Genomic DNA, 56,262 nt, shown 5'->3' with positions numbered 1-56,262 from the left:
GCGCTGGCCTGGTTCACGCTCTCCCACTCGCCCGTGGCCTTGTGGGCGCTGGCCTCGGCATCCCATTCTTCCTTGGGCATGCGGATCGGCAGCGAGATATGGTCCGAATACTTCTGGATGATGTGGCGCAGGCGGTATGACGACAGGAAGTCGTCCTCGCCCTCGCGCAGGTGCAGCGTGATGGTGGTGCCGCGCTCGGCGCGCGAGATGGCGTCCACCGTGAACTCGCCGTCGCCGGTGCTTTCCCAGCGCACGGCTTCCTCGGCGGCCACGCCGGCGCGGCGCGTCTCCACGGTGACCTTGTCTGCGACGATGAAGGCCGAGTAGAAGCCCACGCCGAACTGGCCGATCAGCGCGGCGTCCTTCTGCTGGTCGCCGGACAGCTGCTGGAAGAATTCCTTGGTGCCGGAACGCGCGATCGTACCGAGGTTGCGGATCGCCTCGTCGCGGCTCATGCCGATGCCGTTGTCGGTGATCTTCAGCGTGCGGCTGGCGGCGTCGGCTTCGATCCGGATGGCCAGGTCGGCATCGTTCTCGAGCAGCGACGGGTTGGCAATCGCCTCGAAGCGCAGCTTGTCAGTGGCGTCCGAAGCATTCGACACCAGCTCGCGCAGGAAGATTTCCTTGTTGCTGTACAGCGAGTGGATCATCAGGTGCAGCAGCTGCTTCACTTCCGCCTGGAAGCTCATCGTTTCGTGCGGTGCGGTCATGGTTCTCCTCTTGAAAGCTTGAAAACAAAGCGGGCACATCCGGGGTTGCCCCGGCGCGCGGTGCGCGGACGGGGTCGATGGGCCTTCAAATCGGGATGGACGGACAGTTTTTCAAGCCCCCGGGGCGGCGGGGGCGGGGGCGTGGGCGGTAGGGGCGGTAGGGGCGGCGGAGGCCGGCTGGCCGGACAAGCGCTCCATCTGCGCGGCCAGGAAGCGCAGCATGCCGGGGTCGGCGCTGCTGGCCACGTTGAAGCGCGTCCACGTGGATGGCATCTGGCTGGGCGAGAACAGGCTGCCCGGGGCGAACAGGTAGCCCTCCTCGTGCCCGGCCGTAGCAATGACATTGGTGTCCACGCCCGTATCTGCCCACAGGTACATGCCGGCGTGCTGGCCCGGGAACATCCGCAAACCCAGCCGCTCAAGCTGGTGGCGGGTCTCGTCGCGCGCCCGGTCCAGCCGGCCGCGCACGCGCTCCACGTGCTTGCGGTAGTGGCCCTCGGTCAGCACCTTGTAGACCACGCGCTCGTTGATCTCCGGCGTGGCCATGCCGGTCAGCAGCTTGTTATCGGTCAGCGTCACGGCCAGCTCCGGGCTGGCGGCGATGAACCCCACGCGCAGGTTGGCGGCCAGCGTCTTGGAGAAGCTGCCGAGATAGATCACCCGCCGCAGCTGGTCAAGGCTGGCCAGCCGGGTGGCGGCGTGGCCGGGCGGGCAGAGATCGCAATAGATATCGTCCTCCACCACCAGGAAGTCGTACTGCTCGGCCAGTTGCAGCAGCCGGAAGGCCCGCGCGGCGGAGAGCGAGGTGCCCGTGGGGTTGTGGAGCACGGAATTGACCACGAACAGCTTGGGCCGATGGGCCTGGACCACGCGCTCGAGCGCCTCCAGGTCCGGGCCATCGGCGGTGTAAGGCACGCCGATCACGTGGGCGCCCTGCGCGGCAAAGCGCGCGAACATCACGAACCAGGCCGGATCGCCCACCAGCACGGTATCGCCGGGGTGCAGGTACTGCCGCGCGATCAGGTCGAACGCCTGCGTGATGCCGGACGTCATGACGATCTGGTCCGGCGTGACGCCGATCTCCAGCTCCTCCAGCCGCGTGCGCAGTTGCTGGCGCAGCGGCAGGAAGCCCTGCGGCGTGCCGCTCGACAAAAAATGGTTGCCCGGCTGCCGCCCCAGGCTGCGCAGCGCGCCGGACATCAGCTCGCCGTCCAGCCACTCGTTCGGCAGGAAGCCCCAGCCCGGCGCCTTGTGGCTCTCCGCCGAGTGGAACATGCTGCGCAGCAGCCAGGTCACGTCGATATTGCGGATGGCGTTGGAAGGCGGCGTGGCGGCCGTGGACGGATGCGCCACGCGCTCGCGCACATAGAAGCCGGAGCCGCGCCGCGACTCCAGGTAGCCCAGCGCCACCAGCCGCTCGTAGGCTTCCACCACCGTGAAGCGCGAAATCCCCTTCTCGGTGGCCAGTTGCCGGATCGACGGCATGCGCATGCCGGCCCGGAACACCCGTTCGTCGATGCGCAGCCGCGCCCATTCGGTCAGTTGCTCGACCAGCGTCATCTGGGCCGAGGGAATCGGGTCCGGCAACTGCTCGTGGCCAGCCGTCGGCATCACCAGCCGCAAGGGCCGTGTGCCGCCTGACGCACCCGAGCGCCCTCCGCTATCCTTGCGGTCTGGCCCGGTGTGTCGTCCTTGGTCCGCTTCGCTGCCTTCCATGTGGTGCTCCCGCAACTGTACTGAATACGATCTGCTGAACTGTATCGGTACTGTACCGATAACCTTGTCTACCATCAACCGACAATGAAGCTCGCCATAGACCACCTCGTGATTGCGGCCCCGGATCTGGAATCCGGCGCGAACCATGTTGCCGACCTACTCGGCGTTGCCCCGCAGGGCGGCGGCGCGCACCCGCGCATGGGCACGCACAACCGCGTGATGGGCATGTTCGGCGGGATGTACCTCGAAGTGATCGCGATCGACCCCGCTGCCCCGGCGCCGGAACGGCCGCGCTGGTTCGGGCTGGACAGCGACGCCATGCGCCAGCGGCTGGCCGACGGCCCGTTCCTGGCCCACTGGGCGGCCCGGGTGGAACGTCCGGTCGATCTGTCGCGCTGGCAGGCGCAGTACCCGGACCGCATCGCCCCGGCCATTCCGATGACGCGCGGCGCCCTGCACTGGCGCCTGACCGTGCCCGACGACGGCAGCCTGCCCGCCTGGCCGGGCGAGGCCACGCACGCCGGTGACGGCCTGTTCCCCACGCTGATCCAGTGGGACGTGCCCAACCACCCCGCCATCAGCCTGCCGCGCCAGGACCTGGCGCTGCGCCGGCTGCGCGGCAGCCATCCGCAGGCGGAACTGCTGCGGCAGGGGCTGGCGTGGATCGGCGCGGCAGACCTGATCGAGATCGAACAGACCGATGGGCCGCCACAGCTGGTGGCCGAGATCGACACCCCAGCAGGCACCAAGACCCTGCGCTGACTATATAGATACCCCCAGAAGGAGCCCCCGACGATGTCCGCCACCACCACCAAGCGTTTCGACGACGACGCCTACCTCGACCACTGCACCGCCACGGTCGTGGCCGTGAGCGAGGCCGGCATCGAGCTGGACCAGACCGTCTGCTACGCGCGCAGCGGCGGGCAGGCCGGGGACACCGGCACGCTGGTGCTGGCCGATGGCCGCGTGGTGACGCTGATCGACACCCTCTACGCCGAGGACCGCACCCGCATCCTCCACGTGCCGGCGCCGGACGCCCCGGCGGTGCAGCCCGGCGACCAGGGCGAAGTGCGCATCGACTGGGCGCGCCGCCACAAGCTCATGCGGCTGCACACCTGCCTGCACCTGCTGGGGTCGCTGATCCCGGTGCCGGTGACGGGGTGCAGCATCTCGCCCGATTCCGCGCGCATCGACTTCGACCTCCCCGAGTCCACGCTGGACAAGGCCGAGCTGACCGATCAGCTCAACGCGCTGATCGGCGCGAAGACCGATGTGCGGATCGACCGCATCACGCCCGAGCAACTGGCTGCGCAGCCCGACCTGGTGCGCACTGTGGGCGCCGCGCCGCCGGCCGGCACGTCCACCATCCGCATCATCGAGATCCCCGGCGTGGACCGCCAGCCCTGCGGCGGCACCCACGTGGCCAATACGGGCGAGATCGGCGCGGTCACCGTGACCAAGATCGAGAAGAAGAGCCGCACCAACCGCCGCGTGGTGGTCAACTTCACCGCACTGGCCTGAGGGTAGCCGTCATGGATGCCAACTGGCTGACGGGCCTGTCGATGGCCCAGTTCCTCGCTTTGATCACGCTGCTGGCCGTGGGCGCGTTCACGCCCGGCCCCAATACCACCATCGCCGCCGTGACCGGCGCCAACTTCGGGCTGCGCGCCACGCTGCCGCACTGCGTCGGGGTGGCGTTCGGCTTCGCGAGCATCGTCGCCCTGTGCGCCACCGGCGTGGGCGCGCTGATCCTGGCCAGCCCGATGCTGGCGCGCGCCATCCATATCATCGGCGTGGCGTACCTGCTCTGGCTGGCATGGAAGATTGCCCGCAGCGCCTCGCTGGCCGAGAAGACCGTGCTCAAGCCGATGAACGTCTGGCAATCGGCCGCGTTCCAGTACGCCAATATCAAGGCGTGGATGCTGGCGCTGGCCGTGGCGGCATCCTACATGGCCGGCGCGCCCTCGCCCGCCCAGCGCGTGGCGCTGGTCAGCACGGTGTTCGCGGTGTTCGGCTTCTTCAGCAATGGCGCCTATGGGCTGCTGGGCGCCTCGCTGCGGCACTGGCTGGCGCAGGGCAACCGCGTACGCTGGTTCAATGGAACGATGGGGCTGGCGCTCGGTGTGACGGCGATCTGGATCGCCCTCGCCGCGCAGCCGCACTGACCTTTCCAGGCATCCCCATCATGGCAAATCCATCTTCCTCCTCCCCCACCCATCCGCCCGCCCATCCGCCCGCCCATCCGCCCGCCTCCGGCGGCATGTGGCTCGGCTTCCTCGGCGTGGCGATCTTCAGCCAGACGCTGCCGTTCACGCGCATGGCCGTGGCCGAACTGGACCCCATCTTCGTGGCGCTGGCCCGCGCGGTGCTGGCGGCTGCGCTGGCGCTGGGGCTGCTCGCCCTGCGCGGCGCGCTGGCTCCGGCACGGCGGCCGCGCGGGCGCCAGTGGGCGCGGCTGGCCGTGACGGCGCTGGGCGTGGTGGTCGGTTTTCCGCTGTTCTCGTCACTCGCCATGCGCGAAGTGCCGGCCGGCCATGGCGCCATCGTGATCGGCCTGCTGCCGCTGGCCACCGCCGTGTTCGCGGCGTGGTTCGGCAGCGAGCGCCCTTCGCCGGCGTTCTGGCTCTCGGCCATGGCCGGCAGCGCGCTGGTGATCGCCTTCGCCCTGTGGCAGGGGGCCGGCGGCCTGCAACATGCCGACTGGTACCTGTTCGCCGCCGTGCTGCTTGGTGCACTGGGCTATGCCGAGGGCGGCAAGCTGTCGCGCGAGTTGGGCGGGCTGGAAACCATCAGCTGGGCGCTGGTGGTTTCCCTGCCGGTGCTGGTGCCCGTGGTGGCGTGGCTGGCCGTGGCGCAGGCGCCTGCGATTGGCGCGGCGTCGTCCCGGGCGTGGCTCGGCATGGCCTATGTATCGGTCTTCTCGATGTTCATCGGCTTCCTGTTCTGGTACGCCGGACTCGCAAAAGGCGGCGTGGCCCGCGTAGGCCAGATACAATTGCTCCAGCCGTTCCTCACGCTGGCGGGCGGCGCCGTGATTCTGGCCGAGCCCCTGGACGCCCCCACCCTCGCCTTTGCCGTGGCGGTGATTGCCGTAGTGGCCCTTGGCCGCCGCGCCGCCGTGCGCAACACCGCACCCGCCACGCCACCGGCCGCCACCGCGGCCGAAGGGGCGCCCCCCATATTTCCAGAGCGACTTCACTAACAGGAGCCATGCATGTCCGTCTATGACACCCTCGCCCGCCTCGGCGTGGAACTGCCCCCCGTCAGCGCCCCCGCCGCCGCCTATGTAATGGCCGCCACCACCGGCAACACCGTCTTCCTCTCGGGCCACATCGCCCGCAAGGACGGCAAGGTCTGGGCCGGCAAGCTCGGCAAGGACATCGACACCGAGACCGGCAAGGCCGCCGCGCGCGCCATCGCCATCGACCTGCTGGCCACGCTGCACGCCCATATCGGCGACCTGAACCGGGTCCAGCGCATCGTCAAGGTGATGAGCCTGGTCAACTCCACGCTGGAATTCACCGAGCAGCACCTGGTGACCAACGGCGCGTCCGAGTTCCTGGCCGAGGTCTTCGGCGACAAGGGCCGCCATGCGCGCAGCGCGTTCGGCGTGGCCCAGGTGCCGATGGGCGCCTGCGTCGAGATCGAAATGATCGTCGAAATCGCATAATTCGTATTTTTTCCACCACGCAGTGCAAGATTCACCCCACCAGAGACAGATCATGAAATGGGCCATCTCCCGCCGGGCGCAGCAACTGACCAGCTCGGCCATCCGCGAAATCCTGAAGGTCACCGAGCGTCCGGAAGTCATTTCCTTCGCCGGCGGCCTGCCGTCCCCGGCGTCGTTCCCGGTAGCGGCCATGGAAGCGGCGGTGGCCCGCGTATTCGCCGATAACCCGCAGGGCGCGCTGCAATATGCCGCCACCGAGGGGTATCTGCCGCTGCGCGAATTCGTGGCCAAGCGCTACAACGTGGAGGTGGAGCGCGTGCTGATCACCACCGGCAGCCAACAGGCGCTGGACCTGATCGCCAAGGTGATGATCGACCCGGGCAGCCCGGTGCTGGTGGAGACGCCGAGCTACCTCGGCGCCCTGCAGGCGTTCTCGCTGTTCGAGCCCGAGTTCGTCTCGGTGCCGACCGACGAGCGCGGGCTGGTGCCCGAGGCGCTGACGCCGGAGCTGACCGCCGGCGCCCGCTTCCTCTACGCCCTGCCGAACTTCCAGAACCCCACCGGCCGCCGCCTGCCGCTGGAGCGCCGCCAGGCGCTGGTGAAGCGCGCGCAGGAACTGAACCTGCTGCTGGTGGAAGACGACCCCTACGGCGAACTGAGCTACACCGGCGACATCCTGCCGACGCTGCTCTCGATGAACCCGGACGGCGTGATCTACATGGGCTCGTTCTCGAAGGTGCTGGCCCCGGGCCTGCGCCTGGGCTTCGTGATCGCCCCGCCCGAGCTGCACTTCAAGCTATGCCAGGCCAAGCAGGCGTCTGACCTGCACACGCCCAGCTTCACACAGCGCATGGCCTACGAGTCCGTGCGCGACGGCCTGCTCGAACGCCATATCCCGACCATCCGCGCGCTGTACGGCAAGCAATGTGAAGTGATGCTTGATGCACTCAAGCGCCACATGCCTGCGGGCGTGACGTGGAATCAGCCTGAAGGCGGCATGTTCATCTGGGTGGAACTGCCGGAAGGGCTGGACAGCATGAAGATCCTTGAGGAAGCCGTGCGCCGCAACGTGGCCTACGTGCCGGGCGCGCCGTTCTACGCGGGCAATCCGCGCATGAACACGCTGCGCCTGGCCTTCGTGACGGTGCCGCCGGAGCGGATCGAGCAAGGCGTGACGATCCTCGGCGAACTGTTCCGCGAAGCCATCGCCAAGGCCGCGCCGCAGCCGCGCGCCGCCTGAGCCCACCCCGGGAACCCTGAAGGAGAGCCGATCGCCATGGACGTGGAGGAGCCGCAAGGCCTGTTGCGCATCTGGGGCCGCCTGTCATCGATCAATGTGCAGAAAGTGGTCTGGTGCGCGCGCGAGCTGCACCTGGACCACGAGCGCATCGACATCGGCAACCACCAGGGCGAGCTGGACACAGAGGCCTACATTCGCCTGAATCCGAATCGTCTGATTCCGGTGATCGAGGATTTCCGCGATACGGACGTGGCCGGCGAGCCCTTCGTGCTGTGGGAGTCCAACGCCATCGTGCGCTACCTGTGCGCACGCTATGGCGAGGGCACGCTGTGGCCGTCCGACGTCAAGGAGCGCGCCTCCGCCGACCGCTGGATGGACTGGCAGACCACGGCGTTCAGCCCGGCCATGGTCGCGGCCTTCCTGCAGATGGTGCGCGTGCCGGCCGAGAAGCGCGACGAGGCGGTCATCGCCAAGTCGTGCGAACGGACCGAGCCGCTCGCCGCGATGCTGGACAAGGCGCTCGCCAGCCGGGAGTTCATCGGCGGCAACCGTTTCACCATGGCCGACATCGCGCTGGCATGCGCGGCGCACCGCTGGATGGGCACGCCCGTGCCCCACACGGCACGGCCCAATCTTCAACGCTGGCTGGACGACATGCGCGCCCGGCCGGCGGCCACCGGCATCCTCGTCCTGCCGCTGCGCTAATCGCCCCCCAGTGCTTCCCTCTCCTTGAGGGGAGCCCACCCGCCCCCAATTCGAACGTCCGTTTTAGGAGTACCCTCGCGCGAGAGTTGTGAGGTGCACTCTTCCCCCCGAACAAACCCTGATCCCTGAATCCGATTCATCAACCCGATGACCGGATTTAAGCGATTACGGGGAACTTGCGTCCTTACAATCGCCTTTCTGTGCGTAGTGGTGCCGCTTGCCGCCGCGCGCCCAGAGATATGCAGTACGGCAGTCCAGGCCCGACAGAGGCACGGCTGCCTTCCAAACCCAGAGGAGGATTCAATCGTGTGGAGTCAAATCTACGACCCGCTCGGCAATATGGCGCTGTCGACCATTGCCGCGGGGGTCCCTGTGGCCGTGCTGCTCGCAGCGCTGGCGTTCTTTCACATGCAGGCGCACCTGGCGGCCGGACTGGCGCTGGCGGTTGGCATCGCGGTGGCGTCGTTCGTGTTCGGCATGCCCGCGGCCATGGCCGGCAAGGCGGCCGGACTGGGCATCGTCTCCGGGTTGTTTCCGATCGGGTGGATCGTCCTCAACATCATCTTCCTGCACCGGCTGACCACGCTTAACGGGTCATTCAGGGTGTTGCAGAACTCGATCTCGGGCGTGACCGAAGATCGCCGCCTGCAACTGCTGCTGGTGGCCTTCAGCTTCGGCGCGTTCTTCGAGGGCGCCGCCGGCTTCGGCACGCCGGTGGCCGTGACTGGCGCCATCCTGATCGGGCTGGGCTTCTCGCCGCTGGCCGCCTCGGGCCTGGCACTGATCGCCAATACCGCTCCGGTGGCGTTTGGCGCACTCGGCGCGCCGATCATCGGCCTCTCGTCGGTGACGGGTATCGAGCAGACCGTGCTCTCCGCGATGATCGGCCGCCAGTTGCCGTTCTTCTCGGTGCTGGTGCCGTTCTGGCTGATCTGGGCGTTCGCAGGCTTCCGCGGCATGCTCGCGATCTGGCCGGCCATCCTGGTGGCGGGCGTCAGCTTCGCCGTGCCGCAGTTCCTGGTCTCGAACTACCACGGCCCGTGGCTGGTCGACGTGATCTCGGCGCTGATCTCGATGGGCTGCCTGACCGCCTTCCTGAAGATCTGGCAACCGAAGGAGATCTGGACCTCCACGCGCATCCTGGGCCGCCACGACGACTCGAAGGTCGATCACCCCGAAGCGCTGGAAGCCGAAGCCCGTGCCAACGCGGCGTCCGTCGGCATTTCGGTGGTCAAGGCGTGGATGCCGTGGGTCATCCTGACGGTGTTCGTGTTCGTCTGGGGCATCCCCGAGTTCAAGAAGCTCGTGGACGGCATCTGGCAGTACAAATTCCCGGTCCCGGGCCTGGACAAGGCGATCATCAAGGGCCCGCCGGTGGTGCCGAAGGAAATCGTCGAAGGCGCGGTGTTCAACTTCAACGTGCTGTCGATGGCTGGCACCGGCATCCTGGTGTCGGCGCTGGTCGGCGGCCTGCTGATGGGCTACTCGGTGCCGCGCCTGCTCAAGGAGTACTGGGAAACGATCAAGCTGGTGCGCTACTCGCTGCTGACCATCTGCGCGATGTTCGGCATCGGCTACCTGACCCGCTACTCGGGCCTGGACGCCACGCTGGGTCTGGCCTTCGCGCAGACGGGCGTGTTCTACCCGCTGTTCGGCACGATGCTGGGCTGGCTGGGCGTGGCGCTGACCGGCTCCGACACGGCCTCCAACGTGCTGTTCGGCGGCCTGCAGAAGACCACGGCGGAGCAACTGGGCCTGTCGCCGGTGCTGATGGCGGCCGCCAACAGCTCGGGCGGCGTGATGGGCAAGATGATCGACGCCCAGTCGATCGTGGTGGCCTCCACCGCCACCAAGTGGTACGGCCACGAGGGCGAGATCCTGCGCTACGTGTTCTTCCACTCGATCGTGCTGGCCTTCCTCGTCGGCCTGTTCGTGACCTTGCAGGCGTACGTGCCGCCGTTCACGCATATGGTGATTCACTTACCGTGACGGTTTGACGCTGGTTAGCCAGACAAGCCCCGCCTCATGGCGGGGCTTTTTGTTGGGCGTATCATCACCGGTTCACTCCAACAGACGAGAAGAGGGACCGCCGTATGCCGATTCGCCGCCTGGAAAGATTGATCGATCCGTTCCGCGACATGCCGGATACGCAGCCGCCGGCCAGCATCTGGCGGTTCTACGCGCACTTCCTGCGCGAGGTGCGCGGGGTGTTGTTCGCGCTGCTGGTGGTGGGCCTGATCGCCGCGCTGATCGAAGTGTCGCTGTTCAGCTTCCTCGGCCGCATCGTGGATCTCGCCAAGGGCGCGCCGGACGGGCAGTTCTTCGCGCGCCATCAGAACGAGCTGCTGTGGATGGCCGCCGTGGCGCTGCTTCTGCGGCCGCTGTTCTTCGGCCTGCACGATGTGCTGCTGCATCAGGTCATCAACCCCAACCTGGCCAACCTGATCCGCTGGCAGAACCACCGCTACCTGCTCCAGCAGAGCCTGTCGTTCTTCCAGAACGACTTCGCGGGGCGCATTGCCCAACGCATCATGCAGACCGGCTTCTCGCTGCGCGACTCGGCCGTGCATGCGCTGGATGCGCTCTGGCACGTAATCATCTACGCCATCAGCGCGCTGATCCTGTTCGCCGAGGCGGACTGGCGGCTGATGATCCCGCTGATCCTGTGGATTGCCGGCTACATCGCCGCGCTGGCGTACTTCACGCCACGCGTGAAGGAGCGCTCCGTGGTGGCCACCGAGGCACGCTCGCGGCTGATGGGCCGCATCGTGGACGGCTACACCAACATCACCACGCTGAAGCTGTTCGCCCACACGCGCCACGAGGAGCACTACGCGCGCGACGCCATGGCCAGCCACACCGACAAGATGCGCATGGCCGGGCGGATGGTCAGCGCCATGGACGTGACCATCACGGCGATGAACGGCGCGCTGATCGCCGGCACGACCGGCCTGGCGCTGTGGCTGTGGAACCAGGGGCTGGTCTCCACGGGCGCCATCGCGCTGACGACCGGGCTGGTCATCCGCATCAACAATATGTCCGGCTGGATCATGTGGGTGGTCAATGGCATCTTCGAGAACGTGGGGCAGGTGCAGGACGGCATGAAGACGATTGCCGTGCCGCGCAATGTGGTGGATCGGCCAGACGCCCAGCCGCTGCGCATCGCCCGGGGCGAGGTGCAGTTCGAGGACGTGGGTTTCCACTACGGCAAGGGCGCCGGGGTGATCGAACATGTGAACCTGACCGTGCAGCCGGGCGAGAAGATCGGGCTCGTGGGGCCGTCCGGGGCCGGCAAGTCCACACTGGTCAACCTGCTGCTGCGGCTCTACGACGTGGAGACCGGCCGCATCCTGATCGACGGCCACGACGTGGCCGGGGTGACGCAGGAGAGCCCGCGCGCGCAGATCGGCATGGTCACGCAGGATACGTCGCTGCTGCATCGCTCGATCCGCGAGAACCTGCTCTATGGCAGGCCGGACAGCACCGACGCGGACCTGCGCGAGGCGCTACGCCGGGCCCGGGCGGACGACTTCATCGACGAACTGGTCGATGGGAACGGCCACCGGGGGCTCGACGCACTGGTGGGCGAGCGTGGCGTGAAGCTGTCCGGCGGGCAGCGCCAGCGCATCGCCATCGCCCGGGTGCTGTTGAAGGATGCGCCGATCCTGATCCTCGACGAGGCGACCTCGGCACTCGACTCCGAAGTGGAGGCGGCGATCCAGGAGAGCCTGGAGGCGCTGATGGCGGGCAAGACGGTGATCGCCATCGCCCACCGGCTTTCGACCATCGCGCGGATGGACCGGCTGGTAGTGCTCGACGGCGGCCATATCGTCGAGACCGGCACTCATGCCGAGCTGCTCGCGCGCGGCGGGCTCTATGCCCGGCTGTGGGCGCACCAGACCGGCGGCTTCGTCGGCGTGGACTGATCAGACCGGGGTCAGCGCGGCGGTCAGACCAGCCCGAGCAGCCCCGCGCCGGCGCCCAGCGCCACCAGCATCAGCGGGTGGACCCGCGTCTTCAGCATCAGGCCGATGGTCAGCAGCGTCACCGCCACGGCAGTCCAGCTGTGGTCCACGCTGCTGGCGAGCACCCAGCCCGTGGACATCAGCAGGCCGATGGTCAGCGCGGACAGGCCGCGCTTGATCAGCCCCGGCCAGCGCGCGTGCGGCGAGCGGCCGGCGAAGTACTCGAAGCCGAGCGCGATCAGGCTCGACGGCCCGCACATGCCGACCATCGCCGCAAACGTGCCGCCCGCCCCTGCCACCTGCCAGCCGAACAGCGCCACGAACAGGATGTTCGGTCCCGGCGACGCCTGCGAGATGGCGTAGAGCGCCGCGAACTGGGCATCGGTCATCCAGCCATTGGCTTCCACGAGGTAGCGGTGCATGTCCGGGATGACGGTGCCGCCACCGCCCACGGCCAGCAGCGACAGCATGCCGAAATGCCCCAACAGGCTGCGCAGGATCTCCGGGGAACTCATGCCCGCTCCCGGCGCTTGTCAGCGCGATGCTCGAGCACCAGCGCCACCGGCACCAGCACCGCCATCACCGGCAGCAGCGGCCAGCGCAGCAGGCCGATGGCGACGAACCCCGCCACGCCCACCACCACCGCGCGCACCGTGCGCGGCTGGCTCTCCGCCAGCTTGACCCCGGTGGACAGCACCAGCCCGGCCGAGACCGCCGTCATGCCGGCCAGCATCTGGCGCACGGCGGAGACGTCCTCGTAGCGCAGGTACAGGGCCATGGCGCACAGCACCACCACCATCGGCACCAGCACCAGCCCGCAGAAGGCCGCCACGGCGCCGCGCAGGCCGGCGAAGCGCAGGCCCAGCATCAGGGCCAGGTTGATGACGTTGGGGCCGGGCAACACCTGCCCGAGGCTGAGGATCTCGACGAAATCCCGGTCGTTGAGCCAGCGATTGCGCTCCACCACGGCACGCCGCACGAACGGCAGCACCCCGCCGAAGCCGGAAAGCCCCATGCGGGCGAATTCGAAGAACAGGGTACGGGCGTTGGGGGGCGGAGCCAGGGCGGGCTCGGCGACGTCGGGCAGCGGGGCGGCGGACATGATAGGCGGCGATAAATGCCCGCGCGGAGGGGGGCGCGGGCTGCAGACATACTACGGCAATCGTGACGGCCCGCGTGGCACGCGGTCATCACGAATACGCAAGAGGGGGTCAGGGATGATGATGTGGGGATGCTCCGCTTCCCATGGGAAAGCGGAGCATCCTGGCGGCTGCCTTAGCTGCCGCCGTCCACCTTCACTGGCTCGATCTTCACTTCCTTGAGGCGCGGCTCGACCGCCTTGCCCTTGCGGGCGCGCTTGCCGACGTACGGCAGCAGCGTCTTGCCGGCCAGCTTCTGCGGCGGCACCTTGCCGCCCCGGACGCCGGTGCCCGAGATCAGCAGCCCCGGCGCGCCCACCGTCACGGCGTGCGTCAGCGGCTCCTTGGGCTCCAGCTCCATCAGGATCACGCCGCGGCCGCCGGCCGACAGCACCTTCACCTCGTCCAGGCCCACCAGCAGCAGCCGGCCATTGCCCGAGAAGCAGGCCACATGCGTGGCTTCGTCGGCAATCGGCGCCGGCGGCAGCAGCGTGTCGCCCTCGTCCAGCGTGATAAAGGACTTGCCGCCCTTCTGCCGGCTGATCATGTCGCCAACCTTGGTCACGAAGCCATTACCGCCAGCCGTGGCCACCAGCACGCGCTGCTCGGCGCCGCCCGCGAAGGTGTGGGCGATCTGCGAGCCCGGTGCGAGGTCGATCAGCGTGGTCACCGGCACGCCATCACCGCGGCCGCCGGGCAGCCCGGCCACCGCCACCGAATAGACCCGGCCGTTGCTGCCGAAGGCCAGCAGCGTGTCCACGGTGCGGCACTCGAAGGTGTCGTACAGGCTGTCGCCGGCCTTGAAGGTGAACTGCTGCGTCTCGTGGCCATGGCCCTGGCGCGTGCGCACCCAGCCCTTGCCCGAGACGATCACCGTCACCGGCTCGTCCACCACGCGCACCTCGGCGGCGGCGCGGCGCTCTTCCTGGATCAGCGTGCGGCGCGGGTCCTTGTCCTCGGGGCTGTACTGCTTGGCGTCCTGCTCGATTTCCTTGATGATGCGCCGGCGCATCATCGTCTCGGACTTCAGCAGCACGTCCAGCTCGGCCTGCTCGTCGCGCAGCTTGGCCAGCTCCTGCTCGATGCGGATAGCCTCCAGCCGCGCCAGCTGGCGCAGCCGGATTTCGAGGATGTCCTCGGCCTGCCGGTCCGACAGCTGGAACGCCTCGATCAGCGCCGGCTTGGGCTCGTCGCTCTCGCGGATGATGCGGATCACCTCGTCGATCTTCAGCAGCACCAGCATCCGGCCTTCCAGGATGTGGATGCGGTCCTCGACCTTGTTCAGCTGGAAGCGCGTACGGCGCGTCACGGTCTCGAAGCGGAATCCGATCCACTCGCGCAGGATCTCCTGCAGCCCCTTCTGGCGCGGCCGGCCATCGGTGCCGATCATCACCAGGTTGATCGGCGCGCCGGACTCCAGGCTGGTATGCGCCAGCAGGGTCTGGATGAACTCCTGCTGGTCCACGTTCTTGCTCTTGGGCTCGAACACCAGCCGCACCGGCGCATCCTTGCCGGATTCGTCGCGCACCGCGTCCAGCACGGCCAGCAGCGAGGTCTTCAGCTGCACCTGCTCCGGCGTCAGCGCCTTCTTGCCGGTGCGGATCTTCGGATTGGTGATCTCCTCGATTTCCTCGAGCACCTTCTGCGCCGACGTCGCCGGCGGCAGCTCGTGCACCACCATCTGCCACTGGCCGCGCGCCATTTCCTCGATCTTCCAGCGCGCGCGCACCTTCAGGCTGCCCCGGCCGCCCTCGTAAATCTGGGCGATATCGGCCGCCGGCGAGATGATCTGCCCCCCGCCCGGGTAGTCCGGGCCGGGCATCAGCGCCAGCAGCTCGGCCAGCGAGATGGCCGGATTGCGGATCATCGCCACCGTGGCCCCGGCCACTTCGCGCAGGTTGTGCGGCGGGATTTCCGTCGCCATGCCCACCGCGATGCCGGAGGCGCCGTTCAGCAGCACGAACGGCAGCCGCGCCGGCAGCAGCCTCGGCTCTTCCTCCGAGCCGTCGTAGTTGGGCAGGAAGTCCACCGTGCCGAGGTCGATCTCGTCCAGCAGCAGCCGCGAGATCGGCGTCAGGCGCGCTTCGGTGTAGCGCATGGCCGCCGCGCCGTCGCCGTCGCGGGAGCCGAAGTTGCCCTGCCCGTCGATCAGCGGGTAGCGCAGCGAGAAATCCTGCGCCAGGCGCACGAGTGCGTCGTAGGCCGACTGGTCGCCGTGGGGGTGGAATTTACCGAGCACCTCGCCCACCACGCGCGCGGACTTGACCGGCTTGGCGTCGGCGCGCAGCCCCATGGCCGCCATCGCATACAGGATGCGGCGCTGCACGGGCTTCTGGCCATCGGCCACCTCGGGCAGCGCGCGGCCCTTGACCACGCTCACCGCGTAGTCGAGGTAGGCCCGCTCCGCGTAGCGCGCCAGGGTCAGCGAATCGGCTGGCTCTTCGGATTGAAACGAAATGTCTGGTTGATCCATGGTTGGCAAGAATGCGGCACGCGGGCGCCGGACGGCGCCTCGCAAACCCTGTGGGTCGGCTTGTCAGCGTGGGATTCTAACGAAACTCGGGCGCCCCGCAGGAAAGTGAGGCCCGATCGATGTGACAGCGGGTGTCACAAGACTGTCATTCCGGCATGTTGCGCCGGCCGCCGATCACCATTTTCACGCGGCTGGCGTGGCTGCCGGTGCGTACCACGGCCACCCCGGACGGCTGGTAGATCCGGTAGAACTCCATGACCGTGCTCACGTACTGGCGGGTTTCGGGGAAAGGCGGGATCTGGTTGTTGTAGCGCGCCACGGCGCCCTCGCCGGCGTTGTAGGCGGCGAGTACCAGTTCGAGATTGTTGGGAAATTGCCCCTGCAGCCAGCTCAGGTAGCGCACGCCGGCCGAGATGTTCAGGCGCGGGTCGGTGAGCTTCTGCTCCACCGAGCGGCGCTTGTCGGCGGCGATGCCGAAGCGCACGCCGGTATCCGGAATCACCTGCATCAGCCCGATAGCGCCCTTGGGCGACACCGCGCTCGGGTTGAAGCCGCTCTCCACCGCCATCACCGCCTTGACCAGCGCCGGGTCCACGTTCTGGGCGGCGGCAATCTGGCGGATGATCGGATCGACCAGGGCGATGTTGGGGTGGTTCAGCACATAGCGGAACAGCTTGCCGGCGTCGGCATCGCCCTTGCCGGGCCGCCCCACCATGCGCACCCCGGCCACGCGCGGCATGGCCAGCGTGTCCAGCTTGCCGCCGTCCTTGAGGAACAGCTTGTAGCGGTCGTCGACCTTCTCGTCGGCGAAGTGGGCCACGCCGTCTTCGTCGATATAGCCATACAGTTCGGCGTGGGCCGCACCGGTCGCGCACAGGCCCGCCAGCGCCAGCCCGAGCGCCGTGGCCTGCCTTGCCAGCCGCGCCAGGGCGCGGCGATTGCCGATGGTCCGCATGGTGCTTCTCCGTTGCCGACCGCTGCGCCCGTTGCCGGAGCGGTCAGATATCCGCCTCCACCTCGTTGCCCTTTTCCTCGAGCCACGTGCGCCGCTGCGACGCCTCGCCCTTGCCCATCAGCATGTTCATCATGCTCACGGTCTGGGGCAGGTCGAATTCGCCCAGCGCCACCGGCAGCAGCCGGCGCGTGTCCGGGTTCATCGTGGTTTCCCACAGCTGCTCGGCGCTCATCTCGCCCAAACCCTTGAAGCGCGAGATCTGCCAGGCGCCTTCCTTGACGCCATCCTTCATCAGCTTGTCCTGGATGGCTTCCAGCTCGCCTTCGTCCAGCGCGTAGAGCTTCTGGGCCGGCTTCTTGCCACGCGCCGGCGCGTCCACACGGAACAGCGGCGGGCGCGCCACACAGACGTTGCCGTTGTCGATCAGCTTCGGAAAGTGACGGAAGAACAGCGTGAGCAGCAGCACCTGGATGTGCGCACCGTCCACGTCGGCATCGGACAAGATGCAGATCTTGCCATAGCGCAGGTTGGACAGGTCAGGCTCGTCGTCCGGGCCGTGCGGGTCCACGCCGATCGCCACGGCAATGTCGTGCACTTCATTATTGGCGAACAGGCGGTCGCGCTCGGTCTCCCAGGTGTTCAGCACCTTGCCGCGCAGCGGCAGGATGGCCTGGAACTCCTTGTCGCGGCCCATCTTGGCCGAGCCGCCGGCCGAGTCGCCCTCGACCAGGAAGATCTCGTTGCGCGACACATCGGTCGATTCGCAATCGGTCAGCTTGCCGGGCAGCACGGCCACGCCGGAGCCCTTCTTCTTTTCCACCTTCTGCGCGGCGCGCGTGCGCGCCTGGGCCTGGCGGATCACCAGTTCGGCCAGCTTCTTGCCGTAGTCCACGTGGTGGTTCAGCCACAGCTCCAGCGCGGGACGGCTGAAGGTGGAGACCAGGCGCACGGCGTCGCGGCTGTTCAGGCGCTCCTTGATCTGGCCCTGGAACTGCGGGTCCAGCACCTTGGCCGAGAGCACGAACGAGGCGCGCGCGAACACGTCCTCGCTCATCAGCTTCACGCCCTTGGGCTGGAGCGAGTGCATCTCGATAAAGCTCTTGACCGCCAGGAACAGGCCCTCGCGCAGGCCGGACTCATGGGTGCCGCCCGCCGGGGTGGGGATCAGGTTGACGTAGGACTCGCGCACCGGCGCGCCATCCTCGGTCCAGGCCACCACCCAGGAGGCGCCTTCGCCCTCCGCAAAGCCTTCCTCGCCCGGATTGCCGTCCGGGTCGGCAAAGTGCTCGCCCTCGAACATCGGGATCACGAGTTCGGCGCCGCTGCCCTGGGCCAGCGCTTCGACGAGGTAGCCCTTCAGGCCCTGGTCGTACTGCCAGACCTGCTTTTCACCGGTCTTCTCGATCTCCAGCGTGACCTTCACGCCCGGCAGCAGCACAGCCTTGCTGCGCAGCAGCCGCTGGAGTTCAGCCTGCGGAATGGTGGCCGAGTCGAAATAGCTGGCGTCCGGCCAGACCTGCACGCGCGTGCCGTTCTTCTTTTCGCCGCGCTCGAGCTTGCGACTGGTGAGCGGCGTGGTGACGTCGCCGCCCGAGAAGGTCAGCGTGGAGAGCGTGCCGTCACGCCAGACCGTCACGTCCAGTCGGGTGGACAGCGCATTGGTCACGGACACGCCCACGCCGTGCAGGCCGCCCGAGAAGGCATAGGCGCCGCCGCGTCCCTTGTCGAACTTGCCGCCCGCGTGCAGGCGGGTGAACACGATCTCCACCACCGGCACCTGCTCTTCCGGGTGGATACCCACCGGAATGCCGCGGCCGTCGTCTTCCACGCTGACGCTGCCGTCACGGTGCAGCGTGACCAGAATCTCGGAGCCGTGGCCGCCCAGCGCCTCGTCCGACGCGTTGTCGATCACCTCCTGCACGATATGCAGGGGGTTGTCGGTACGGGTGTACATGCCGGGCCGTTGCTTGACCGGCTCCAGGCCCTTCAGGACCCGGATGGAAGATTCGCTGTACTGACTGGTTTTGCTCGCCATGGAGTCGCTACGGAGAAGTGGATCTCCCGGCCGTCGCGGCCGGATTGCGCAGCATTGTAATGGATGACCGGGGCCGGCTCGGTTCGCTGGCGCGCGCAACCGGCGGCTTCGGCATAAATACGCCACCCGGGGTAAACTCCCCCGGCTGCCGACGGAATCCCTCCGACGCCCCCAAATAACAATAGAGACAAGGACTGCCAAAGTCCCGCGCCCGACATGACCGACCGCAAACTCTCCCTGACCACCGTGCTCGTGTGCGGTGGCCTGCTCGTCACGCTATCGATGGGTATCCGGCACGGCTTCGGCCTGTTCAACCTGCCGATTACCCAGGCCCACGGCTGGAACCGAGAGACCTTCGCCTTCGCCCTGGCCCTGCAGAACCTGATGTGGGGCGCCAGCCAGCCGATTGCCGGCGCGCTGGCCGACAAGTTCGGCCCCATCCGCATCATGCTGGTGGGCGTGGCGCTCTACGTGGCCGGGCTGGTCGTGATGGCGATGGCTACCAGCGGCACGGCCTTCGCCTCCGGGGCGGGGCTGATGATCGGCATTGCCCAGTCGGGCACCACCTACAGCGTGGTCTACGGCGTGATCGGCCGGGTGGCCAGCGCAGAGAAGCGCATCTGGGCGATGGGCATCGCGGCGGCGGCCGGCTCGTTCGGCCAGTTCCTGATGATTCCGGTCGAACAGTCGCTGATTTCCTTCGTCGGCTGGCAAAACGCGCTGTTCACCATGGCCGTGATGGCCTGCTTCATGCTCCCGCTGGTGTTCGCGCTGCGCGAGCCGAAGGTGGCGGCGGCCACGGGCGGGCATCACCAGACCATCGGCGAGGCCACGCGCGAGGCCTTCGGCAATCGCAACTTTCAGTTGCTGACGCTCGGCTATTTCGTGTGCGGCTTCCAGGTGGTGTTCATCGGCGTGCATCTGACGCCGTACCTGAAGGATCGTGGCTTCAGCGATCCCAAGATCGCCACGGTGGCGCTGGCGCTGATCGGCCTGTTCAACGTGTTCGGCACCTACACCGCCGGGGCCATGGGCCAGCGCATGCCCAAGCGCTACCTGCTCTCGTTCATCTACCTGGCGCGCTCGTTCGTGATTGCCGGCTACCTGCTACTGCCGCTGACGGCGGCCAGCACGTGGGTCTTCGCGGCGCTGATGGGGCTGCTGTGGCTGTCCACCGTGCCGCTGACCAACGGCATCATCGCCCAGGTGTTCGGGGTGAAGTACCTGTCGATGCTGAGCGGGGTGGTGTTCTTCTCGCACCAGATCGGCAGCTTCCTGGGCGCGTGGCTGGGCGGGTTCCTGTTCGACCGGACCGGCAGCTACGACCTCGTGTGGTTCATCGCCATCGGGCTGGGGGTGATGGCGGCGCTGGTCAACCTGCCGATCCGGGAACAGGCGCTGGTGCGCCCGCAGCCGGTGGCGGTCTGAGCCATGGTCGCCGCACGCCACCCGCTCGGGCTGAAGGCCAGGCTGCTAAAGGCGGTGGGCCTGCTGGCGCTGGCCGGGGTGCTGACGGCGGGCTTCCTGGCCTACCTGCGGCCGGCGTTCATGGTCGACCTCACCAATATGGTGCTGGCGTGGTGCGGGTGAGCCGCTAGCCTACTGCGCCTCACCCTTGGTCTTTGCCTCGAGCACTTCCCAGCGCTCGAGCGCCTCCAGCAGTTCCATCTCGATTTCGTCGTGCCGGGTGGCCAACTGGGCCGCGCGGGCGGGGTCGCTCGCGTAGAGCGCGCCGTCCGCCAGTTGGCCGGCCAGCGTCTTCTGCTCCGCTTCCAGCCCGTTGATGCGCTCGGGCAGGCCATCCAGCTCGCGCTGCTCCTTATAGGAGAGCTTGACCGTGCGATTGGCGCCGCGCGCCTCGCGCGTGTTCTGCGTCTTCAGCGCCTCGGCCGGCTTTGCCTCGGCCCGGGCCGACTGCGCCTCCCAGTCCGAATACCCGCCCACCGACTCGCGCCACTGCCCCTCGCCCTCGGCAGCAATGGTCGAGGTCACCACGTTGTCCAGGAAGGCCCGGTCGTGGGAAACCAGGAACACCGTGCCGCTGTAGTCCTGGAGCAGTTCTTCCAGCAGTTCGAGCGTGTCGATGTCGAGGTCGTTGGTCGGTTCGTCCAGCACCAGCACATTGGCCGGCCGGGCGAACAGGCGCGCCAGCAGCAGCCGGTTGCGCTCGCCGCCCGAGAGCGACTTGACCGGCGACCGCGCGCGCTCCGGCGCGAACAGGAAGTCGCCCAGGTAGCTCATCACGTGCTTGCGCTGGCCGTTGACCTCCACCCAGTCGCTGCCCGGGCTGATGGTGTCCGCCAGCGACTTCTCCAGGTCCAGCGCCGTGCGCATCTGGTCGAAATACGCCACCTGGAGGTTGCTGCCGTTGCGCACCGTGCCGCTGTCCGGCGCCAGTTCGCCCAGGATCAGGCGCAGCAGCGTGGTCTTGCCCACGCCGTTGGGGCCGATCACGCCGACCTTGTCGCCACGCATGATGGTGCCGGTGAAGTCACGGACCACCGGCTTGTCGCCATAGGACTTCGACACGTTGACCAGTTCGGCCACGATCTTGCCGGAGCGGTCCGCCTGCGACACCTCCAGCTTCACATTGCCCTGCACCTCGCGCCGCGCCGCGCGCTCGGTGCGCATGGTCACCAGCCGCTGGATACGCGCCACGCTGCGCGTGCGGCGCGCTTCCACGCCCTTGCGGATCCACACTTCCTCCTGCGCCAGCAGCTTGTCGAACTTGGCCTGCTCCACCGCCTCGGCGACCAGCAGTTCGGCCTTGCGGGCCTGATAGGCCGCGAAATTGCCCGGGAAGGACACCAGCCGGCCCCGGTCCAGTTCGACGATGCGGGTGGCCACGCGGTCCAGGAAGGCGCGATCGTGGGTAATCAGCAGCACGCTGCCCCGGAAACCGATCAACAGGTCTTCGAGCCAGCGGATGGCGGTGACGTCGAGGTGGTTGGTCGGTTCGTCGAGCAGCAGGATGTCCGGCTCGGCCACCAGCCCCTGCGCCAGCGCCACGCGCTTCTGCAGGCCGCCGGACAGCGAATCCACGCGCACGTGCGGGTCCAGGCCGAGGCGGGCCAGCGTGGTTTCCACGCGGGTGCGCAGCGTCCAGGCGTCGGCGGCGTCCAGTTCGGCCTGCACGCGGTGCAACTCGGCCAGCGTGGCCTCGTCGTGATGGGTGTCGAGCTTGGCCAGCGCCGCCTCGTAGCGGGCCAGCAGGTCGTGCGCGGCGCCCATGCCCAGGCTCACCGCGTCGAACACGGTCAGGCCGGGCGCGAATTGTGGCTCTTGCACCACATATGCAGTGGTCACGCCGCTCTGGCGGGCGATCAGGCCATCGTCCGGGGCGGACATGCCGGCCACGATCCGCAACAGCGACGACTTGCCCGTGCCATTGCGGCCGATCAGGCCAACGCGTTCGCCGGCTTCCAGCGAAAAATCGGTGTGGTCGAGCAGTGCCACGTGCCCGAAGGCGAGTTGGGCATCGGAAATGGAGAACAGGGCCATGGTGCGGAGACTGGAAACAGGCCCGAATTGTAGTCGACCCCGGTGGCCGGGGCCGCGCGGCCCAAAAAGAAGGGCCCCAAAAAGAAGGGCCCGTTAGCAAACGGGCCCAAGAGTCTCTCCTCGGTGCCCTGCTCGCAAGGCACGCTTGAAGAATATCGATTCGGGCGCGGAGCAATAAGTCGGACAACTCCTTAAGGGAAAGCCCCCGTCAACCGCGCGACAAGCCAGGCGTTGCAGCCCGAGCACGACTACTAGCGCGGCGGTTGTGCCCCGGGCGCCTGCCGTGGAACAATCCGACACACTCAGCGCAATCGGATTTATCCGAAAAGAAGCACAACAAGGCAGTACCAACAAGGCAGTAGAGAGCCGGACCCATCCGGCCAACGGTTTTCCGGGTTTTCTTTCCAGACAATTTTCGGACGGGTGTCATTCATGACCAATACGGGCCTGCCGCGCCGTGCCTCGCTCAGAGGCACGGCGCTTGTTGTATGTTTCCTCGCCACGCTGCTTGCCTTGCCGGTCCTGCCGGCGCGGGCCGCGTCCCCCAACTCGGTGGTGCTGCGCATCCAGCAGACCGGGACCATCCGCATCGCCCACCGCGAAAGCTCGGTGCCGTTCTCGTTCGTGGCCGACGGCAAACCCATGGGCTACGCCGTGGACCTGTGCCTGAAGGTGGCGGAGGCGTTGCGCACCCAGCTCAAGCTGCCGCAGCTGCGCGTGGAGTGGGTGCCGGTGACGCCGGCCTCGCGCATCCCGGCCATCGTGGATGGCAAAGCAGACCTCGAATGCGGATCGACCACCAACAACCGCGAGCGCCGCGACCTCGTGGCATTCACCATCCCGCACTACATTGCCGGCAGCCGCATGCTGGTGAAGGCCGACTCGGGCATCCGCAAGTGGGCGGACCTGCGCGGCAAGACCGTGGTGTCCACCACCGGCACCACGCCGCTGGCCATGCTCCGCAAGATGGATGAGGCGGGCGCCATGGGCTGGAAGGTGGTGGAGGCCAAGGACCACGCCGAAGCCTTCGGCATGGTCGAGTCAGGCCGCGCCGACGCCTTCGTGATGGACGACGTGCTGCTGTTCGGCCTGCGCGCCAACGCCAGGAACCCGGCCGCGCTGGCGGTAACGGGCGACCTGCTGACCATCGAGCCGTACGCGATCATGCTGTCCAAGCACGACGCCGAGTTCAAGAGGCTGGTGGACAAGGCCATGGTGACGTCGATCTACGACCAGGACACCCAGAAGCTGTACCGGAAGTGGTTCCTCAGCCCGATCCCGCCCAACGGCATCACATTGGACATTCCGATGAGCTACCTGCTGCGCGATTCGTTCAAGTTCCCGAGCGACAAGGTGGCCGACTAGGGGTTTCGGTCGACCGGAGACTCGCTATCCGTTCCGCGGAGCATCGTTGTCCTGTATCAAACCTCTTCATATGAGGGGCACTACTCTTCCCGAGGACAAGGCATACCCACCGCGTCTTCGCCCGGGCGTTCCGGGGCGAACCGGCCGTCACTTGCCCACGGGAGGCGTCATATGGAAAAGCAACTCATGGCGGCGGTGCTCTGCGCTGCCGTACTCGCTATAGCACCTGTAGCACCTGCCCTGGCTCAGCAGGACCCGCCGGCCGCCAAGAGCGCTCCCGCAAAACCGGAGCAGCCCAATGTCGCCGAGTTCGACAAGCAGGCGGCGCAGATTCAGGAAAACATGCGGAAGATGCAGGACCAGATGGACAAGATCCGCAAGACACAGGACCCGCAGGAGCGTCAGAAACTACTTCAGGAGCACGCCACGACCATGCAGTCCACGATGGCGCTGATGCATGGCATGAGGGGCCCGGGAATGATGGGATGCTGCGGGGGCTCGCCCATGGGCGGCGGACACATGATGGGCGGCGGTCCCATGATGGGATGGGGGCAAATGAGGGGCTACTACTCGAAGCTCACCCCGGAACAAATGAAGCAGCGGCAATACATGATGGACCAGTACATGGGCATGCAGCAAATGATGATGAATCAAATGATGCAACACCAGAACATGTCGGCTCAACCGCCCCGCTAGCAACGAGGGATTGCCGCAATTTCTCGGGGTGTCGGTGGTCAAGCTTGTCGGCAGGCGCGACCGGCACCGCCAGGGGTGCGCTGTTCCGGCGCGCCCCCGCCGCCCCCATCCGTGCGAAGATGTCGGTCATCCGCCCCTTCGCATCGACCATGACTGCCGCCGCCCCCCTCAAGCTGTCCGACCTTTCCCTTTCCACGACGGTGGCCGGGCTGATCGCCCTGCTCACCGGCTACACCAGCTCGCTGGTGCTGATGATCCAGGCCGGGCAGGCGGCGCATCTGAGCGAGGCCCAGATCGCCTCATGGATCTGGGCGCTGTCCATCGGCATGGGGGTGACCACGCTGGGGCTGTCGCTGATGACCCGGGTGCCGATCGTGGTGGCCTGGTCCACGCCCGGCGCGGCGCTGCTGATTGCCAGCCTGCCCGGCGTGCCCTACCCCGAGGCCATCGGCGCCTTCCTGCTCGCCGCGCTGCTGATGACGGCCGCCGGGCTGACCGGCTGGTTCGACAAGCTGATGCGCGCGCTGCCAGCGAGCATCGCCTCCGCCCTGCTGGCGGGCATCCTGTTCCGGATCAGCGTGGACGTTTTCGTGCAGGCGGCGCACCAGACGGTGCTGCTGCTGACCATGTTCGGCACCTACCTGGTGGGACGGCGCCTGTGGCCGCGCTACGCGGTGCCGGGTGTGCTGCTGGTGGGCGTGGCGCTGGCGGGCGTGCTGGGGCAGCTCCATTTCGAACAAATCCGATTCGCGGTGACGCTGCCGGTATGGACCACGCCGGCGTTCTCGCTGTCGGCGTTTATCAGCATCGGCGTGCCGCTGTTCATCGTGGCGCTGGCGTCGCAGAACATTCCGGGGCTGGCCGTGCTGCGCGCGGACGGCTACCACGTGGCGGCCAGCCCGCTGATCTCGGTGACCGGGGTGGCATCGGCCATCCTGGCGCCGTTCGGCTCGCATGGCATCAACCTCGCGGCGATCACGGCAGCCATCTGCACCGGCCCCGAGGCCGACGCCGACCCGCGCCGCCGCTACATGGCCGCCGTGGTCTGCGGCATCGGCTACCTGGCGGCGGGGATCATGGCGGCCAGCATCGCGGCGCTGTTCGCGGCCTTCCCGAAGGCACTGGTGGTGGCCGTGGCGGCCTTCGCGCTGCTGGGTTCCATCGCCAACGGTCTGACCGTGGCCATGCAGGCGCCAGCGGAGCGTGAGTCGGCGCTGCTGACGTTCATGATCACCGCGTCGGGCATGACGCTGGCCGGGGTGGGTTCGGCCTTCTGGGGCGTGGTGGGCGGCATGCTGGCGCTGGCGGTGCTGCGCCCGCGCCAGCAGGCGGCCTGAGCCGGCCTACATCAGCAGGAAGGCGATATCCGACGCAGTCATCTGCGTCACCGGCACGCCCTTGCGGCGCTGGAACAGCACGTGTTCCAGCACGCGGTCGCGGTGCTCGGCAAACTGTGGGGGATCAATGCGCAGCGCGGCCAGCGCGTAGTGCTCGGCCAGCAGCTTGTAGACCCGGTGGCGGACCTGGAGGATTTCGTTGTCGGCACGCAGCTGGGCGATCTCCGCGTTGTTGTCCTCTTCCAGCTGGCGCATACCCACCACCACCCGGGCGTGCATGCCGCGGTAGCGATCCACCTCGGCATGGGCCTTGTGGAGTTCGTCGCGCAACGCGCGCACTTCCTGCATCAGCTTGAGATGTTGCTGGACGCCCCGCTGGATGCGGTTCGCTTCTTCCAGCGCGTGGTCCGCGGCAGCGATGGTGTTCTGCCAGACGCCGTCGGTGGCGTCATGCGGTGGCAAGGTGTCCGGCGCGCCTTCCATGTCGGCGAACTGCGGCTTCGGCCATGCCGTTGCGGTGTCAATATCGTGCTTCATACTGCTCCCCTTTACCCGTCAGCCAACACCCGCCACCGGCCCTTGTTGTGGTTGCCGGCATGGTCGGGCTAACACCGCGACTGTCTGGACCACCTCTTTTGCACTTGCCCGGGCGGCCCTTGCGTCATACGCATCCATCCATTCAAGCCTGCATTGTGCTTTCGCACAACCACCGCGAGGGAGGGCAGTGCACATTCCGCCTGGCAGCGCGGCGCATAATACCGTGGCATAGCGCCTCTGGCGCCGCTTTTTGCCGACTTCCGGCCTGCCTTTGACGTCAATCATCTGCCATGTCGAACGGATACTTTTTGCTTGCGCTGGCCATCGTGGCCGAGGTCATCGCCACCAGCAGCCTCAAGGCGGCCGAGAACTTCACGCGATTCTGGCCCAGCGTGCTGGTGGTTGCCGGCTACGTGGCCGCGTTCTGGCTGCTGATGCAGGTCATGAAGACCGTGCCGGTGGGCGTGGCCTATGCCATCTGGTGCGGGGCGGGGATCGTGCTGGTGACGCTGATCGCGTCAGTACTGTACCGTCAGGTGCCTGACCTGGCAGCGTGGATCGGCATCCTGCTGATCATTGCGGGGGTGGCGGTGATCCAGTTGTTCTCGAAGATCAGCCACTGAGTCCCGCCCGGGGGGCGGTGGGAATCAGGACTTCGGCGGCAGCGTGCGGAGCAGCCGGTTGACCTGGGCCAGCGTGTCGCATTCGTCGGCATTGCGCTTGCGACGCTGGTCGATGATCTCGAGCAGCGCCCGGATCTGGCCATTCTTCGATTCGCAGACCACCTTGTCAGACACCGGGCAGGCCACGTCGATCTCACCCCGCAGGCTTTCCTGGACGATATCGATCAGCGCGGTGCACCCGGACGTATCGGTCAACGCCGGGTCCGGCGTGGCAGCCAGGGCGTGGATGGCGCCAAACATGGCCAGCGCCGGCAGCCAGCGGTGATACGACCTGACAGGGGGCATTTGCGAAAGAAGGCGAACCGGGTCTTTTAGGATTTCTACGACGCGCAGGAGGCGCGCAGGCGACATCATAGCCGGTCGGCGCCCGGCCGCCACATCAAACGGTGCGCTGACGCTCGGAAGGATGGGGAGGTGCCGAAATGCTCGACCAAAGCAAAACAGGCCGGCTTCGGGGAAGCTGGCCTGTTTCGTATGGGGCGGTGACGCCGGCGGGGAAGTCAAATTCAGCACTGCCCCTTCTTGGCCTTGCCAGGCGGGCAGAAGGACTCGTTGCCATATTGATCGACACGGCAGTTGCCTTTCTTGGCCTGCCCGGGCGGACAGCCTGGGCCACCTGCCGGCTCCTCATAGGGATACGGTGCCACAACACAACCGCTCAACAGCGCGGCGCACGCCGCAACGATCACCAGCAAAGGCTTCATTTCTCCCATCCTTTCTAATAGAAGGAGGGAAGGATACCGCGCGCGCGGAGTGATCTCTGTAACGTTTGGTGAAGGCGCCGCCAGCCCCCTTGGCGCTAACGCCGGGGTAGACAGCGGGCAGAGCAGGCACCGGCAGGTTGGCCAGAACATCGCGGGCTCCAATGAAAAAGCCCCGCTCGGCTGGAACCGGCGGGGCTTATTCGTTTTCCGTGCTACGGACTTGTCAGGCCTTTGCAGTCTGCGCTTCCAAGACCGCATTCAGGCGACCACGGAAATTCAGTGGCGCCGAGATACCCGGAATGGGGGCGCGCGGAGCGCCGGCGGGCTTTTCGAATCTGGTTGCGGGAGCAGGACTTGAACCTGCGACCTTCGGGTTATGAGCCCGACGAGCTGCCAACTGCTCCACCCCGCGGGGCGGACTATACGCGGATCGGCGGCGCATTGATACAGAAGAATGCAAAAGCCCGCTCACGCGGGCTTTTGATGTAGTTCTGAAGTGCATCGATTTGACGCGATTTATCGCGGAGCGGAGAACTTCAGAGAACCACTGCGGACTTGATGATGGTCCCGCCGACAGGAATCGAACCTGTATCTAGCGCTTAGGAGGCGCTCGTTCTATCCATTGAACTACGGCGAGCGGACCGTCTGCACGGTGCACCAGCCGCCATGGGCCGGCCGAGCCGGAAGACGGGGCGGAGTATAGCAAACTCGGCAATTTCGGCCCATGGCCGGCGGCGGGCGCTGGTTCGGCGGCGCGCGCCTTGCTGGTCACCTCGTCCACTGGCTGTGGCCCGGGCGGCCCGCCGGTGGCAGGCCCTTGCCTGGCGGCTTTCGCAGCCTACCCAATCGATTAGTCCGCTCATGGTTTGCTCCCTGTTAGGTTCGTTGATCGGATCAGGCGGCGGTCAGGCCGGTGCCGGTACCGGTGCCGATCGAGGCCAGCAGGGCCCGCACCATCGCCATGACGGTTTGGACGGCGGCGCGGGGCTGGCGCAGGCAGGCATCCACCTGTTCGCTGCGGGCCTGACCGAGCAGGCACCAGGTGCAGAAGTGTTCGCAGTTGTTGGTCAGCAGGTGGTAGTGGTCTTCGCCAAGGCGGGTGCGGGCGCGGGCGACGGCTTCCATGCCGAGGTAGCAGGCGCAGGGTTCGGCCTTCACCGCCACCGTATGGCCGTGGGCGAACTGGGCCAGCGAGGTTTCCTCGACCGGGGCGGCGTGCAGGGCGTGGCAGAAGCCGGCGTAGTGGATGACGCGGCCGTTGCCGGCGTAGATGCCATGGTGGACGTAGCCGTTGCGTTCGGTGACCAGGTGGGCGCCGGGCAGGTAGTCGTCTTGTTGTTGGTCTTGGGTGTTCATGGCAGTTCTCGGTTCGGTGTCGGTGGGAGGCAGCCAGTGCTGTGTCGATGCCAACCAACCGCATCAAGCGTGCCAATGCCATCGAACCACGGCAGGACAAGGGGTTGCGGGCGATCCGCCCCCCTTGTCGGCCGGCAACCGTGCGCGGTCATCCAACAGTTTTCCGGGTGATGTGTTGGCTGGCGGCCATCAGCTGGGCTTATTCCCCGCCCGCCCGGCGATGGCGGGCGGTGGCGGATGGCAGCCGACACCCGTATGGCCCGGTGTTGGGCTGGTGCCAACGCCGCAGGCCGTCCGGACGCCACGCTGGGCCCGTCTTGCGCCCCGTGAATCACAAATCCGCAATGGCACACCGCTTGCTCTATTCAGGCATGGCGCCACGCGCCGCCCCCGACTCTGGAGACCATCATGGCCACCCTCATCGTCAAGGACCTCGACACCCGTCACGAGCTGGATTTCCGCGCCATGTCCTGCATTCGCGGCGGCGGCGCCCCGTGGGTGTTCGGCTGGATCCAGCCCTACGTGGCCTCCCGCCCCAGCGCGTCTCCTGTCGTGAACTTTTACGAGATCAACTACAGCTTCTATGCTGATCAGATGAACAACCAGTTCCAGAACATCGACGTCCAGAACAACGCGCCCAATTCGACCATCACCGTGGACGCCGCGCTGGACGCCCGGAACAAGGGTCGGTTGATCTGAGTCCTGCCCGGTGGCCGGGGAGCACTCCCACCGGCCACCCTTTGATGCTGCCCCGGGGGGCGGCGCTTGCGCGGAGCCGCTTTCTTCCGCGCCGGAGCACACCGTGACCTGCGCAACGGAATTCCGCTGGAGCTCGGCCGCCGCCACGGACGTCGGCCGGGTGCGGGGACGCAACGAGGACGCCTGCCTGGACCTGCCCGAACGCGGCATCTGGGCGGTGGCCGACGGCATGGGCGGCCATGCCGTCGGCGACTTCGCCAGCCGGGCCATCGTCCAGGCCCTCTCCGGCCTGGGGCCGCCCGGCAGCCTGGATGGCGCGCTGGACGACGCCCGCACGGCGCTCCTTGCCGTGAACCAGGCGCTGATCGACGAAGCCGTGCGGATGAAGGTGCGGGTGATCGGCAGCACCGTCGTGGCGATGCTGGCCTGTGAGCGGCGTTGTGGGTGCCTCTGGGCCGGCGACAGCCGGCTCTATCTTTTCCGGGCTGGCCACCTGAAACAGCTCACGCGCGACCACAGCCAGGTGGAGCGGCTGCGCGCCCGGGGGCTGATTACGGCCGAGGAAGCCAAGCACCATCCCGCCCACAACACCATCACGCGCGCCGTGGGCGCCGCCACCCGGCTAGACCTCGACGTGCTGACACTCGAAGTGGGCGATGGCGACATGTTCCTGCTCTGCAGCGATGGCCTGAGCAACGAGGTGGAGGATGCCGGCATCGCGGCCGTGCTGGCGGCCAGCGCGGGGGACTGCGCGGCGGCAGCCAACGAGCTGGTGCAGCAAGCGCTGGTGAATGGCGGGCACGACAACGTCTCCGTCGTCGTGCTGCGCGCCGAGGACATCGGCGGCGGCTCCGACATGACCCTGCTCAATCCGGAAGTCTGAGCGGCGAGCCTACTTCCCGCCCTCCGCCGTCCGGCTGCCCCGGAAATCCTTCGAATGGATGCCGTGCTTCTTGAGCAGCATCTGCACGTGCGAGCGATTCATCTCGAAGCGCCGCGCCAGTTCCGCCACCGTGCCGCCCACCTCCTGCAGGCCCCGTTCGAGGAAGGCCCGCTCGGCCTCGTCGCTGGCGGCGCGCTTCGCCTCGGCCAGCGAGGTGGCCGTGGTCACGTCCGCCACGCCAGCGCGCCCTGCCCCCGCCACCACGGACAGCCCCGCCGGCCGGGGACGGATGTCCTGCGGCAGGTGGGCCAGATCGGCCGTATCGCCGGCCAGGCAGGAAATCCGGTACATCAGGTTGCGCAGTTCGCGGATATTGCCGGGGTAGTCGTAGTGCATCAGGAAATCGCGCAGGCGGGGCGTCAGCTTGACCGGCCGGCGCTTCAACTGGCCGGCGGACTCATCGCCGAAATAGGCCACCAGCAGTGCGATCTCGTCGCGCCGCTCGCGCAGTGCCGGTAACGTCACATGAATCACGCTGAGCCGATAGAACAGGTCTTCGCGGAAGGTGCCTTCCTGGCTCATCCGCCGTAGATCCTTGTTGGTGGCGGCCACGATGCGGGCGTCCACGGAGATCACCTCGTCCGAGCCCACGCGCTGGATCTCGTGCGCCTCCAGCACGCGCAGCAGCTTGACCTGCCCGACCAGCGGCAATTCGCCGATCTCGTCAAGGAAGATCGTACCGGTGTGGGCGCTCTCGAACTTGCCGCGCCGGTCGTTGGCGGCGCCCGTGAACGCGCCCTTCTTGTGGCCGAACAGTTCCGATTCGAGCAGGCTGTCCGGAATCGCCCCGCAGTTGACCGAGATGAACGGCTTGTCCGTGCGCGAGCCATTGGCGTGGATCACCTTCGCCATCAGCTCCTTGCCGGTGCCGCTTTCGCCGTCGATCAGCACCGGGAGGTCGGTCGGGGAAGCCTTCTCGGCAATCTCCAGCGCCTCCAGCAGCTTGGGGTTGTCGCCGAAGGTGCCCTCGAAGATGAAGCTGCGCTCCATCAGCGCCTGGCGCCGCTCGCGCGAGGACAGGTCCACCGGCTCCACCTCGGTCACTGCCTCGGGCTCGGCCGACGCCGCCGCCACGAAGCGCTCCTTGTGCGACAGCCCCATCACCTCGTCGCGCAGCGTGGTGGCCTGCTTGAGCAGCTTCTCGATCTCGGGCCGCTCCAGCCGCGACGACCAGCGCAGCGTGGAGCGCAGGATCTCGATCTTCTCGATCAGCCCGGCAAACGACACCGCGGAGGTAACAGGCGTGCCCTGGTTGAATAGCTTCATGCCGCGCTCAACTGTTTCTGGACCAACTGGTAGTACATGCCGCGGCGCGCGAGCAGTTCCTCGTGCCGCCCCTGCTCCACGATGCCGCCTTCGTACAGCACGAGGATCTTGTCCGCCTGCATGATCGTGCTGAGCCGGTGCGCGATGATGACCGCCGTGCGCCCGCGCAGAATCTCCTGCATGTTGGCGAGGATGTTGCTCTCGGACTGCGTATCCAGCGCTGAGGTGGCCTCGTCGAACACCAGCAGGCGCGGGTCGTGATACAGCGCCCGGGCGATGCACAGCCGCTGGATCTGTCCGCCCGACAGCCCGATGCCGCGCTCGCCCACGACCTGCTCGTAGCCGAGCGGCAGCTTGGAGATGAAGGCGTGCGCGTCCGCCATCTTCGCCACTTCCTCGATGCGGCGGCGGTCGGGGCTGTCTTCGCCGCAGGCGACGTTCTCGGCGATGGTGCCCGAGAACAGCAGGTTGGTCTGCATCACATAGCCCACCTGGGCGCGATAGAAGCCGGCGTCGATCACGTTGAGGTCATAGCCATCCACCGACATCGACCCCTCGCACGGCTTGTAGAAGCCCACCAGCAGCTTGGCCAGCGTGGTCTTGCCGGAGCCGCTGCGGCCCACGATGGCCACCATCTCGCCGGGCCGCATGTGGAAGCTGATGTTCTCGAGCACGTAGGGGGTGTCCTCGCCGCCGTAGCGGAAGTACACGCCCTCGAAGCGGATATCGCCCTGGAGGTCCGGCAGCATCACGCGCGACAGCACGTCCTGCGGCTTCTGCTCCGGCTCCAGATCCAGCACGTCGCCCAGCCGCTCCATTGCCACGCCGGCGTCGTTCAACTGGCTCCACAGCGCCACCAGCCCCATCACCGGGGCCAGCACGCTGCCCATGAAGGCGTTGAAGGCAATCAACTGGCCGATGGTCAGCTCGCGCTCCAGCACCAGCGTGGCGCCGACCCACAGCACGGCGATGGTCGTGGCCGCGTTCAGGACCTGGCTGACCAGCCCGACCAGGATGTGGAAGGACTGGGCCTGGTACTGCTTTTCCAGCGCCTTGGCGTACTTGCGCTCCCAGCGCAGCCGCACCGGCCGCTCGATGCCCATGCCCTTCACCGTCTCGGCCCCGCCCAGCGTCTCCATCAGGTACGACTTGGCGTCGGTCGAGGCCGCGAACACGTCGCGCGCGTAGGTCTTCACCTTCGGCGTGACGATGACGGTCAGCGCGGCAATCGGGATGATGAAGGCGATCAGCAACAGCGTCAGCTTGACGTTGTAGAAGAACATGATGGTGAAGTAGATGAACACCATCAGCAGGTTCAGCGCCGTGGTCACCGTGGATTCGGTCAGGAAGGCCCGGATCGTCTGGTTCTCCTGGAAGCGCGCGAAGATGTCGCCCGTCTTGCGCTTGGCGAAGAACGACAGCGGCAAAGACAACGTGTGCTTGAAGAAGTGCGACATCATCGCGAAGTCCATATTGCGCACCATGAAATTCGCCAGGTACGCGCGGACGGTCGCCATCAGCTGGGTGAACACGTTGGAGATCACCAGCCCCAGGATCAGCAGGTGCAGCAGGCCGACGTTCTGGTGCACCACCACGCCGTCGAGGATGTTCTGGATGATCAGCGGCGGCACCACCCCGAGCATCTGGATCACGAAGGTGGCCAGGAACAGGTGCGCGAGGATGCGCTTGTACGGCGACAGATAGCCGATGAAGCGCAGCCACGGCGAGCGCGCCACGGCCAGCTCGGTCATGGACTCGCCGGCCGTGAACAGCAGGCAGGTGCCGCTCCAGCCGCGCTCGAATTCCTCCGTGCTCATCTTGCGGAAGCCGATGGCGGGGTCGGCCACCCAGACATGGCGCGCCGAGATGCCGTACACCACCACGTAGTGATAGCCCTCCCAGTGCACGATGAAGGGCAGCTCAAAGCCCTGCAGCGCGTCGCGCGTGCATTGCACGCCGCGCGTGGTGAAGCCGAGCGACTCACCCGCGCGCGCCAGGCTGTCCAGCGTGGCGCCGGAGGTGGTCACGTTGGCCAGCTCGCGCAGCTTGCCCAGCGTCATCGGAATGCCGTGGTGCCGGCAGATCATCGCCAGGCAGGCAGCGCCGCAATCCATCTCCTCCGCCTGCTCCACCAGCGCGAAGCGGCGGATCACGCGCTCGCCGAACTCCGGTTTGGAATGGAGATCGAGCAGCACCGGCCGCTTGCGCCGCTCGGCCAGCTTCTTCTGGCGGTGCAGCTCGCGGTCCACGGCGCGGATGCGTTCCTCCAGCACCTCGCGCAGCCGCACGTTGCGCTCCAGGATCAGCTGGACCGTCTTCTCGGGAATCACCAGCAGCCGCGTATCGGTTTCGGCGATGGCCGAGGCGATCTGCTCCTGCCGCATCACACAGGCCCGTTCGCCGAAGATCTCGCCCTGGCCGAGCGTGGCGAGCGGGAAGGTGTCGCCGTCCTCCTCGCGCACGATCCGCACCGTGCCCTGCCGCACCACGTAGAGGCGGCGGTCGTCGCGGCCGTCCTGCTGGAGGATGGGCTTGCCGGCCGCCACACGCTTCACGCCCACGCTGCGCACGGCGTCTTCGAGTTCGCTCTTGTCCAGCTTGCCGCGCAGGTCGAACAGCCGCGCGACGAAGCCGCCAGCCGAGCTGATCGCCACGTAGCTGGTGATGAAGGCCAGCGCGGCCGGGTTGCCGCCCACCACCGGCTCCGACACGCTGCGCGGAATCGTGATCAGCTCGGTCTTGCCCGACGCCCGCACGGAGGACTCGTGCCGGTACTCGCGCAGCAAGGCGATATCGGCAAAGACCTCGCCGGCCTTGCGCACGCCCATGCTGATTTCCTTGCCGTGCTCCTCGTTGAACACGCGCACCGAGCCGGCCCGGACGATGAAAATGCCCTCGGCCGGGTCGCCGGCATTGCAGACCGTGTCGCCGAAGCCGAAGGTCAGCGTGCGCGCGCTGGCGGCCAGCCGTTCGAGTTCCTCGCGCGAGAGCGGCGAGAGGATCTCCACCGTGGCGAGGAAATCGGCTAGCGTCGGAGCGGCCGGCGTGGGGGCGGCCCCTGGCGGGGGCGCCTCGGCGGCGGCATCGCTAGCGGGCTTGGATGACATGTTCCTGAGCCCTGGCCATCAGCCATTCCTCGCGCAGCAGCCGGCGCACCTCCACGGCCACGTCGGCGTCGAGCCGCGCCGGATGCTTGGCCCGCACCAGGAACACCTCGAAGAACGAGCGGTCCGCCGCCGGGAACGGCCCCAGCAGGGCGCCCGGCTCGGCATTGAAGACCTTGGCCTCGATGTCGCTCTTGAGCGAGCCGCGCAGCACCTTGCCGATGTCGCCGCCCTGCTCGCGCGTGTCGGCTATCGAGTGCTCGCGCGCCATCTCGGCGAAGCTGTCCGGGTCGTCCTGGAGGTAGGAGACCAGCTCGCGCGCCTTGCCCTCGGTATCCACGACGATATGGCTCACCTCGATGCTGTCGAACTTCGGTGAGTTGAGCTGGAAGTAGGTCTCCATGGCTGCGTCATTGCAGACCTCGGCCAGCATCTTCTCCTGGTAGAGGCTGTCGGTGATGAACGCCTCGAACTCGTCCAGGGTGATGCCAAGCGCGTCGAGATAATGGTTCATGTCCGCCGCGCGATGCAGCCCCTGCACGCGGCGGAACTGGTCGGCGCGCTCCTGGATCTCCGCCGGCGCCAGCTTGATGCCGTGCCGCCGCGCCGCGTGGGCGGTCAGCTTGTCGCGCACGAGCTGCTCCACCAGCCCCTCGAACTGGCCGGTGAGCTTGAGTACCCTCACGAATTCGTCGACGCCGATCACTTCCTCGTCGATCCGCACGATGGCTGTCATCGCCCTCTCCTTTTTTATTGCTGGAATCTGTTCAGCCCGCCACCTGCCGGAACGGGTCAAGCCCGAGGTCGATCAGGCGGCGCTCACGCACCACGATCTCCGCCGTGGCGGTCATGCCGTAACGCAGCGGGTAGCGGTTGCTGGCCACGGCGTAGTAGTCCTGCGCCAGCCGCACGCGCCCCTCGTACACGGGCTGCTTGTCCGGCCCCGACGGCTTGGTGGCCGGCGAGATGTACTCCAGCGTGCCCGCGATCAGCCCGTAGCGCTGGTACGGAAACGCGTTGAACTTGAGCTTCACCGGCAGGCCCTCGCGCAGGAAGGCGCGGTCGCGCTCGGCAATCTCGATGCGCAGCATCGGCCGGGCATCCTTTGGGGCGATGCCCCCGAGCGGCGCGTTGGCCTGCACCTTGTCGCCGCGCTGCGTGGAGGTGACGTCGGTAATCACGCCCGACACCGGCGCCACGATCAGCAGGAAGTTGTCCTTGTCGATGTTCTCGAACTTGATGCGCGCGGCGGCCTCCGCCACCAGCCGGGCGGTCTGCACCTGCAGGCGCAGCTTGTCCTCGGTGTTGCTGATCTCGCGCATCGCGGCGTCGTACTGGATGCGCAGGTTGGCCAGCTCCTGGCCGCTGCCTTCCAGCTGGGCGCTGGCCTGCGTGTACTGCTGCGAGAGCCGCGCGTCCAGCTCGGTCAGCCGCGACTGCGCCACGCGCAGGTTGTTCTCGGCGTCCTGGGTAATGGCGCGCTTGCCTTCCACCTGCGACTGCGACACCCCGCCGCCAGCCGGCAGCGCGAACAGCCGCGCGTAGCGGTCCTGCTCCTGCCGGGCGAAGTCGCGCGCGCGGCGGGCGTTCTCGAGGTTGCTGCGCGCCTCCTGCAACTGCGCGCGCTGCTGCTCGGCCAGCCGCGTGGTGCCCTCGGCCATGCGGTTCTCGTGCTGGCGCGTGGCCAGTTCGATCTGCTGCTTGAGCGCCTGCGCGCGGCGCTCCATCAGCACCTTGCGCTCGGGAAACTGCTTCCACTCGCGCTCCGAGTCCTCCAGCTTCAGCTGCGCCTCCAGCGCGCTGGCCGCCGCCTCGATCGCGCCGCGCGCGTTGAGCCGCGCCAGCACGTCATCCTTCGACACCGGCTGGCCCTCGGCCACGTAGAGGTCGGCCAGCTCGCCATCGACGGGCGCATAGAAGCGGCGCACCTCCGACTCCGGCGCCAGCGTGCCGTGCGCCGTCACGATGACATCGGCATGCCCGAAGAACGACCAGATCAGCGCGCAGATCACCAGCGCGCCGGTGATGACCACGGTCAGCATCGACAGCCGCCACGGCTCGGAACTCAGGATGGCGATGCCTTCGGCGCTGTGGTCTTCGAGCGCCTCGTTGAGCGGGCGCAGCTTGCTGTCGCGGGGATCCTCGCTCATCGCGCGCCTCCGGATGCGGTAGTGCTGGCAGGGGTGGCGGCAGGGGTGGAAGGGGTGGCGCCCTCGGGTGCGGCGTCGGGTGCGGCGCCCTTGCTGCCCTCGCCCACCAGTTCGAGCTTGGCGCGCAGCACGGCCGGGTCCAGCACCATGCGCAGGTCGTTGAGCGAGCGCCGCTGGAGGTCTACCTCGGCCTGGATCTCGTCGCGCACCTTGGTCCACTCCGCCATGTCGCCAGCCTTGAGCTGGCTGTAGATGCGCAAGCCCTGGCGGGCGTCGCCCTGCGCTTCGGCCAGCAGGCGGGCCTGCGCGCGGAACTTCGGCGAGATACCGGCCTCCAGCCGCTGCTCGCCCGCAATCAGCCCGTTGTTGCGGTACTGGCGCCACTGCGTGGCGGCGCGGTTGAGCAGCTGGTTGGCGCGGCGCAGCGCCGCCTCGCGAATCGTGTTGACATCGGCGTCGATGGCCTTCACGTAATACGCGTCGGCGTCCGGATCGAGTCCGGCATAGAAGGCAAGCAAGGCGTCCTCGTAGCCGCTGTTGCCCGCCCTGCCCTCCTTCACCTTGGCGAACTGCGCCGCCACCTGCTGCTTGTGCGCCACGTCCTTGGCCACATCGGCCGCCCACGGGCCGCTGGTGATCTGGCGCAGCGCGTCGATGGCCGCCGTGCTGTCGCCTCGCCGCCAGGCATCGTCGGCCAGCGCGTACTGGCGCTGCACGTCGGCCGGTGGCAGCTTTGCCGCCAGCAGCGCCTCGTACTGCGCCTTGAACGGCGGCGTGGCGAAGCTGACCTGGCGCATCTGGGCGACGAGCGGCCCGGTGGCGCGCTGGCGCAGCGACTCGATCAGCGCGGTGTACTGCTTGAGGTCGCTCTCCACGCGGTCCAGCCCGGCCAGGCGCGGGTACTTGTCCTTGTAGTCGGCCAGCATCGCCTGCAGCGCCTCGGGCTGCTCGCGGGCGAGCTCGGTGGCGATGGCAGCATTGAAGCGGTCGATCGCGGCGAGGTACACCGAATCCTCGTTCTGGAGCCTGCGCAGGTTGCTCAGACCCTCCGCATAGGCGTCGCGGAACACCGGCACCTGGTTGGCGATGCGGCCGAGCGCGCGCTGGTGCGCCACCGTGTCCGTGCCCCAGCGGGCCACCAGGGCGCGGATGCGCGCTTCGTCGGCATACATGCGGATCGGCGCATCCGGGTCACCGCGCGCCGCCATCAGCCGCGCCACGCTGCCGACCCACTCCAGTTCATCGATCAGCGCGCGGCCATCGGGGTTATGGCGGCTGTGGGTGCGCATCTCGGCCAGCACGGCGTCGGCGCCGCTGAAATCCTTCGCGCGCACCCGCGCGGTCCACGGCGGCACCCAGGCCCGCATCAGCGCCTCGGTGCCGGTCGCCTGATACTGGGTGTTGTCGGGATGCCGCGTCAGATAGTCGTCCGCCAGCGCGGCGGCGCGCGCGTAGTCGCCCTTGTCCATCAGCGCGGTCAGCGAGCGGTCCGGCGCACCGCGCCAGTACAGGTAGCCGCCGCCGATGGCCGCCAGCAGCAGTGCCACGGCGCCCCAGCGTGCCACGCGCGCCTGCTTGCGCCGGTCATCGATGCCGAAGGTGCGCGCCGCCTCGGCGAGCAGCATGGCCACCTTGCCGCGCGGCGCCGGCTTGTGGGCCGGGGCGTGGCCGCCGTCCGGCATCGGCTCGGGGTTCACCTCGTCCTCCTGTGCGGCGGCATAGTCCACGCAGAAGATGTCGAGGAAGGAATCGGCGGCGCCGACGAAGGTGGTCTTGTCAGGGTCGGCGCCCAGCGAATCGGGGGCGGCAGGCGCGGACGCTGCCTCTGGCGCAGACGCAGGCGGCGGTGCCTCGTACAGCACGGAGCGCGTGGCGGTGGCGTCGGCATCGTCTTCACGCTCGATATCTACGCGGTAGACGAAATGGCTGCCGCCGAACGCAATCACATCGCCGGGCTCCAGGCGCACGGCCTGGTCCTCGAGCCGCACCCCGTTGACGAAGGTGCCGTTGGTGCTGCCCAGGTCCTCCAGCCACGGCGACCCCGCCTTCAGGAACAGGTGCGCATGGCGGCGCGAAAGGTAGTTGACCTGATGCGGATAGTCGTCGCGATAGCGCGCGAAGGTGTCATCGGCCTTGCTGACCAGGAACGGGAAGCCCGACACGACCACCGGCTGCAAGCCGATTTCCGGGCGGATCGGCGCGAGCGTGACGGCCAGACGTGGCGGCTCCGGCGCCGGGGGCCGCGGATAGACGCGCACGCGGTACGACAGCGCCGCGCCAAAGCTCACCTCGTCGCCATCGCGCAGCAGCGCCGGCTGCTTGGCCACGGCATCGCCATTCACGCGCGTGCCGTTCTTGCTGCCGAGGTCCGCCACGTAGACGGCGCCGTCCTCGGCGAAAATACGCGCGTGGCGGCGCGAAAGTACCGAGACCGTCTCCGCCGGATAGGCGACGAACGGCGCCTCGCCACGGCCGATGGCGAACAAATCCTCCCCGATCCGGATCTCGCCGAGTTCGGGCCGGGACACGGGCATCAGCAGGACGTCGAACGCCTGCCCCGTTCTCACCGGCATTTCCATGATCAGGGCATCGTCGCGCGTCATGTTTCAACGGAACCAACAGTCGGGCCGGTGGCGCTGTGCCGCCCATGGCCGGTTTTCCTGGCCTTGGGGGTACGGGAGGTCACGCGTATGAACATAGTAGGCCACGCTTTTCGGGAGTCAATCCGCTGCGGTGCAGCGTTGCGCGAAGGCACGCGGCAGGCGGGTTTCAAGGTTGAAACGCTTTGTGCGCGCGTGCGGCTAAGGCGCTACGTTCGCTGTCGTATTCACGCCGTTGGCTGGCGCGGCATTGCTGACGGTGGTGCTCGGCCAGCCGCCACCGAGCGCCTTGTACAGCGTGACGGTATCGGCCAGGATTTGTTGGTGGGCCGCCAACAACGCCAGCTGGGCCTGGAGCAGCGAACGCTCGGTCTCGAAGACCTCCAGCTGTGACGCAATGCCTTCCTTGGCCTGCGCCTCGATCTGGGTGGAGACCACGCGCAACTGATCCACCTGCTGCTGGAGTTCAATGCGCTGCCGCTTGTGGGCATCCACATTGACCAGCGCACTCTCCACTTCCTCGAACGCCGTCATCACCGTGCGGCCGTACTCGTTCTCCACCACGCCGATATTGGCCTCGGTGGTCTTCACGCGGGCGCGCACATTGGGGTCGAGCATCGGCAGGTTGATGCTCGGCATGAAGCCGAAGGTAAAGGACTTGAGCAGGTCGGACAGCGCGAAGCTGGCCGTGCCGCCGCGCGCCGTGAGGCTGATACTGGGCAGCTGGGCGAGCCGGGCCTGGCCGACGACGTTGTACGCGGACAGCACGCGGTACTCGGCGGCCACGATGTCCGGGCGGCGCGCCAGCAACTGCGACGGCAGCCCGGCCGGCACCACCGGCAGCTTGACCCGGTCCTGCAGCCGCCCCGCCGGCACCTTGAACTCGCCAGCCGGCACGCCGACCAGCGTGCCCAGTGCGTTCTCGGCCACGTCGCGCGAGCGGCGCAGCTCGATCAGGTCCTTGGTAAGCCGGTTGATTTCCGCCTGCTGCTGCATCACGCGGATCTGCGGCAGCAGCCCGTTGGCGAACATCGCCTTGTAGGTGGTCAGGATGTCGTTGTTGCGGGACACGGTGACCCGCTGCTGGGCGATCTGCTCGTCGAGCTGGAGCAGCGTGAAGTACGTGATCGACACATCGGACACCAGCGCCAGGTAGCCCGCGCGCCAGTCCGCCTCGGAGGCGCGGTACTCGGCGGTCTGGGCCTGCACGCCCTTTTCCACCTTGCCCCAGATATCGATATCCCAGTTGACGGTGGCGCCCAGGTTGAAGGTGCGCGTCATCGCCTGGCCGGTGGTCTTGTCGAAACTCGCGCCGGCGCCGATGTCGAACACGGGCAGCGCGCCGGCACGTGCCTCGCCAATCTGCGCGCTCGCCACGCGGATGCGGGCGGCCAGCACGCGGATGTCGTAGTTGCCGGCCAGCGCCTTGGCCACCAGTTCATCGAGATAGGGGTCGCCGAAGCCTTGCCACCAGTTCGGCACGATGGTCTCGGCCGGCGATACGGAGATCGACTCCGTGCGCGACCAGTCCGCCTTGGCCGGCGTTTCCGGGCGCTTGTACTCTGGGGGGCGAAAATCGGCGCAACCGGCCATCAGCAGCGCGCAAAGCGCAGCGGCAACAGGTCTGGCCAGTGCGGGGGCCGGGGCGAAAGCGAACACGATGACATCCTGCATGGAACGCCCTCGGACGCGTGCTGCCTGCCGTGGCGCTCGACTGTATTGTGGTGCGAAGCGGAGCCAGCTCCAACCTCGACATGCGTGCGGGGCGAAAAAAAGGCGCCGGGACGGAGGGGTCCCCGGCGCAATGCTCCCCGTGCGGCTTGGGGCACCGTCGTTCGCGGTGCCCTGCCGATCTGAACCGGCGATGGATCAGTACACGTTGTTGGTGGCGGTTTGCGACGTCGTGACCGTGTTCTTCATGTGTTCCTGGAAGGCCGAGCCGTTGCCGAACAGGCTGTTGACTTCCTGCATCTGCTGGTTGCTCTGGTTGATCGTCGTGGTCTTGTCGAAGTCGATCTTCACCGGGTGATAGATCGAGGTGTACGGGGCGAAGAGGCCCAGGCCACCGGATACGGCGCTCATCTTCTTGGCGTCGAGGGTTTCGGTCGAGGACAGGTCTTGGATGGTCAGCGTGGTCATTTCAGTTCTCCTAGAGAGGAAGGGGTAAGGCTTGGTTGGGTTGAGCATCGGGTTGGTGTCGCGCTCGGTTGTCATATCGCAGCAAGCGTGCCAGCCCGTGCCAGAAGGCTGAAAAAAACCCGCCAGGGCTGGCGGGTCAAGGGTTGGCAGAGTGTCGCGTCACATGGCATCGGGCTTGGCCTAGTCCCGGCCTGTTGGTGGCGACACAACGGCTGCGGGCAAACTGTCTGGCCGCCGCCAACATCGCCGATAAAAAAAGGCGCGCATCGCTGCGCGCCTCGTGGAGCAGGCGTTCCGCCCGCCTACTTCACATAGATCGTGATCTTCTTCGAGTACACCGGCGGATTGGTCGGGATGTGCTTCTCGTCGCCCATCAGCAACTGGAGCGTGTGCTTGCCCGGCGCCAGTTCCACCGTGGTCTCGGTCTCGCCCGCGCCGAAGTGCAGGTGGTTGCGGTCGTTCGGAATCTCCTTGTCCATCGGCGGCAGGTCCACATCGATCAGCAGATGATGGTGGCCGGTGTTCGGGAACCTGACGTCCTTGGGCGCCACGCCCATGTTGCGCAGCCCGAACCAGACCTTGACCGGCTTGCCGGCCGGCAGGGTCTGGTTGTTGTTCGGATAGCCGATATAGAGATAGGCGTTCTTCGGCGCCGGCGTGGGGCCGCTGGCCGGGGTGGCCGATGGTGCCGATGGTGCCGATGCCGCGCCATGCGCGGCATGCCCGGCGGAGGCGGCGGGCGCCGAAGCGTCGGCGGCCATGGCGCTGCCTGCCCACAGACAGCCGGCGGCAAGAACGATCACTGCGGCGACTGGCTTCGTCATGGCTTCCCTCCCCTGCGCGGCGATCATCGGCGAATGTGCGCTACCGCACGGTGATCGTGATCTTCTTCGAGTAAATCGGCGGATCGAACGGCACGTGCTTGCTGTCGCCCAGCAGCAGCTGCAGCGTGTGCTTGCCCGGCGGCAGTTCGATGCGCGCGTCGGTCTCGCCCGCGCCAAAATGCAGGTGGTTGCGGTCGTTGGGAATTTCCTTGTCCATCGGCGGCAGCTCGGCGTCGATCAGCAGATGATGATGGCCGCAGTTGGGGCGCTCGACGCCCTTCGGGCAGACCCCCATGCCCTTCAGGCCCATGCGGACCCAGAGCTTGCCGCCTTCGATGACAGCGCCGTCGCCGGGCCAGATGATGTACGTCTCGGCGTTCTTCGGGGCGGGGGTCAGCGGCGTGGCGAGGGTGGCGTAGGCGGCCAGTCCCGTGGCAAGCACGGCGGCCGCGAACACGCGGAGCGGGGATCGACTGGACATACGCGGCTCCTCCCGGAGATCTGTCCGCTTCACACGGTGCCCTCACGGGGACACCGGCGAGGCGAGCGGGCAGCGGATCTTGATTGGTGTTGTGGCGGCATGCGCTCGGCGATGTGTCCTCAAGCGTAGGTCGGAAGATCGGAAAAAGCGAACGGAAGCGAACCGGGCGGCCCGGCACGGCGACCTTTCGCGCCACACCTGCTGTGCTATCTTGAAACGAGCCGGAATTGCGTCACGGCAACTTCACACCGCGCGCTGCGCAGCACCCACGGGGCCTGAATATGTGGCGGAAAACTCTTGTCGTGTCATGGATTGGCAGTGTGTTGCTCGGTGGCGGCGCGTCCTGCGCCGCCCTCGGCGTGGCGGGTGCGATGTTCGCCACGTCGGCCAGCGCCGGCATCCTGCCGAAGAACAGTGACGAGCAGTACGAACTGTCGTTCTGGGACTCCATCAAGAACAGCAACTACGCCAGCGACTACGAGGCGTACCTGAAGCAATACCCGAACGGGCGATTCGCGGCGCTCGCCAAGTCACGCATCGAGCGCATCAAGGCCACGTCTCCGACCCAGCCGGCCAAGCCCGAGCCGAAGGTGGAAGCCAAGCCGGCGCCTACCCCAGCCCCGACGCCCGCCCCTCCGCCTGCTGCCCGCACCCCAGCTACGCCCGCCACGCCCGCCACGCCACCCACCGCCAACCAGCCGCGCTCGCGCAGCGGCGGCCCCATCGCGCAGGGCACCGTGACCTATGCGAACGAAGGCAAGGAAGGCGCCCCCGCCCCAGCCTCTGCGCCGGCCAGGCCGGCCGAAGCCAAGGGCGGCGAGATCCGCGACTGCCCGGCCTGCCCGGTACTCGTCAGCGTGAGCCCGGGCGGCTTCACCATGGGCAGCAGCACCAGCGACCCCGCCGAACGCCCGCCGCACCGCGTGACCATCAGCCAGCCGTTCGCCATCGGCAAGTTCGAGGTGACCGTCGAGCAATGGAATGCCTGCGCCGATGCCAACGCCTGCCCGCGCATTGCCACCAATCCTGCCGAGGCCAAGGCTGCCCCGGTACGCGACGTGAGTTGGGATGACACCCAGCAATACCTTGCCTGGCTCACCAAGACCACCGGCAAGACCTACCGGCTGCCCTCCGAGGCCGAATGGGAGTACGCGGCGCGCGGCGGCACCAGCTCCGCCTACTGGTGGGGCGACCAGATGCGCAAGGGCAACGCCAACTGCAAGGACTGCGGCGAGCCGTGGAGCGATGCTGCGCCGGCCAACGTGGGCTCGTTCGCGGCCAATCCGTACGGCCTGCACGACATGAATGGCAGCGTCTGGGAATGGGTGGCCGACTGCTGGCACAGCTCGTACAAAAACGCGCCGGTCGATGGCCGCAACTGGGACGAAGCAGCCTGCACCGCGCGCGTGATCCGCGGCGGCTCCTGGCGGGAGGGGGCGCCCTACATGGTGTCTTCCACGCGCTTCAAGTACAGCACCAGCGTGCGCCAGTCGCAGAATGGCTTCCGCGTGGCGCGCGACATGAAGTAGCGGACTAGCGAAGACTAGCTTGAACTAGCGGGGACTGGTCGAGATCTGCACGAGGTCCGCGCTGATGCGGTCCCGGCCGTACTTGCCGGCCATCTGCGCGAGGGGCTTGTCCAGCGCGCGCAGGTATTCCTGCCGGGTCTCGAACTCGGGCCGGCGCGACTCGAACAGCGGCGCCGGGGTAGTCAGCAGCACCACCAGTTCGGTGCCGAACGGCCGCGAGACCACCCAGTCCCCCGCCTCCCCGATCGTGGCGCTATAGCTGGCCGGCGCCTGATGGCCCGGAATGCGCTTGCTGGGCACCAGGTGGGCCACCTTGCCGTCGACGACGAAGTAATCGACGTAGACATAGGTCTCCTGCCCCGGCGTGGTCAGGTCCATGATCAGCGGCGTGCCCTCGGTCAGCTTGGCGCTGCCCCGGGTGCGCACCACGGCACCGCCGGGCTTGTGCCCGGACCAGTACGGCGCCACCAGGCGCACCACATCGCACTTGTCGGCGGCAAGCGGCTGGGCATCGAATTTCAGCGACTTCACGCCGGGGATGGCGTTCAACTGGTCGCGCAGCTTGCGCGTGGTGGTCTCAGCGACGTAGCCCTCCACGTGCAGCGTGCCGCCATCGACGGCAGCCGTGAGCAGCGAGCACGGCGCGGCGGCCAGCACGGGCGTGACGGCCTGCAGCGTGAGCCTGGGGGCGGGGGCTTTCGGGGCTTTCGGCGCCTCGGCAGCTTTCGGCGGCTCGGCAGCTTTCGGCGGCTCGGCGGCCGGGGCTGGCGTCTCGGCAGCAGGCGGCTCGGTGGTGCCGGCCCGGGGGGTGGTTTCCGTCGATGCCTTCGGCGGGGCGCCCATGCGCCACACGTAGTAGCCCAGTCCCGCCACCAGCGCGGCGCCCGCCAGCACGCCGCCAATCGCCATCGGCACGCTCGACGTTGCGCGCGCCGGCTCGGCACCCAGCCCTTCCAGGAAGCGCTTCACGGTGGGCGTGCGCGTGGCACGGTCCAGCGAGAGCGCCTGGCGCAGCGTCTTCCACTGGTTGCGGCCCAGCCCTTTCGGCTGGGTCGGCTTCATATGCGAGGCGCGCGCCTGGTTGGCCGACATCCGCTCATACGGATGCTTGCCCGTCAGCAGCTCATACGTCACGCAGGCCAGCGCGTAGATATCGTCACGCGGATCGGGCTCGCGGTGCTCGAACATCTCCGGGCTGGCGTAGGCCGGCGTCATGCCGCCCAGCGAGCCGGGATCGAACACGGTCTGGTCCGCGTCGTCGGTTGGCTGCTGGAAGCCGCGGGCGATGCCGAAGTCGATCACCTTGACCTCGCCGCGATCGGTCAGGAACACATTGGCCGGCTTGAAATCGCAATGCACGAAGCCGCGCTCGTGCGCATAGGCCAGTGCCCGGCCCATGCCGACGATGATCGGCAGCGCCTTGGCATACGGCAGGCCCGCGAAGTCCGGCGCGCGCAGCACGCGGTTGAGGGACTTCCCGGACAGATATTCCATGGTCAGGAAGACCGTCGGGCCGTCCCGGTCGAAGTCGTAGACGGTGACGATATTCCGGTGCGCCAGCGTCTGCGCCTTGCGCGCCTCACGCTGCAATGCCATCAGGGACTTGGGATGCCCGCTGAACTGGAGGTTCAGCACCTTGATGGCGATATAGGGCTTGCGGTCGGAGGCTTCGAGCTTGCGCAGGTCGAGCGCCTTGTAGACCGTGCCCATGCCGCCGATGCCCAGGCACTCCTCGAGCACGAAGCGGGCGTTGAGGGTATCGCCCACGCCCTTGCTGGCCCCGGCGGTGACATAGCCGCCGGTGTTGCCCGTGCTGCCGGTGTTGCCGCTCTGGCCGCTCTGGCCGCCGGAGGGGTGCGAGGAGGCGGACGGCGACGTGGCTGAAGAGAATGACGATGGCGGCGCGCTGCGGTCCGGCGGCTCGGGCGCCATGCGGGTTTCCTCGCCCAGCGGCTCGCGCATGGCGTCCCCGATGATCGGGTCGAACTGCGTGGCCACGCGCGACTCGATGCGGCGCATCACCTCGGCATAGACGCCAGGCGGCAGCGGCGCGCGCGTGTGTTCTTCACTGAGCACGCGCGCGAGCTGGGTCGGCTGGGTCTGGTCGTCCTGGAGGGCCAGGTCGACCGACGCAAGGAACTCGTCACGCGAGAGGCCACCGCGCTGGAAGTTGCGTATCAGGTCGGTCAGGCTAGACATCAGATGCGATCCCGACGAGTGGTTGCGGACCGGCGATGCCGCTACGTCACGAACCATCGCCCACGATGGATACTAGTGCGCACTCTGTCCAATCGCAAACCCGGTACTGCCCGGGTCGTTGGCCCCGCCCCGACAGGCGCGGCCGATCTGTTGGCGGCAATCCACCACTCTCCTCCCCCTGCGGCACCGCGCGCTCGCGCCGTGCCAGCCCCGACCTCCCCGCAACGCCTTGCCCCACGCGGCTTTTCAGGTTTTTTCGATGTGCCGGGTCTGCGCTGGCACGCTTGCTGCGATATGACAACCGAGCGCGACACCAACCCGATGCTCAACCACCACCAAGCTTCACCCTTCCTCTCTAGGAGAACTGAAATGACCACGCTGACCATCCAAGACCTGTCCTCGACCGCAACCCTCGACGCCAAGAAGATGAGCGCCGTATCCGGCGGCCTCGGCCTCTTCGCCCCGTACACCTCGGTCTACAGCCCGTTCAAGCTGTCCATCGACAAGCACACCGAGATCAACCAGCAGAACCAGCAGATGCAAAGCGTGACGAGCGCGTTCGGCAACGGCTCGGCCTTCCAGGAACACATGAAGAACACCGTGACGACCTCGCAGACGGCCAGCAACAACGTGTACGGCGCGGTCTGAGCCCAACGGTTCCGGATCAAGGAGTCCATCATGTCTTCGATCATCGTGCGCGACCTTGCCGCCAGCAAGGAACTCGACCGCAAGTCACTGTGCGCCATCCGTGGCGGCAATAGCTGGCTCGCCAAGGCCGGCAACATGGGCCCGCTGGCCAACGTCAACATCAACATCAACCAAAGCGTGCAGCAGCTGCAGCAGGTGAACGTGGCTGCGTTCAACAACAACACGCTGGTCGGCGTGGACCTGGGCAACATCAAGCTCGGCGTCAACCCGTCGCAGTGGGGCGGCAACTGGGCGGCGGCCTGACCGGCCACCCTCCGGTGGCGGTGCCGCCACGGCGGCACCGCTGGCCTATACTGAATCGGGCCCGCGCCTGCCCCGGCGCCGCCCGGCCGGCCCCAAACAGACCGGCCATGGCCAGGCCCAAATGCTGGAGAACGCCATGGCAGTGATCGTCATCAAGGATTTGACGGAGAACATGGACCTCGACCGCGAGGCCATGAGCGCCATCACGGGCGGTGCCCGCATTGGAGGCGGCCGCCACTGGCAGGCCCACCGCCGTGCGCAGGCGCGCCTGATCCAGTATCCGGAAGGCTTCCCGGGCAAGCCCGAGGCGTCCGGACAGCATGCAGGGCAGGAACGGGTGACCGGGAAGCTGCCGCGCAAATAGGCGCGATACGCCCCGGCAAACAAAGCAGTACCGTCGCAGCAAAGAAAAGCCCGCCAGACAACTGGCGGGCTTTGGTTGCGGACGGGCCCGGACCACCTGGGTCAACGTCGCCGGCGAATTCCGGTCATTCCTGTGCCAAGCATGTTTTCCCATGGTTCCGCCCATGACGCGGACGTCCATCCGGACCACCCGGATAGTCGAAGAAAACCTGGCAGTGGCATCAATGACCGCAATGCCGGGGGCGAGCGGCAAGCTAACCTTGCCGAAGGCGAATCATCGGGAACGATGGGTGTCCGCCCCATGCGGGCATGGATTGCTCGCGCTCTGAGTATAGGCACGACGCCCCCGCTTTCAAGCGGGAGCCATCGCAGGTGACGCCGGAGGATTGCCGCGCGATTGCCGCGATGGCGATGTGCGCGACACATCTCGTTACGTTTCGCACTGCAACAAAAATTTAATTGTTCTGCTATACTGCGCGCCGTGAGTTTCGCACTGTGAGTTTCGCAACACGCCCGGCAATCCGGCCATGGCGTACCCGCTGCCTCCCAAGCTCTGCACCCCGCCTCTGTCCTCCAAGATGTTCCGTGACAGGTGTTGGCCAGAACGCACCGCTCACCTGACGTCGCCTCGTCTCCGATCCTGATGAACAGCCTGTTTGCCTGCGCTGTTTGCCTGCCAGGGATTAGTAGCCGGTTTATTTAAAGCCAGCCGCCCGCCCTGCCTGCCGCCGTGTTGCCAGCTGAGTCTGTCGAACGGCCTACCGATTGGCGCCGAAGCCTTTTTTAAGACTTTGCACTGCGCCCACCCCTTTGCGCATGACCGCGGGGGTGCCATGCATATTTAATAAGCACGACATGACCCAGCACGATTTCCGTGCGGAGCAATCTTTTGCCTCCGCCACCGACGCATCCGCCACGCCCGCCGACATCAGCCCGCTCGACAAGCTCGACGCCATGCTGACCGCCGGTGACGCTCCGGAAGCGTCCGCAGCACCCGCCCAGGCAGCCCCGGCCATCGACATCGCCGACAATGGCTTTGCCAAGCTCGGCCTGGACGCCGCCATCCTGCGCGCCCTCTCCGAACTGAACTACCTCACGCCGACGCCGGTGCAGGCACAGGCCATTCCCCAGTTCCTGGCCGGCCGTGACCTGCTGGTCTCGAGCCAGACCGGCTCGGGCAAGACCGCCGCGTTCATGCTGCCCGCCATCCAGCGCATCAGCGAGAAGCCGGCCCCGACGAACCGTCCGCGCAGCGACGAACCCATCAAGCGCATGAAGGGCAAGCGCCCCCGTCCGTCGCCGGCCCAGCCGTCGCTGTTGGTGCTCACGCCGACGCGTGAACTGGCCCTGCAGGTGACCGAGGCTGCCGCCAAGTACGGCCGCCATCTGCGCCGCATCGTCTGCGCCAGCATCCTGGGCGGCATGCCCTACCCGAAGCAGCTGGCCATGCTGTCGAAGATGCCGGACATCCTCGTGGCCACGCCGGGCCGCCTGCTCGATCACATCGACGCCGGCCGTATCGACCTGTCCGCACTCGACATGCTCGTGTTCGACGAAGCCGACCGCATGCTGGACATGGGCTTTGCCGATGACATCGACGCCATCGTCGCGGCCACGCCGGCCACGCGCCAGACGCTGATGTTCTCGGCCACGCTCGACGCCCGCATCGCCCAACTGGCCTCGCGCCAGCTGCGCGACCCGCAGCGCATCGAGATCGCTGCCGTGCGCGCCGACCAGAGCAACATCGAGCAGCGCCTGCACTTCACCGACGACATGTCGCACAAGGAGCGCCTGCTGGATCACCTGCTGCGCGATACCTCGCTCAAGCAAGCCATCGTCTTCACGGCGACCAAGCGCGATGCCGACTCGCTGGCCGAACGTCTTTCGGATACCGGCTTCTCGGCTGGCGCGCTGCACGGCGACATGACCCAGGGTGCGCGTAACCGCACGCTGACCGCCCTGCGCCGCGGCAACATCCGCGTGCTGGTGGCGACCGACGTGGCCGCGCGCGGCATCGACGTACCCGACATCACCCACGTGGTGAACTTCGACCTGCCCAAGCAGGCGGAAGACTACGTGCACCGTATCGGCCGTACCGGCCGTGCGGGTCGCTCGGGTATCGCGATCAACCTCGTGAACCATGGCGACATGTTCCAGTGGAAGCGCATCGAGCGCTTCACCAACCACCGCATCGACGCATCGGTGATCGAAGGCCTCGAGCCGCGTCGCCAACCCAAGCCGCGTTCGAACTTCGGCGGCAAGCCGGGCGGCAGCGGCGGCGGCTACCGTGGTAACGGCGGCACCGGCGGCGGTTATCGCGGCGGCAACAGCGGTAGCGGCGGTGGCTACCGTGGCAATGGCGGCACCGGCGGCGAGCGCAGCTTCGGCGACCGCAAGTTCGGCGGCGGCGAGAGCCGTGGCTTTGGCGATCGCGGCGGCTTCGGCAACCGTGAAGGCTTTGGCAACCGCGAAGGCGCTGCCCCGCGCGACGGCAACCGTGGCTTCGGCGACCGTGGCCAGCCGCAACAGCGTCCGTTCGGCGGCGAGCAGCAACGCAGCTTCGGCGGCGAGCGCTCGTTCGGTGGCGAGCAACGCGGCTTCGGCAACCGTGAAGGCTTCGGTAACCGCGAAGGCGCTAACCGTGGCGGCTTCGGCGGCAACCGCGAAGGCGGCCAGCGCGACGGCAACCGCAGCTTCGGCGATCGTGGCGGCTTCGGCGGCCAGCGCAACGGCAACGGCAACAGCCGCTCGCGTTACGAGCGTTGATCGGGTGACCGGGTGACCGGTCGCTGTGATCCATGAAGAACGGCACCCCAGGGTGCCGTTTTTTATTGCCTGCGCGCGATGAAACCGACGTCGGGGCCTACACCGCGCAGGACCGGAAGCCTACGAAGGAGACATCGTCCTCGGGCAGCAGCGCCATGCGCGCCCGGGTATGGCGCTGGCGCGCCGGGCTCGCGAACGAGACGCCGCGCACGGCCTGGTGCGTGCCGAAGCGGCCCACCAGTTCCAGATCGGCCGGCTGCGCCACGAAGCCCGCGTAGGGCTCGTAGGGCGTGGCCGTCCACTCGCGCAGCGCCCCCCATTGCAGGCCGCGATTCTGCGTGGCCGCCAGCTCCCACTCCACTTCCTGCGGCAGACGCCGGCCGGCCCAGACGCACCACGCCTGCGCCTCGAACAGCGTGACGTGACGCACCGGTTCGTCGGGGTTGAGCGTGCGCTCCGCGCCGAAGCGCGACACCATCCACGCCCGCGTCACCGCGTGGCGCGACCAGTAACGCGGCGCCGAGCGTTCCTGCGTCATCAGCCACTGCCGCCCCGCCGCCGACCACCACGAAGGGTGCTCGTAGCCGTGGTCTTCGACAAACTCCAGGAATTGCGCATTGGTGACCAGCGCGGCGTCCATATCGAACGCAGGCACATAGGTCTGCTGGGCCGGCAGCTCGTCGGGCAGCGCGAGGCCGTCCGCGTCATGCCAGCCCTGCGTGAAGCGGCCGCCCGGGAAGTGCAATGTGCCGTTATGCGAGACCGAGATCGACGGGCCCACGGCAGCCGGCTCGGCCGGCGCCATGCCCAGCGCCTGGAGCAGCGCGGCGATGGTCTCGCCCTGGGCATCCTCATGGAACAGCGCCCGGCGAAACGGATAGAGCGTGGCATCTTCGTCGTCAGGCAGCAGGGCGATGCGGCGCAGCAGGCCGTCCAGCACCTGCGTGGCGTACTGCTTTACGCGCGCGACATCGGGCAGCACGATTTCCCAGCGCTCGTCCGGGCCAATGCGGTCAGGATCGAACCATTCGTCGGCCCCGTCGAGTAGCGACGGCTCGCTGGCCACCGGCAGCCGCACCCCACCCCGCTCAAGGTGGCGCACGCCACGCAGGCACCACCATTCGGCATGCCAGGCAATGTGACCGAGTGTCCACAACGGCGGATTGCAGTCGTATTGGCGCGTGACCATCCAACCCTTGCGGGTCTGGCCGAAGGCGGCCAACCACGCGAGTGTGCGGTTGCGCGACTCCACCAGCGCCTGCGCCAGCCCTTCGCGCGGCAGTCGGCGCGCATCAGCCCACGTCGCCTTGCCGCCAGTGAAGTGAAGATCGGGAAGCATGGAGAAGCCGCTCATCGACAGATCCGTGACAGAAGGTGAAAGGGATGCCGGGGCCACCGGCTGCGCGCATTATGACACTGGCGCGTCGATGGCCCCTCCCCGGGCATTCAATCCCCTGCTTGGTCTGCGGCTTCTTCGGCAACCGCCGCCGCAACGGTCAGCCGCGCGCGTGGAACACCGCGAACCAGCCGTTCGGATCGGTCCAGCAGACCGGATCGGTGAAGCCGGCCGACTCGAGCAGGATCGAGAAGTCCTCGGGGCGATACTTATAGGAGTCTTCCGTATGGATCTGCTCCCCGGCCGCGAAGCGCCGCTCGCCGTCGGCCCAGCGCACGGTCACGTCGCGCGTGGCTTGCAGATGCATCTGCACGCGCGAGGACCGGGCGTCGAAGCTGGCCGCATGGCGCCAGTCATCGAGCGCGAAGTCGCTGCCGACGATGCGGTTCAGGTTGCGCAGCACGTTGCGGTTGAACGCGGCGGTCACGCCCAGGGCATCGTCATAGGCCGACACCAGCGTCGCAGAATCCTTGAACAGATCCACGCCAATCAGCACGCCGTCGCCGTGCCCGGCCGCCGCACGCAGGCGCTGGAGCAGCGCGAGCGCCTCGATCGGGGCGAAGTTGCCGATGCTGGAGCCCGGGTAGAAGAACAGCCGCCGGCCGCGCCGGACGCCGCTGGGCAGGTCGAGCGGGCCGCAGAGGTCCGCGCCAAGGCCCAGCATCGGAATATGCGGATTCTGCTGTTGCAGGCCTGTCAGCGTGCCGCGCAGGAACTCCACGGAAATATCGAGCGCCACGTACTGCGACGGCTGGAGGCTGGGGAACAACCGCGCGGCCTTTTCGCAGTTGCCGGCGCCCAGGTCGATCAGCACGCAGCCGCTGCCGGCACGCGCCGCGATGGCCGGCGCCGCGCTGGCAAAGATCGATGCTTCCGTGCGCGTAGGGTAGTACTCGGGGAGGTCGGTAATCGCCTCGAACAACCGCGAACCGAGCACATCGTAGAAGAACTTCGGACTGATGCTGGCCGGATGCCGGGTCAGGCCAGCAACGATCTCGGCGCGCAGTGCGCCGCTGTCCTCGTGGTACTGCTGGACGAATTCGGGCTGGAGCGCCGGGGCATGGCAATGGCCATGGCCATTGCCATTGACGATGACCGGGGACGGCTCGGGAGCAAGTGTGGGGGCGTGGTGGTTGTGATTGGCTTTGGAGAGAGGTCGGGTTGGGTTCAGTGGTGTCGTAACAGCCGGCATGACGCTTCCTTGTTGTCGATAGGGCACTACGTGAATCCCTCAAAACCGCCATGGCTGGCGCCCGGCGACCGCCTTCGGAGTCCGCGCCTGTGCAGTCCGGCGCGCACCGGCCGAAGCCGATCCCAATAGGATAGGTGCATATCGATATGCGCGCAGGTTGCTTTGCATCGACTTACATCCGCTGACCCTGTCGAAATTCCACCCAAACGCCTCATGTTAGATACATTCAAATGGCATGTAGGCTGCGCAACATTTTTTCTCGCATTTCGCTTATAATCCCGCCCAGCGCGACCGCTGCGCAGAATCTGCGGACGCGCCCCTTCAAAGGGGAGTAGCTTGGGGGCCATTGCCCTTAGCACAATCGTCATTCCGAGACGCGACCCGTCTCCGGTTGTGCTGACCCTGGCGCGCATTCCGCGTCTGTGTGTCGAGCAAGACCTTTGCAACCTGGTTTCACGTTGCAAAGGCGTTTTCAACTCCCGTGCTCCGTGATCTCAGGTGAACAAAAACCCTTGCGGGCCAAATTGGCCTGCAGCTATTCGTTCGTACCCGAGGAGAGTTCATGGAGTGGTTTACCGATTTGTTCACGATGCAGTTCCTGACGGCGCTGCTGTCCATCGTCGTCATTGACCTGGTGCTGGCCGGGGACAATGCCATCGTGATCGCCCTGGCGGCGCGCAACCTGCCGCCGCATCTGCAGAAGAAGGCCATTGTCTGGGGTACCGTCGGCGCCGTGGTGGTCCGTTCGGCCATGACCATCGGCGTGGTCTGGCTGCTCAAGATCCCTGGCCTGATGCTGGTAGGTGGCCTGGCGCTGGTCTGGATTGCCTACAAGCTGCTGGCCGCCGAGGAAGATGGCGACGAGCACGGCGGCGGCGCGACCACGCTGATGGGTGCGATGAAGACCATCATCATCGCGGATGCGGTGATGGGCGTGGACAACGTGCTGGCCGTGGCCGGCGCCGCGCACGGCAGCTTCCTGCTGGTGGTGCTGGGCCTGCTGATCAGCATCCCGATCGTGGTCTGGGGCTCGACGCTGGTGCTGAAGCTGATGTCGCGCTTCCCGGTCATCATCTACGTGGGCGCCGGCGTGCTGGCCTTCACGGCCGTGCACATGATCGTCAAGGAGCCGCTGATCAAGACGTTCTTCGAGACGCATTCGGTCGTGCAGCTTGGCCTCTATGTGCTGATCATCGGCGGCGTGCTGGGCGCGGGCTACCTGACGCAGAAGCGTCGCGTGCGCACGACTCCGGCCGAAAGCCACTGACATCAGTCAGACCCCGGCCCGCGGCAGCCCCCTGCCGCGGCGCAGCAGAAGACCGCCTCCGGGCGGTCTTCTGCTTTTCGGATTACGGGTAAAATCCCCGCTTGGCGCCCCAAGGCGCCGACATCACTTTCTCCCCGCCCTCGCTTCCAAGCCGATGAAACAGTATCTCGACTTCATGCGCCATGTTTACGAGCATGGCACCGACAAGGCCGACCGCACCGGCACGGGCACCCGTTCGGTGTTCGGCTACCAGATGCGCTTCGACCTGAACGAGGGCTTCCCGGTGGTCACCACCAAGAAGCTGCACCTGAAGTCCATCATCCACGAACTGCTGTGGTTCCTCCAGGGCTCGACCAACATCGCCTACCTGAAGGAACACGGCGTGTCGATCTGGGACGAGTGGGCCGACCAGAATGGCGAACTCGGCCCGATCTACGGCTACCAGTGGCGCGCCTGGCCGACACCGGACGGCCGCCACGTGGACCAGATTGCCGACCTGATGCAGCAGATCCGCAACAACCCGGACTCGCGCCGCCTGATCGTCTCGGCCTGGAACGTGGGCGAAATCCCGCAGATGAAGCTGCCGCCCTGCCACGCGTTCTTCCAGTTCTACGTGGCCGATGGCAAGCTGTCCTGCCAGCTCTACCAGCGCAGCGCCGACATTTTCCTCGGCGTGCCGTTCAACATCGCCAGCTACGCGCTGCTGACGCACATGATCGCGCAGCAGGCCGGCCTGGGCGTGGGCGACTTCGTCTGGACCGGCGGCGACTGCCATATCTACAACAATCATTTCGAGCAGGTGGAGACCCAGCTCGCGCGCGCGCCGATGAAGCTGCCGACGCTCCAGATCCAGCGCAAGCCGGACAGCATTTTCGACTACAAGTACGAGGATTTCGCGCTGGTGGGTTACGAATCGCACCCTGCGATCAAGGCGCCGGTGGCCGTATGACGCTGCTGACCCTGATCGTCGCCCGGGCGCGCAACGGCACCATCGGCCGCGACAACACGCTGCCGTGGCGCCTGCCGGAAGACCTCCAGCATTTCAAGCGTACGACGATGGGCGCGCCGGTCATCATGGGCCGCAAGACGTGGGATTCCATCGGCAGGCCGCTGCCGGGGCGCCGCAACATCGTGGTGAGCCGCAACCGGGAGCTGAAACTGGAAGGTGCCGAGGTGGTGGCGTCGCTCGAGGACGCCCAGCGGCTCTGCGTGGGCGTGGAGCAGGTCTTCCTGATTGGCGGCGCGCAGCTCTACGCCGAGGCGCTGCCCAGCGCGGACCGGCTGATCGTCACCGAGATCGACGCCGACGTGCCGGGCGACGCCTTCTTCCCGGCCGTGGACCGCTCCCGCTGGATCGAACTGGCCCGCGAGACGCATCATTCCGAGACCAACCAGTTCGACTACGCGTTCGTGACGTACGAACGCCCGCCTTCCGGCGAAGAGTAAGCCGAAGCTGCATAAAAAAACGGCAGGGTTCAAACCCTGCCGTTTTTCATTGGGCGATCCAGCCCCGGCCCCGGCCCGTCAGTTCCCGGCGATCGTCATCTGTTCGATCAGGATCGAGCCGGTTTCCTTGGTGCCGCGCACCAGCGCATCCGAACCGATG

At 67.3% G+C, this 56,262-nt stretch carries 50 protein-coding genes and 2 tRNA genes (2 of these 52 running past the window's edge); 25 read left to right on the top strand and 27 right to left on the bottom strand.

The genetic code is table 11. The features are described from left to right. Positions 1–710, bottom strand: partial view of a molecular chaperone HtpG gene (htpG, locus tag AB4120_RS01325; protein WP_149135533.1) — the 5' portion only. 1,192 nt of this gene lie to the left of the window's left edge; the window shows 710 of its 1,902 coding nt (coding positions 1–710); its start codon is at positions 708–710; its stop codon lies beyond the left edge, outside the window. A gap of 111 nt (positions 711–821) precedes the next feature. Then, on the bottom strand, positions 822–2,321 hold the full coding sequence (locus tag AB4120_RS01320) for an aminotransferase-like domain-containing protein (protein ID WP_441641794.1): 1,500 nt from the start codon (positions 2,319–2,321) through the stop codon (positions 822–824). Between the two features lie 189 nt (positions 2,322–2,510). Between AB4120_RS01320 and AB4120_RS01315 the strand changes: the two genes are divergently transcribed. From AB4120_RS01315 to AB4120_RS01275, 9 genes are all read left to right on the top strand, one after another. After that, complete coding sequence (locus AB4120_RS01315; protein WP_149135532.1) at positions 2,511–3,188, top strand: VOC family protein; 678 nt, start codon at positions 2,511–2,513, stop codon at positions 3,186–3,188. A 33-nt stretch (positions 3,189–3,221) separates the two neighbouring features. Next, positions 3,222–3,947, top strand: coding sequence for an alanyl-tRNA editing protein (locus tag AB4120_RS01310; RefSeq protein ID WP_149135531.1), 726 nt, complete (start codon positions 3,222–3,224; stop codon positions 3,945–3,947). Positions 3,948–3,958: 11 nt separating this feature from the next. Continuing rightward, positions 3,959–4,591, top strand: coding sequence for a LysE family translocator (locus AB4120_RS01305; protein WP_149135530.1), 633 nt, complete (start codon positions 3,959–3,961; stop codon positions 4,589–4,591). Between the two features lie 95 nt (positions 4,592–4,686). Beyond that, positions 4,687–5,628: a DMT family transporter gene (locus tag AB4120_RS01300; protein ID WP_149137475.1), complete on the top strand. Its 942-nt coding sequence runs from the start codon at positions 4,687–4,689 to the stop codon at positions 5,626–5,628. A gap of 12 nt (positions 5,629–5,640) precedes the next feature. Further along, positions 5,641–6,096: a RidA family protein gene (locus AB4120_RS01295; RefSeq protein WP_149135529.1), complete on the top strand. Its 456-nt coding sequence runs from the start codon at positions 5,641–5,643 to the stop codon at positions 6,094–6,096. A gap of 52 nt (positions 6,097–6,148) precedes the next feature. Beyond that, the gene (locus AB4120_RS01290) at positions 6,149–7,336 is read left to right on the top strand and encodes an aminotransferase-like domain-containing protein (RefSeq protein ID WP_092290211.1); all 1,188 of its coding nucleotides are present in this window, start codon (positions 6,149–6,151) and stop codon (positions 7,334–7,336) included. A gap of 60 nt (positions 7,337–7,396) precedes the next feature. Further along, positions 7,397–8,041 carry a glutathione S-transferase family protein gene (locus tag AB4120_RS01285; protein WP_441641793.1) on the top strand — a complete coding sequence of 215 codons (645 nt, stop codon included), beginning with the start codon at positions 7,397–7,399 and terminating at the stop codon, positions 8,039–8,041. Positions 8,042–8,347: 306 nt separating this feature from the next. Next, complete coding sequence (locus tag AB4120_RS01280) at positions 8,348–10,030, top strand: L-lactate permease (protein ID WP_149135528.1); 1,683 nt, start codon at positions 8,348–8,350, stop codon at positions 10,028–10,030. A gap of 104 nt (positions 10,031–10,134) precedes the next feature. Then, entirely contained in the window at positions 10,135–11,967 is a 1,833-nt protein-coding gene (locus AB4120_RS01275) for an ABC transporter ATP-binding protein (protein WP_441641762.1), read from the top strand. A gap of 23 nt (positions 11,968–11,990) precedes the next feature. On the opposite strand, the gene AB4120_RS01270 is transcribed toward AB4120_RS01275, so the two are convergent. The 5 genes from AB4120_RS01270 to AB4120_RS01250 form a co-directional block, all read right to left on the bottom strand. Then, the gene (locus AB4120_RS01270; protein WP_149135526.1) at positions 11,991–12,521 is read right to left on the bottom strand and encodes a chromate transporter; all 531 of its coding nucleotides are present in this window, start codon (positions 12,519–12,521) and stop codon (positions 11,991–11,993) included. Then, positions 12,518–13,108, bottom strand: a complete 591-nt coding sequence (locus tag AB4120_RS01265; RefSeq protein ID WP_441641761.1) for a chromate transporter — start codon at positions 13,106–13,108, stop codon at positions 12,518–12,520. Before AB4120_RS01265 ends, AB4120_RS01270 begins: the two co-directional genes overlap by 4 nt. Before the next feature lie 173 nt (positions 13,109–13,281). Beyond that, positions 13,282–15,618 carry a DNA topoisomerase IV subunit A gene (gene parC, locus AB4120_RS01260; protein ID WP_441641760.1) on the bottom strand — a complete coding sequence of 779 codons (2,337 nt, stop codon included), beginning with the start codon at positions 15,616–15,618 and terminating at the stop codon, positions 13,282–13,284. A gap of 145 nt (positions 15,619–15,763) precedes the next feature. Then, complete coding sequence (locus AB4120_RS01255) at positions 15,764–16,573, bottom strand: lytic transglycosylase domain-containing protein (protein ID WP_149135523.1); 810 nt, start codon at positions 16,571–16,573, stop codon at positions 15,764–15,766. 43 nt (positions 16,574–16,616) lie between these two features. Next, a complete protein-coding gene (locus tag AB4120_RS01250) occupies positions 16,617–18,608 on the bottom strand; it encodes a DNA topoisomerase IV subunit B (protein ID WP_149135522.1) in 1,992 nt (663 codons plus the stop codon). A gap of 216 nt (positions 18,609–18,824) precedes the next feature. Here AB4120_RS01250 and AB4120_RS01245 point away from each other — a divergent pair, with 216 nt between their 5' ends. Continuing rightward, the gene (locus AB4120_RS01245; RefSeq protein WP_149135521.1) at positions 18,825–20,036 is read left to right on the top strand and encodes an MFS transporter; all 1,212 of its coding nucleotides are present in this window, start codon (positions 18,825–18,827) and stop codon (positions 20,034–20,036) included. A 3-nt stretch (positions 20,037–20,039) separates the two neighbouring features. Beyond that, positions 20,040–20,198: a hypothetical protein gene (locus AB4120_RS01240; protein ID WP_186296887.1), complete on the top strand. Its 159-nt coding sequence runs from the start codon at positions 20,040–20,042 to the stop codon at positions 20,196–20,198. A 9-nt stretch (positions 20,199–20,207) separates the two neighbouring features. On the opposite strand, the gene AB4120_RS01235 is transcribed toward AB4120_RS01240, so the two are convergent. Next, positions 20,208–22,109, bottom strand: a complete 1,902-nt coding sequence (locus tag AB4120_RS01235; RefSeq protein ID WP_441641759.1) for an ATP-binding cassette domain-containing protein — start codon at positions 22,107–22,109, stop codon at positions 20,208–20,210. A 432-nt stretch (positions 22,110–22,541) separates the two neighbouring features. Here AB4120_RS01235 and AB4120_RS01230 point away from each other — a divergent pair, with 432 nt between their 5' ends. The 3 genes from AB4120_RS01230 (at position 22,542) to AB4120_RS01220 (ending at position 25,507) form a co-directional block, all read left to right on the top strand. Next, positions 22,542–23,474: an amino acid ABC transporter substrate-binding protein gene (locus AB4120_RS01230; RefSeq protein WP_149135519.1), complete on the top strand. Its 933-nt coding sequence runs from the start codon at positions 22,542–22,544 to the stop codon at positions 23,472–23,474. A 171-nt stretch (positions 23,475–23,645) separates the two neighbouring features. Next, positions 23,646–24,170, top strand: coding sequence for a hypothetical protein (locus AB4120_RS01225; RefSeq protein ID WP_149135518.1), 525 nt, complete (start codon positions 23,646–23,648; stop codon positions 24,168–24,170). 149 nt (positions 24,171–24,319) lie between these two features. Continuing rightward, positions 24,320–25,507, top strand: a complete 1,188-nt coding sequence (locus tag AB4120_RS01220; protein ID WP_441641758.1) for a benzoate/H(+) symporter BenE family transporter — start codon at positions 24,320–24,322, stop codon at positions 25,505–25,507. A gap of 6 nt (positions 25,508–25,513) precedes the next feature. Here the strand turns inward: AB4120_RS01220 and AB4120_RS01215 are convergent, their stop codons facing one another. Then, on the bottom strand, positions 25,514–26,044 hold the full coding sequence (locus tag AB4120_RS01215) for a hypothetical protein (protein ID WP_149135517.1): 531 nt from the start codon (positions 26,042–26,044) through the stop codon (positions 25,514–25,516). A 290-nt stretch (positions 26,045–26,334) separates the two neighbouring features. Here AB4120_RS01215 and AB4120_RS01210 point away from each other — a divergent pair, with 290 nt between their 5' ends. Beyond that, entirely contained in the window at positions 26,335–26,667 is a 333-nt protein-coding gene (locus tag AB4120_RS01210; protein WP_149135516.1) for a DMT family transporter, read from the top strand. Between the two features lie 24 nt (positions 26,668–26,691). On the opposite strand, the gene AB4120_RS01205 is transcribed toward AB4120_RS01210, so the two are convergent. From AB4120_RS01205 to AB4120_RS01185, 5 genes are all read right to left on the bottom strand, one after another. Further along, positions 26,692–27,012, bottom strand: a complete 321-nt coding sequence (locus tag AB4120_RS01205) for a hypothetical protein (protein WP_144199498.1) — start codon at positions 27,010–27,012, stop codon at positions 26,692–26,694. A 221-nt stretch (positions 27,013–27,233) separates the two neighbouring features. Next, entirely contained in the window at positions 27,234–27,431 is a 198-nt protein-coding gene (locus AB4120_RS01200) for a hypothetical protein (RefSeq protein WP_144199500.1), read from the bottom strand. A gap of 336 nt (positions 27,432–27,767) precedes the next feature. Beyond that, positions 27,768–27,843 (bottom strand) — tRNA-Met (locus tag AB4120_RS01195). Positions 27,844–27,993: 150 nt separating this feature from the next. Next, a tRNA-Arg gene (locus tag AB4120_RS01190) sits at positions 27,994–28,068 on the bottom strand. A 257-nt stretch (positions 28,069–28,325) separates the two neighbouring features. Then, positions 28,326–28,787, bottom strand: coding sequence for a lecithin retinol acyltransferase family protein (locus AB4120_RS01185; RefSeq protein WP_149135515.1), 462 nt, complete (start codon positions 28,785–28,787; stop codon positions 28,326–28,328). Between the two features lie 408 nt (positions 28,788–29,195). Between AB4120_RS01185 and AB4120_RS01180 the strand changes: the two genes are divergently transcribed. After that, positions 29,196–29,486, top strand: coding sequence for a hypothetical protein (locus AB4120_RS01180; protein ID WP_149135514.1), 291 nt, complete (start codon positions 29,196–29,198; stop codon positions 29,484–29,486). 103 nt (positions 29,487–29,589) lie between these two features. Next, positions 29,590–30,369 (top strand): PP2C family protein-serine/threonine phosphatase, encoded by a 780-nt coding sequence (locus AB4120_RS01175; protein WP_149135513.1) that lies wholly within the window; start codon positions 29,590–29,592, stop codon positions 30,367–30,369. A gap of 9 nt (positions 30,370–30,378) precedes the next feature. Here the strand turns inward: AB4120_RS01175 and AB4120_RS01170 are convergent, their stop codons facing one another. The 9 genes from AB4120_RS01170 to AB4120_RS01130 all read right to left on the bottom strand — a co-directional run bounded on the left by AB4120_RS01170 (position 30,379) and on the right by AB4120_RS01130 (position 42,993). Further along, positions 30,379–31,695 carry a sigma-54 interaction domain-containing protein gene (locus AB4120_RS01170; RefSeq protein WP_144199618.1) on the bottom strand — a complete coding sequence of 439 codons (1,317 nt, stop codon included), beginning with the start codon at positions 31,693–31,695 and terminating at the stop codon, positions 30,379–30,381. Beyond that, a complete protein-coding gene (locus AB4120_RS01165; RefSeq protein ID WP_262389555.1) occupies positions 31,692–34,802 on the bottom strand; it encodes a peptidase domain-containing ABC transporter in 3,111 nt (1,036 codons plus the stop codon). The genes AB4120_RS01170 and AB4120_RS01165 overlap by 4 nt, the downstream gene beginning before the upstream one ends. Then, a complete protein-coding gene (locus AB4120_RS01160; RefSeq protein WP_149135512.1) occupies positions 34,783–35,535 on the bottom strand; it encodes a peptidylprolyl isomerase in 753 nt (250 codons plus the stop codon). The genes AB4120_RS01165 and AB4120_RS01160 overlap by 20 nt, the downstream gene beginning before the upstream one ends. Positions 35,536–35,566: 31 nt before the next feature. Next, complete coding sequence (locus AB4120_RS01155; RefSeq protein WP_144199625.1) at positions 35,567–36,949, bottom strand: HlyD family efflux transporter periplasmic adaptor subunit; 1,383 nt, start codon at positions 36,947–36,949, stop codon at positions 35,567–35,569. Beyond that, positions 36,946–39,552, bottom strand: a complete 2,607-nt coding sequence (locus tag AB4120_RS01150; RefSeq protein ID WP_149135511.1) for an FHA domain-containing protein — start codon at positions 39,550–39,552, stop codon at positions 36,946–36,948. Before AB4120_RS01150 ends, AB4120_RS01155 begins: the two co-directional genes overlap by 4 nt. A 198-nt stretch (positions 39,553–39,750) precedes the next feature. Continuing rightward, positions 39,751–41,223, bottom strand: a complete 1,473-nt coding sequence (locus AB4120_RS01145; protein WP_149135510.1) for an efflux transporter outer membrane subunit — start codon at positions 41,221–41,223, stop codon at positions 39,751–39,753. A gap of 195 nt (positions 41,224–41,418) precedes the next feature. After that, positions 41,419–41,688 (bottom strand): hypothetical protein, encoded by a 270-nt coding sequence (locus tag AB4120_RS01140; protein ID WP_149135509.1) that lies wholly within the window; start codon positions 41,686–41,688, stop codon positions 41,419–41,421. A 302-nt stretch (positions 41,689–41,990) separates the two neighbouring features. After that, positions 41,991–42,449, bottom strand: a complete 459-nt coding sequence (locus AB4120_RS01135) for a DUF4399 domain-containing protein (RefSeq protein WP_149137472.1) — start codon at positions 42,447–42,449, stop codon at positions 41,991–41,993. Between the two features lie 103 nt (positions 42,450–42,552). After that, the gene (locus AB4120_RS01130; RefSeq protein WP_149135508.1) at positions 42,553–42,993 is read right to left on the bottom strand and encodes a DUF4399 domain-containing protein; all 441 of its coding nucleotides are present in this window, start codon (positions 42,991–42,993) and stop codon (positions 42,553–42,555) included. Positions 42,994–43,274: 281 nt separating this feature from the next. On the opposite strand from AB4120_RS01130, the gene AB4120_RS01125 reads away from it, so the two are divergent. Beyond that, complete coding sequence (locus tag AB4120_RS01125) at positions 43,275–44,522, top strand: formylglycine-generating enzyme family protein (RefSeq protein ID WP_441641757.1); 1,248 nt, start codon at positions 43,275–43,277, stop codon at positions 44,520–44,522. Positions 44,523–44,546: 24 nt separating this feature from the next. On the opposite strand, the gene AB4120_RS01120 is transcribed toward AB4120_RS01125, so the two are convergent. Beyond that, positions 44,547–46,721 carry a protein kinase domain-containing protein gene (locus AB4120_RS01120; protein WP_441641756.1) on the bottom strand — a complete coding sequence of 725 codons (2,175 nt, stop codon included), beginning with the start codon at positions 46,719–46,721 and terminating at the stop codon, positions 44,547–44,549. 369 nt (positions 46,722–47,090) lie between these two features. On the opposite strand from AB4120_RS01120, the gene AB4120_RS01115 reads away from it, so the two are divergent. From AB4120_RS01115 to AB4120_RS01100, 4 genes are all read left to right on the top strand, one after another. Continuing rightward, positions 47,091–47,369 (top strand): hypothetical protein, encoded by a 279-nt coding sequence (locus tag AB4120_RS01115; protein WP_144199641.1) that lies wholly within the window; start codon positions 47,091–47,093, stop codon positions 47,367–47,369. Between the two features lie 30 nt (positions 47,370–47,399). Continuing rightward, positions 47,400–47,672, top strand: a complete 273-nt coding sequence (locus AB4120_RS01110; RefSeq protein ID WP_092290299.1) for a hypothetical protein — start codon at positions 47,400–47,402, stop codon at positions 47,670–47,672. 136 nt (positions 47,673–47,808) lie between these two features. Further along, positions 47,809–48,036: a hypothetical protein gene (locus AB4120_RS01105; RefSeq protein WP_262389550.1), complete on the top strand. Its 228-nt coding sequence runs from the start codon at positions 47,809–47,811 to the stop codon at positions 48,034–48,036. Between the two features lie 854 nt (positions 48,037–48,890). Next, a complete protein-coding gene (locus tag AB4120_RS01100) occupies positions 48,891–50,801 on the top strand; it encodes a DEAD/DEAH box helicase (protein WP_149135506.1) in 1,911 nt (636 codons plus the stop codon). A 97-nt stretch (positions 50,802–50,898) separates the two neighbouring features. Here the strand turns inward: AB4120_RS01100 and AB4120_RS01095 are convergent, their stop codons facing one another. Continuing rightward, a complete protein-coding gene (locus tag AB4120_RS01095; RefSeq protein WP_144199647.1) occupies positions 50,899–52,155 on the bottom strand; it encodes an SUMF1/EgtB/PvdO family nonheme iron enzyme in 1,257 nt (418 codons plus the stop codon). A gap of 142 nt (positions 52,156–52,297) precedes the next feature. Beyond that, complete coding sequence (gene egtD / locus AB4120_RS01090; RefSeq protein WP_149135505.1) at positions 52,298–53,389, bottom strand: L-histidine N(alpha)-methyltransferase; 1,092 nt, start codon at positions 53,387–53,389, stop codon at positions 52,298–52,300. Positions 53,390–53,951: 562 nt separating this feature from the next. Here egtD and AB4120_RS01085 point away from each other — a divergent pair. From AB4120_RS01085 to AB4120_RS01075, 3 genes are all read left to right on the top strand, one after another. Next, on the top strand, positions 53,952–54,656 hold the full coding sequence (locus AB4120_RS01085; RefSeq protein WP_144199651.1) for a TerC family protein: 705 nt from the start codon (positions 53,952–53,954) through the stop codon (positions 54,654–54,656). A gap of 154 nt (positions 54,657–54,810) precedes the next feature. Continuing rightward, a complete protein-coding gene (locus AB4120_RS01080; RefSeq protein WP_149135504.1) occupies positions 54,811–55,605 on the top strand; it encodes a thymidylate synthase in 795 nt (264 codons plus the stop codon). After that, positions 55,602–56,102, top strand: coding sequence for a dihydrofolate reductase (locus AB4120_RS01075; protein ID WP_149135503.1), 501 nt, complete (start codon positions 55,602–55,604; stop codon positions 56,100–56,102). Before AB4120_RS01080 ends, AB4120_RS01075 begins: the two co-directional genes overlap by 4 nt. A 78-nt stretch (positions 56,103–56,180) precedes the next feature. Here the strand turns inward: AB4120_RS01075 and pmbA are convergent, their stop codons facing one another. Continuing rightward, on the bottom strand, positions 56,181–56,262 hold the 3' end of the coding sequence (gene pmbA, locus AB4120_RS01070; RefSeq protein WP_144199657.1) for a metalloprotease PmbA. Its footprint extends 1,286 nt past the window's final position; the window shows 82 of its 1,368 coding nt (coding positions 1,287–1,368); its start codon lies off the right edge, out of view — the gene reads right to left on this strand; it ends in the stop codon at positions 56,181–56,183.

Origin of the sequence: Cupriavidus sp. 2KB_3 (assembly GCF_052115685.1) — a bacterium.
GTDB lineage: Bacteria > Pseudomonadota > Gammaproteobacteria > Burkholderiales > Burkholderiaceae > Cupriavidus > Cupriavidus campinensis.
The sequence above is the reverse complement of the archived record's forward strand: the minus strand, read 5'-3'. Positions and strand labels throughout refer to the sequence as shown.

What these genes read in the sequence shown, in the direction of transcription:
- parC (WP_441641760.1), bottom strand. Translation starts at nt 15,618, where the DNA reads ATGGATCAACCAGACATTTCGTTTCAATCCGAAGAGCCAGCCGATTCG.
- AB4120_RS01140 (WP_149135509.1), bottom strand. Translation starts at nt 41,688, where the DNA reads ATGACCACGCTGACCATCCAAGACCTGTCCTCGACCGAAACCCTCGAC.
- AB4120_RS01170 (WP_144199618.1), bottom strand. Translation starts at nt 31,695, where the DNA reads ATGAAGCTATTCAACCAGGGCACGCCTGTTACCTCCGCGGTGTCGTTT.
- AB4120_RS01315 (WP_149135532.1), top strand. Translation starts at nt 2,511, where the DNA reads ATGAAGCTCGCCATAGACCACCTCGTGATTGCGGCCCCGGATCTGGAA.
- AB4120_RS01230 (WP_149135519.1), top strand. Translation starts at nt 22,542, where the DNA reads ATGACCAATACGGGCCTGCCGCGCCGTGCCTCGCTCAGAGGCACGGCG.
- AB4120_RS01200 (WP_144199500.1), bottom strand. Translation starts at nt 27,431, where the DNA reads ATGAAGCCTTTGCTGGTGATCGTTGCGGCGTGCGCCGCGCTGTTGAGC.
- AB4120_RS01320 (WP_441641794.1), bottom strand. Translation starts at nt 2,321, where the DNA reads ATGCCGACGGCTGGCCACGAGCAGTTGCCGGACCCGATTCCCTCGGCC.
- AB4120_RS01275 (WP_441641762.1), top strand. Translation starts at nt 10,135, where the DNA reads ATGCCGATTCGCCGCCTGGAAAGATTGATCGATCCGTTCCGCGACATG.
- AB4120_RS01075 (WP_149135503.1), top strand. Translation starts at nt 55,602, where the DNA reads ATGACGCTGCTGACCCTGATCGTCGCCCGGGCGCGCAACGGCACCATC.
- AB4120_RS01300 (WP_149137475.1), top strand. Translation starts at nt 4,687, where the DNA reads ATGTGGCTCGGCTTCCTCGGCGTGGCGATCTTCAGCCAGACGCTGCCG.
- AB4120_RS01095 (WP_144199647.1), bottom strand. Translation starts at nt 52,155, where the DNA reads ATGAGCGGCTTCTCCATGCTTCCCGATCTTCACTTCACTGGCGGCAAG.
- AB4120_RS01125 (WP_441641757.1), top strand. Translation starts at nt 43,275, where the DNA reads ATGTGGCGGAAAACTCTTGTCGTGTCATGGATTGGCAGTGTGTTGCTC.
- AB4120_RS01110 (WP_092290299.1), top strand. Translation starts at nt 47,400, where the DNA reads ATGTCTTCGATCATCGTGCGCGACCTTGCCGCCAGCAAGGAACTCGAC.
- AB4120_RS01240 (WP_186296887.1), top strand. Translation starts at nt 20,040, where the DNA reads ATGGTCGCCGCACGCCACCCGCTCGGGCTGAAGGCCAGGCTGCTAAAG.
- AB4120_RS01165 (WP_262389555.1), bottom strand. Translation starts at nt 34,802, where the DNA reads ATGTCATCCAAGCCCGCTAGCGATGCCGCCGCCGAGGCGCCCCCGCCA.
- AB4120_RS01225 (WP_149135518.1), top strand. Translation starts at nt 23,646, where the DNA reads ATGGAAAAGCAACTCATGGCGGCGGTGCTCTGCGCTGCCGTACTCGCT.
- AB4120_RS01150 (WP_149135511.1), bottom strand. Translation starts at nt 39,552, where the DNA reads ATGACGCGCGACGATGCCCTGATCATGGAAATGCCGGTGAGAACGGGG.
- AB4120_RS01120 (WP_441641756.1), bottom strand. Translation starts at nt 46,721, where the DNA reads ATGTCTAGCCTGACCGACCTGATACGCAACTTCCAGCGCGGTGGCCTC.
- AB4120_RS01145 (WP_149135510.1), bottom strand. Translation starts at nt 41,223, where the DNA reads ATGCAGGATGTCATCGTGTTCGCTTTCGCCCCGGCCCCCGCACTGGCC.
- AB4120_RS01245 (WP_149135521.1), top strand. Translation starts at nt 18,825, where the DNA reads ATGACCGACCGCAAACTCTCCCTGACCACCGTGCTCGTGTGCGGTGGC.
- AB4120_RS01105 (WP_262389550.1), top strand. Translation starts at nt 47,809, where the DNA reads ATGGCAGTGATCGTCATCAAGGATTTGACGGAGAACATGGACCTCGAC.
- AB4120_RS01250 (WP_149135522.1), bottom strand. Translation starts at nt 18,608, where the DNA reads ATGGCGAGCAAAACCAGTCAGTACAGCGAATCTTCCATCCGGGTCCTG.
- AB4120_RS01160 (WP_149135512.1), bottom strand. Translation starts at nt 35,535, where the DNA reads ATGACAGCCATCGTGCGGATCGACGAGGAAGTGATCGGCGTCGACGAA.
- AB4120_RS01135 (WP_149137472.1), bottom strand. Translation starts at nt 42,449, where the DNA reads ATGGCCGCCGACGCTTCGGCGCCCGCCGCCTCCGCCGGGCATGCCGCG.
- AB4120_RS01155 (WP_144199625.1), bottom strand. Translation starts at nt 36,949, where the DNA reads ATGAGCGAGGATCCCCGCGACAGCAAGCTGCGCCCGCTCAACGAGGCG.
- AB4120_RS01310 (WP_149135531.1), top strand. Translation starts at nt 3,222, where the DNA reads ATGTCCGCCACCACCACCAAGCGTTTCGACGACGACGCCTACCTCGAC.
- AB4120_RS01295 (WP_149135529.1), top strand. Translation starts at nt 5,641, where the DNA reads ATGTCCGTCTATGACACCCTCGCCCGCCTCGGCGTGGAACTGCCCCCC.
- AB4120_RS01305 (WP_149135530.1), top strand. Translation starts at nt 3,959, where the DNA reads ATGGATGCCAACTGGCTGACGGGCCTGTCGATGGCCCAGTTCCTCGCT.
- AB4120_RS01290 (WP_092290211.1), top strand. Translation starts at nt 6,149, where the DNA reads ATGAAATGGGCCATCTCCCGCCGGGCGCAGCAACTGACCAGCTCGGCC.
- AB4120_RS01215 (WP_149135517.1), bottom strand. Translation starts at nt 26,044, where the DNA reads ATGAAGCACGATATTGACACCGCAACGGCATGGCCGAAGCCGCAGTTC.
- AB4120_RS01270 (WP_149135526.1), bottom strand. Translation starts at nt 12,521, where the DNA reads ATGAGTTCCCCGGAGATCCTGCGCAGCCTGTTGGGGCATTTCGGCATG.
- AB4120_RS01255 (WP_149135523.1), bottom strand. Translation starts at nt 16,573, where the DNA reads ATGCGGACCATCGGCAATCGCCGCGCCCTGGCGCGGCTGGCAAGGCAG.
- AB4120_RS01085 (WP_144199651.1), top strand. Translation starts at nt 53,952, where the DNA reads ATGGAGTGGTTTACCGATTTGTTCACGATGCAGTTCCTGACGGCGCTG.
- AB4120_RS01180 (WP_149135514.1), top strand. Translation starts at nt 29,196, where the DNA reads ATGGCCACCCTCATCGTCAAGGACCTCGACACCCGTCACGAGCTGGAT.
- AB4120_RS01130 (WP_149135508.1), bottom strand. Translation starts at nt 42,993, where the DNA reads ATGTCCAGTCGATCCCCGCTCCGCGTGTTCGCGGCCGCCGTGCTTGCC.
- egtD (WP_149135505.1), bottom strand. Translation starts at nt 53,389, where the DNA reads ATGCCGGCTGTTACGACACCACTGAACCCAACCCGACCTCTCTCCAAA.
- AB4120_RS01265 (WP_441641761.1), bottom strand. Translation starts at nt 13,108, where the DNA reads ATGTCCGCCGCCCCGCTGCCCGACGTCGCCGAGCCCGCCCTGGCTCCG.
- AB4120_RS01100 (WP_149135506.1), top strand. Translation starts at nt 48,891, where the DNA reads ATGACCCAGCACGATTTCCGTGCGGAGCAATCTTTTGCCTCCGCCACC.
- AB4120_RS01185 (WP_149135515.1), bottom strand. Translation starts at nt 28,787, where the DNA reads ATGAACACCCAAGACCAACAACAAGACGACTACCTGCCCGGCGCCCAC.
- AB4120_RS01210 (WP_149135516.1), top strand. Translation starts at nt 26,335, where the DNA reads ATGTCGAACGGATACTTTTTGCTTGCGCTGGCCATCGTGGCCGAGGTC.
- AB4120_RS01205 (WP_144199498.1), bottom strand. Translation starts at nt 27,012, where the DNA reads ATGCCCCCTGTCAGGTCGTATCACCGCTGGCTGCCGGCGCTGGCCATG.
- AB4120_RS01220 (WP_441641758.1), top strand. Translation starts at nt 24,320, where the DNA reads ATGACTGCCGCCGCCCCCCTCAAGCTGTCCGACCTTTCCCTTTCCACG.
- AB4120_RS01235 (WP_441641759.1), bottom strand. Translation starts at nt 22,109, where the DNA reads ATGGCCCTGTTCTCCATTTCCGATGCCCAACTCGCCTTCGGGCACGTG.
- AB4120_RS01115 (WP_144199641.1), top strand. Translation starts at nt 47,091, where the DNA reads ATGACCACGCTGACCATCCAAGACCTGTCCTCGACCGCAACCCTCGAC.
- AB4120_RS01080 (WP_149135504.1), top strand. Translation starts at nt 54,811, where the DNA reads ATGAAACAGTATCTCGACTTCATGCGCCATGTTTACGAGCATGGCACC.